Annotated in this window: 52 protein-coding genes (1 of these 52 cut by a window edge); 24 read left to right on the forward strand and 28 right to left on the reverse strand. The window is 64.7% G+C overall.

Translation table 11 applies throughout. The features are described from left to right. Positions 1–31: 31 nt before the first annotated feature. From ACODSN_RS12000 to ACODSN_RS12050, 11 genes are all read right to left on the reverse strand, one after another. Entirely contained in the window at positions 32–469 is a 438-nt protein-coding gene (locus tag ACODSN_RS12000) for a hypothetical protein (RefSeq protein ID WP_489055706.1), read from the reverse strand. Between the two features lie 532 nt (positions 470–1,001). After that, positions 1,002–1,646: a TetR/AcrR family transcriptional regulator gene (locus ACODSN_RS12005; RefSeq protein ID WP_489055707.1), complete on the reverse strand. Its 645-nt coding sequence runs from the start codon at positions 1,644–1,646 to the stop codon at positions 1,002–1,004. A 304-nt stretch (positions 1,647–1,950) separates the two neighbouring features. Then, positions 1,951–3,564: a TadG family pilus assembly protein gene (locus ACODSN_RS12010; RefSeq protein ID WP_489055709.1), complete on the reverse strand. Its 1,614-nt coding sequence runs from the start codon at positions 3,562–3,564 to the stop codon at positions 1,951–1,953. Next, positions 3,561–3,998, reverse strand: a complete 438-nt coding sequence (locus ACODSN_RS12015) for a TadE/TadG family type IV pilus assembly protein (protein ID WP_489055711.1) — start codon at positions 3,996–3,998, stop codon at positions 3,561–3,563. Before ACODSN_RS12015 ends, ACODSN_RS12010 begins: the two co-directional genes overlap by 4 nt. A 161-nt stretch (positions 3,999–4,159) precedes the next feature. Further along, positions 4,160–5,092 carry a PAS domain-containing protein gene (locus ACODSN_RS12020; RefSeq protein ID WP_489055713.1) on the reverse strand — a complete coding sequence of 311 codons (933 nt, stop codon included), beginning with the start codon at positions 5,090–5,092 and terminating at the stop codon, positions 4,160–4,162. 100 nt (positions 5,093–5,192) lie between these two features. Beyond that, positions 5,193–5,417: a hypothetical protein gene (locus ACODSN_RS12025; protein WP_489055715.1), complete on the reverse strand. Its 225-nt coding sequence runs from the start codon at positions 5,415–5,417 to the stop codon at positions 5,193–5,195. A gap of 28 nt (positions 5,418–5,445) precedes the next feature. Next, positions 5,446–6,705 (reverse strand): N-succinylarginine dihydrolase, encoded by a 1,260-nt coding sequence (locus tag ACODSN_RS12030; RefSeq protein WP_489055716.1) that lies wholly within the window; start codon positions 6,703–6,705, stop codon positions 5,446–5,448. Continuing rightward, complete coding sequence (locus ACODSN_RS12035) at positions 6,702–7,721, reverse strand: arginine N-succinyltransferase (protein WP_489055718.1); 1,020 nt, start codon at positions 7,719–7,721, stop codon at positions 6,702–6,704. The genes ACODSN_RS12030 and ACODSN_RS12035 overlap by 4 nt, the downstream gene beginning before the upstream one ends. Further along, a complete protein-coding gene (locus tag ACODSN_RS12040) occupies positions 7,718–8,941 on the reverse strand; it encodes a hydrolase (RefSeq protein WP_489055719.1) in 1,224 nt (407 codons plus the stop codon). Before ACODSN_RS12040 ends, ACODSN_RS12035 begins: the two co-directional genes overlap by 4 nt. A 48-nt stretch (positions 8,942–8,989) precedes the next feature. Next, positions 8,990–9,889: a DUF481 domain-containing protein gene (locus ACODSN_RS12045; protein ID WP_489055721.1), complete on the reverse strand. Its 900-nt coding sequence runs from the start codon at positions 9,887–9,889 to the stop codon at positions 8,990–8,992. 53 nt (positions 9,890–9,942) lie between these two features. Further along, the gene (locus ACODSN_RS12050) at positions 9,943–10,428 is read right to left on the reverse strand and encodes an RNA pyrophosphohydrolase (protein WP_489055723.1); all 486 of its coding nucleotides are present in this window, start codon (positions 10,426–10,428) and stop codon (positions 9,943–9,945) included. A gap of 166 nt (positions 10,429–10,594) precedes the next feature. Here ACODSN_RS12050 and ACODSN_RS12055 point away from each other — a divergent pair, with 166 nt between their 5' ends. After that, positions 10,595–11,971 (forward strand): cryptochrome/photolyase family protein, encoded by a 1,377-nt coding sequence (locus tag ACODSN_RS12055; protein WP_489055725.1) that lies wholly within the window; start codon positions 10,595–10,597, stop codon positions 11,969–11,971. 35 nt (positions 11,972–12,006) lie between these two features. Next, positions 12,007–13,275, forward strand: coding sequence for a class I SAM-dependent methyltransferase (locus ACODSN_RS12060; protein ID WP_489055727.1), 1,269 nt, complete (start codon positions 12,007–12,009; stop codon positions 13,273–13,275). Positions 13,276–13,279: 4 nt separating this feature from the next. Here ACODSN_RS12060 and ACODSN_RS12065 read toward each other — a convergent pair whose 3' ends face one another. Next, positions 13,280–13,996 carry an SDR family NAD(P)-dependent oxidoreductase gene (locus ACODSN_RS12065; protein ID WP_489055729.1) on the reverse strand — a complete coding sequence of 239 codons (717 nt, stop codon included), beginning with the start codon at positions 13,994–13,996 and terminating at the stop codon, positions 13,280–13,282. A gap of 85 nt (positions 13,997–14,081) precedes the next feature. Further along, positions 14,082–15,542, reverse strand: a complete 1,461-nt coding sequence (purF, locus tag ACODSN_RS12070; RefSeq protein WP_489055731.1) for an amidophosphoribosyltransferase — start codon at positions 15,540–15,542, stop codon at positions 14,082–14,084. Positions 15,543–15,743: 201 nt separating this feature from the next. On the opposite strand from purF, the gene ccmC reads away from it, so the two are divergent. The 8 genes from ccmC (at position 15,744) to ACODSN_RS12110 (ending at position 22,597) form a co-directional block, all read left to right on the forward strand. After that, positions 15,744–16,466, forward strand: a complete 723-nt coding sequence (gene ccmC, locus ACODSN_RS12075) for a heme ABC transporter permease CcmC (protein WP_489055733.1) — start codon at positions 15,744–15,746, stop codon at positions 16,464–16,466. Further along, positions 16,463–16,603, forward strand: a complete 141-nt coding sequence (locus ACODSN_RS12080; RefSeq protein ID WP_489055837.1) for a hypothetical protein — start codon at positions 16,463–16,465, stop codon at positions 16,601–16,603. The genes ccmC and ACODSN_RS12080 overlap by 4 nt, the downstream gene beginning before the upstream one ends. After that, positions 16,600–17,046, forward strand: coding sequence for a cytochrome c maturation protein CcmE (ccmE, locus tag ACODSN_RS12085; protein WP_489055735.1), 447 nt, complete (start codon positions 16,600–16,602; stop codon positions 17,044–17,046). Before ACODSN_RS12080 ends, ccmE begins: the two co-directional genes overlap by 4 nt. Then, entirely contained in the window at positions 17,043–18,971 is a 1,929-nt protein-coding gene (locus ACODSN_RS12090; protein ID WP_489055736.1) for a heme lyase CcmF/NrfE family subunit, read from the forward strand. The genes ccmE and ACODSN_RS12090 overlap by 4 nt, the downstream gene beginning before the upstream one ends. Beyond that, a complete protein-coding gene (locus ACODSN_RS12095) occupies positions 18,947–19,495 on the forward strand; it encodes a redoxin family protein (RefSeq protein ID WP_489055738.1) in 549 nt (182 codons plus the stop codon). Before ACODSN_RS12090 ends, ACODSN_RS12095 begins: the two co-directional genes overlap by 25 nt. Next, complete coding sequence (locus tag ACODSN_RS12100; protein ID WP_489055740.1) at positions 19,492–19,902, forward strand: cytochrome c-type biogenesis protein; 411 nt, start codon at positions 19,492–19,494, stop codon at positions 19,900–19,902. Before ACODSN_RS12095 ends, ACODSN_RS12100 begins: the two co-directional genes overlap by 4 nt. After that, positions 19,899–20,543, forward strand: coding sequence for a tetratricopeptide repeat protein (locus tag ACODSN_RS12105; protein ID WP_489055742.1), 645 nt, complete (start codon positions 19,899–19,901; stop codon positions 20,541–20,543). Before ACODSN_RS12100 ends, ACODSN_RS12105 begins: the two co-directional genes overlap by 4 nt. Before the next feature lie 134 nt (positions 20,544–20,677). Further along, complete coding sequence (locus ACODSN_RS12110; RefSeq protein WP_489055744.1) at positions 20,678–22,597, forward strand: potassium transporter Kup; 1,920 nt, start codon at positions 20,678–20,680, stop codon at positions 22,595–22,597. Between the two features lie 38 nt (positions 22,598–22,635). Here the strand turns inward: ACODSN_RS12110 and ACODSN_RS12115 are convergent, their stop codons facing one another. Continuing rightward, positions 22,636–23,109 carry an Hsp20 family protein gene (locus tag ACODSN_RS12115; protein ID WP_489055746.1) on the reverse strand — a complete coding sequence of 158 codons (474 nt, stop codon included), beginning with the start codon at positions 23,107–23,109 and terminating at the stop codon, positions 22,636–22,638. 501 nt (positions 23,110–23,610) lie between these two features. Between ACODSN_RS12115 and ACODSN_RS12120 the strand changes: the two genes are divergently transcribed. Both ACODSN_RS12120 and ACODSN_RS12125 read left to right on the forward strand, forming a co-directional pair. Next, complete coding sequence (locus ACODSN_RS12120) at positions 23,611–24,861, forward strand: lipoprotein-releasing ABC transporter permease subunit (protein ID WP_489055748.1); 1,251 nt, start codon at positions 23,611–23,613, stop codon at positions 24,859–24,861. Next, positions 24,854–25,543, forward strand: a complete 690-nt coding sequence (locus ACODSN_RS12125) for an ABC transporter ATP-binding protein (RefSeq protein WP_489055750.1) — start codon at positions 24,854–24,856, stop codon at positions 25,541–25,543. Before ACODSN_RS12120 ends, ACODSN_RS12125 begins: the two co-directional genes overlap by 8 nt. On the opposite strand, the gene ACODSN_RS12130 is transcribed toward ACODSN_RS12125, so the two are convergent. Beyond that, positions 25,529–27,337: a diguanylate cyclase gene (locus ACODSN_RS12130; RefSeq protein WP_489055752.1), complete on the reverse strand. Its 1,809-nt coding sequence runs from the start codon at positions 27,335–27,337 to the stop codon at positions 25,529–25,531. The two genes, ACODSN_RS12125 and ACODSN_RS12130, sit on opposite strands and share 15 nt — an antisense overlap. Before the next feature lie 138 nt (positions 27,338–27,475). On the opposite strand from ACODSN_RS12130, the gene dnaE reads away from it, so the two are divergent. Further along, a complete protein-coding gene (dnaE, locus tag ACODSN_RS12135) occupies positions 27,476–31,024 on the forward strand; it encodes a DNA polymerase III subunit alpha (RefSeq protein WP_489055754.1) in 3,549 nt (1,182 codons plus the stop codon). A gap of 7 nt (positions 31,025–31,031) precedes the next feature. Here dnaE and ACODSN_RS12140 read toward each other — a convergent pair whose 3' ends face one another. From ACODSN_RS12140 to ACODSN_RS12155, 4 genes are read right to left on the reverse strand one after another with little or no spacing between them, the layout of a single operon-like run. Then, entirely contained in the window at positions 31,032–32,099 is a 1,068-nt protein-coding gene (locus ACODSN_RS12140; protein ID WP_489055756.1) for a PA0069 family radical SAM protein, read from the reverse strand. Positions 32,100–32,142: 43 nt separating this feature from the next. After that, positions 32,143–32,670, reverse strand: a complete 528-nt coding sequence (gene moaB / locus ACODSN_RS12145; RefSeq protein ID WP_489055758.1) for a molybdenum cofactor biosynthesis protein B — start codon at positions 32,668–32,670, stop codon at positions 32,143–32,145. Then, the gene (locus ACODSN_RS12150) at positions 32,670–34,457 is read right to left on the reverse strand and encodes a lytic transglycosylase domain-containing protein (protein ID WP_489055760.1); all 1,788 of its coding nucleotides are present in this window, start codon (positions 34,455–34,457) and stop codon (positions 32,670–32,672) included. The genes moaB and ACODSN_RS12150 overlap by 1 nt, the downstream gene beginning before the upstream one ends. Then, entirely contained in the window at positions 34,454–35,170 is a 717-nt protein-coding gene (locus ACODSN_RS12155) for a uracil-DNA glycosylase family protein (RefSeq protein ID WP_489055761.1), read from the reverse strand. Before ACODSN_RS12155 ends, ACODSN_RS12150 begins: the two co-directional genes overlap by 4 nt. Before the next feature lie 153 nt (positions 35,171–35,323). On the opposite strand from ACODSN_RS12155, the gene ACODSN_RS12160 reads away from it, so the two are divergent. The 7 genes from ACODSN_RS12160 to ACODSN_RS12190 all read left to right on the forward strand — a co-directional run bounded on the left by ACODSN_RS12160 (position 35,324) and on the right by ACODSN_RS12190 (position 43,275). Further along, positions 35,324–36,976 (forward strand): electron transfer flavoprotein-ubiquinone oxidoreductase, encoded by a 1,653-nt coding sequence (locus tag ACODSN_RS12160; RefSeq protein ID WP_489055763.1) that lies wholly within the window; start codon positions 35,324–35,326, stop codon positions 36,974–36,976. Between the two features lie 25 nt (positions 36,977–37,001). Further along, on the forward strand, positions 37,002–38,621 hold the full coding sequence (locus ACODSN_RS12165; protein ID WP_489055829.1) for a tetratricopeptide repeat protein: 1,620 nt from the start codon (positions 37,002–37,004) through the stop codon (positions 38,619–38,621). Continuing rightward, positions 38,608–39,498, forward strand: a complete 891-nt coding sequence (locus tag ACODSN_RS12170) for a 4-(cytidine 5'-diphospho)-2-C-methyl-D-erythritol kinase (protein ID WP_489055765.1) — start codon at positions 38,608–38,610, stop codon at positions 39,496–39,498. The genes ACODSN_RS12165 and ACODSN_RS12170 overlap by 14 nt, the downstream gene beginning before the upstream one ends. Continuing rightward, a complete protein-coding gene (locus ACODSN_RS12175; RefSeq protein WP_489055766.1) occupies positions 39,495–40,211 on the forward strand; it encodes an N-formylglutamate amidohydrolase in 717 nt (238 codons plus the stop codon). The genes ACODSN_RS12170 and ACODSN_RS12175 overlap by 4 nt, the downstream gene beginning before the upstream one ends. A 105-nt stretch (positions 40,212–40,316) precedes the next feature. Then, entirely contained in the window at positions 40,317–40,700 is a 384-nt protein-coding gene (locus ACODSN_RS12180) for a hypothetical protein (protein ID WP_489055830.1), read from the forward strand. Continuing rightward, positions 40,697–42,079, forward strand: coding sequence for an NAD(P)H-hydrate dehydratase (locus ACODSN_RS12185; RefSeq protein WP_489055768.1), 1,383 nt, complete (start codon positions 40,697–40,699; stop codon positions 42,077–42,079). The genes ACODSN_RS12180 and ACODSN_RS12185 overlap by 4 nt, the downstream gene beginning before the upstream one ends. Then, positions 42,076–43,275, forward strand: a complete 1,200-nt coding sequence (locus ACODSN_RS12190; RefSeq protein WP_489055770.1) for a class I SAM-dependent RNA methyltransferase — start codon at positions 42,076–42,078, stop codon at positions 43,273–43,275. Before ACODSN_RS12185 ends, ACODSN_RS12190 begins: the two co-directional genes overlap by 4 nt. Positions 43,276–43,330: 55 nt before the next feature. Here ACODSN_RS12190 and ACODSN_RS12195 read toward each other — a convergent pair whose 3' ends face one another. From ACODSN_RS12195 to ACODSN_RS12220, 6 genes are all read right to left on the reverse strand, one after another. After that, on the reverse strand, positions 43,331–44,521 hold the full coding sequence (locus ACODSN_RS12195) for a type III PLP-dependent enzyme domain-containing protein (protein WP_489055771.1): 1,191 nt from the start codon (positions 44,519–44,521) through the stop codon (positions 43,331–43,333). Between the two features lie 147 nt (positions 44,522–44,668). After that, complete coding sequence (locus ACODSN_RS12200) at positions 44,669–45,841, reverse strand: carboxynorspermidine decarboxylase (RefSeq protein WP_489055773.1); 1,173 nt, start codon at positions 45,839–45,841, stop codon at positions 44,669–44,671. Between the two features lie 3 nt (positions 45,842–45,844). Next, complete coding sequence (locus ACODSN_RS12205; protein ID WP_489055775.1) at positions 45,845–47,050, reverse strand: saccharopine dehydrogenase family protein; 1,206 nt, start codon at positions 47,048–47,050, stop codon at positions 45,845–45,847. 85 nt (positions 47,051–47,135) lie between these two features. Continuing rightward, the gene (locus ACODSN_RS12210) at positions 47,136–47,339 is read right to left on the reverse strand and encodes a hypothetical protein (protein ID WP_489055777.1); all 204 of its coding nucleotides are present in this window, start codon (positions 47,337–47,339) and stop codon (positions 47,136–47,138) included. 37 nt (positions 47,340–47,376) lie between these two features. After that, the gene (locus ACODSN_RS12215; protein WP_489055779.1) at positions 47,377–48,960 is read right to left on the reverse strand and encodes a cisplatin damage response ATP-dependent DNA ligase; all 1,584 of its coding nucleotides are present in this window, start codon (positions 48,958–48,960) and stop codon (positions 47,377–47,379) included. Beyond that, positions 48,957–49,967 carry a ligase-associated DNA damage response exonuclease gene (locus ACODSN_RS12220; protein ID WP_489055831.1) on the reverse strand — a complete coding sequence of 337 codons (1,011 nt, stop codon included), beginning with the start codon at positions 49,965–49,967 and terminating at the stop codon, positions 48,957–48,959. Before ACODSN_RS12220 ends, ACODSN_RS12215 begins: the two co-directional genes overlap by 4 nt. 132 nt (positions 49,968–50,099) lie before the next feature. On the opposite strand from ACODSN_RS12220, the gene ACODSN_RS12225 reads away from it, so the two are divergent. Continuing rightward, complete coding sequence (locus ACODSN_RS12225; RefSeq protein WP_489055781.1) at positions 50,100–51,323, forward strand: BtaA family protein; 1,224 nt, start codon at positions 50,100–50,102, stop codon at positions 51,321–51,323. A 28-nt stretch (positions 51,324–51,351) separates the two neighbouring features. Beyond that, a complete protein-coding gene (locus tag ACODSN_RS12230) occupies positions 51,352–51,975 on the forward strand; it encodes a class I SAM-dependent methyltransferase (protein WP_489055832.1) in 624 nt (207 codons plus the stop codon). A 4-nt stretch (positions 51,976–51,979) separates the two neighbouring features. Here ACODSN_RS12230 and hemA read toward each other — a convergent pair whose 3' ends face one another. The 3 genes from hemA to ACODSN_RS12245 form a co-directional block, all read right to left on the reverse strand. Then, entirely contained in the window at positions 51,980–53,206 is a 1,227-nt protein-coding gene (gene hemA, locus ACODSN_RS12235) for a 5-aminolevulinate synthase (protein WP_489055783.1), read from the reverse strand. Positions 53,207–53,357: 151 nt separating this feature from the next. Next, on the reverse strand, positions 53,358–54,161 hold the full coding sequence (gene murI, locus ACODSN_RS12240) for a glutamate racemase (RefSeq protein ID WP_489055785.1): 804 nt from the start codon (positions 54,159–54,161) through the stop codon (positions 53,358–53,360). Positions 54,162–54,277: 116 nt separating this feature from the next. Continuing rightward, entirely contained in the window at positions 54,278–54,655 is a 378-nt protein-coding gene (locus ACODSN_RS12245; protein WP_489055787.1) for a VOC family protein, read from the reverse strand. Positions 54,656–54,867: 212 nt separating this feature from the next. On the opposite strand from ACODSN_RS12245, the gene plsY reads away from it, so the two are divergent. Continuing rightward, positions 54,868–55,497, forward strand: a complete 630-nt coding sequence (gene plsY / locus ACODSN_RS12250) for a glycerol-3-phosphate 1-O-acyltransferase PlsY (protein ID WP_489055789.1) — start codon at positions 54,868–54,870, stop codon at positions 55,495–55,497. Beyond that, positions 55,494–56,089: the 5' portion of a DNA-processing protein DprA gene (dprA, locus tag ACODSN_RS12255; protein WP_489055790.1), read on the forward strand. The gene runs 487 nt beyond the window's last position; the window shows 596 of its 1,083 coding nt (coding positions 1–596); it begins with the start codon at positions 55,494–55,496; its stop codon lies beyond the right edge, outside the window. The genes plsY and dprA overlap by 4 nt, the downstream gene beginning before the upstream one ends.

The following is a 56,089-nucleotide window of genomic DNA, read 5'->3' on the forward strand; positions in this document are numbered from 1 at the left end:
CTTCTCAGTGGAAATTACTGGCCTCCCCGGGTCACTTCTCAACGGCAATCAACAGGTTCACGTTACCCTGCGTGACGCCGAAACTTTTCAACGTCGATTTCTTGCGCTTCAGCCACTCAGCGGCATGACTGGCGAAAGTGGGCACCTCATCGGCTTCCAGTGGCTTTCCGTGGTCAGCCAGCTTCTGGAGCCTGTCCCGTTCCTCAATCAGTTCCTGCCACGTCCAAGACGCGCGCTTACCCTTCTTGATCTCTACAGAGCCGCCAATGGGCACAGTGCGGCCATTGTGAACGCCACCAAGGGGCAATCTGATCTTGAGCCATACCGTGCAGCCCGTGGCACCTTTGAACAGGCCGATACCGTCGTTGTAGGCGGGGCGCTTTGTCATCACTTCCGGCAGGTCGGCCTCGAAGCGATCAAATTCAGCATGGCGCTTGGGGCGTCCTACGGGCCGTTTGGGTTGAGCCATAATGGGGGTTCCTTTCCTCTTGCTTTTGGCATCCCCACGGTCTCAATAATTAGTGGGGAATGCAGTGGGGTATAGGAGTATTATACCCTAAAAAGGCCAAAAAGTCCACCCCACTAAATCCCCACTGGCAACCGATTTAAACCCCTAAATTCGACAATAACCGCAGAAACACGTATGTTTGAGGAATGACGGTTTTCCGGGAACGGCAGTAACGACAAAGGCCCTTGGGAACCGCTGCTGCCACCCTTCACACGGGTGGGGTCACAGGTTCAATCCCTGTCGCGCCCACCATGTTTTTCAAGGACTTACGGGTCTACGAGAGCATGGCTCCCACGTTCACCCCATGACAGGCAATGAGACTGGGGTCAGAATTCGTAATCTGGGGGCTAGCATTATCCCCCGCCCCGTTAATCCTGCGCGACAGGGCGCCTCACAGTCTCAATGTCCAGCAGCGCAACCGCATTGAAATAGTCAAGAAATACCACCGAAAAGTCACTTTGACGCCAGCCCATTTTCTCGCTGGGCTTTGCCCTTATGCTGCCTTAACTTTGCTGGGGATAACAGTTTTCAAGGACGTCGACAGTACGGTCTTGAAAACGAACTCCGTTGCAGTTGCAAGGGCGCGGACTCCCTCGCCCGAATAGGTGCTTGCCTGTACGCCAAGGCCGTGCATGCATATCAGCAGCATTTCAACACGAGTGTCGATTTCTTCCTCGGTATTCTCTTCAAACACAGGCTCTATGACCTTACGAATTGTCTCTCGAAACCGATCCGCTGCCCGCTGAGCCATTTCTTTGACCTTCGGATTGCGGGCAGCTTCGGCCTGAATTTCCAGCCAGAGTGCCGTTCGGTCGCTCTCAAGAATTGAAGGAATCTTGGTTACGAACGAATCCATAAGGGATTTGAGGCTTCTATTCGCTGACTGGTCCACCTGGCTTATGAGTAGCATGAACTCATCCATGTCATGCTCGATAAGCGCTGTCATGATCGCTTCTTTATTCTCAAAATACTTATAGATGTGACCCGCACTCATTCCCGCCGTATCAGCGATGCGACTGATACTTGCTGCGTGAAAGCCGTCATCGCGAACGCATGCTCGCGCCGCGTCGATGATCTGGGTTCGCCGACGTTCAATGCGTTCTTCTTGTCGCGATATCGCTATGGCCGTCTTGGTCATCTAACTCCTTCATATCTCGCTCGGCGACAACACCTGCCGAATTCCATGCTTACACCCTTTAGTCCAGAGAAAAGCGAACGTACTTTCTCCTATCCGGGCAAGCTACGGGCAACGGTTTTCCGGTCCAGCTACGTCGCTTCCTCTGCCCGAAGGGCGGCGGCGATAAGGCAAGGGCGATAAGGCAAGCAAATGATACAGTGCCGATTTCCAAACTAAAGCGACATAAGAGCCCCCTGCGCCGAGGTGAGCTGCGCCATTTTCTTCCTCAACCGCACACCCTTATCAGCGGCGGCTCTGGAAGCGGTCATTCGACCAAGGTGGGGATACCGCATCGTATTGCGTGGACGCGCACCTGGGCCGTTCCGAGCTTGACGCCCAGGACTGACGTCACTCCGTTCAACAGGCCGTCGATCAGGGGTGCCGTCGTGCCCAAAAGCGCGCCGATTGCCGGTACGAGCGGACTGGTGTTGATCGGGATGCCGAGCAGCGACACCTGAATTTGCGCCTTGCTGGCGACGCTGGCCGCCAGTCCCTGAACGAGATCCTGCGTGCTGACGGTCTTGGCTTGCTGTGCAGCGATGTCGGCGGCGGAAAAATAGACGGATTGCGCCTGTGTCCCGCCCAAGGCGATATTGGCGTAGCCGGTCACTTTGGTCCCCAGCACCTGGGCGAGCAGGGCTGGGCGGGGCGTCGCGGCGGTGGAGAAGTTGGTCAGCGCGGCCGTGTCGATATCCGCCAGAGCCGCCGAGCCGATCGAAGGCGTGACGGCCAGCGTAACGCTTTGATTTTGCGCGCCGTCGCCGCAACGAATGTCCGACAGGCGGGCTTCGGCCGCCGCCAGTTCCGCATAGAGGGGAATGCGCACCGAAGCGAGGCCGCCCAGCGCCGTGGCGACGTTCGTTTCAACATAGACCCGCGTCACGCCGGTCCGCAGCACGACATCATGGTCGCTGGTAATGCTGAGCATCGGGGATTGCGCCTGACCGGGGCCGGTGATGAGCATGACCCGCGTACTCGTCAGGCCCGGAACCGCGAGGCGCAGATCCAGAGGCACCGATGTCCCTGATGGCGGACTGAGCACCAGACGCAGCATGGTGAAGGCGTCCAGCACGATGTTGGGCTGGCCGCTGCTGTTGCTCGCCCGCGCCATGGGGCCCAGGTCCACCAGATCGCTCAGCCGCACATCGCGCCCCGCTACGCGCCCGGCAATGGTGCGGAGCGGCACCGCGCCCGGCCCGCCGGAGCTGTCGGCCATCGCCGCGAGAATATCGGCAAGGGGAATGTTGCGATCGAACAGTGTGCCATAGGCTTCCCCATCGCGGCCCAGACGCAGACGAAGGGCATCGGCGAAATGCAGCAGATCGACATTGAGGTTGGTAAGGCCCTGATAGTCCATCACCGACAGGTTGAGTTCCGTCCCGGCAAGCGCGGAAAGCAATTGATTGGGCAGGCCGTCGCTGACGGCGGCCAGTCCGGTGCCGATCGAAAAGGCGGCGGCATCGGCGCGGGCGGCGGTTGCGCGCGCGCGGATGTCGAGCGAGTCGCGCCCTACCAGCAAGCGGCCGAAGAACAGCGGCGTGCGGCGAGTGAGTTCCAGCCGCGTGGCGGTCGACCGCGCATCCCCCGTCATAAAGCGACCGGCGACCGGCGTTGCGGGATCGGCGCTGTAATAGCCATTTTCCAACGATTTCAGTTGGACATCAGCCACGCCGCTGCGCGCCACGAGCGCTTCGGCCGCCGTCCGGCCGCCGGTGCTGGCGGCCATGGCGGCGGAGTCGGCGACGCCCTGAAGCTGGCGCTTGGCGAGATAGATCGAACCCAGATCGACAGCGACCGTCGCCGCCCCCGCAAGCATGAACAGCGAGCCTGCCAGCAGGACAGTGATGCCGCCCCGTCGATCCGCCGCCAGCCGCGTCATCGCGCGTCGATCCGAACGACCGCGCTGCGCTGGAGCGTGGAGGCGGGGGTGAGAAAGGCGGAGGCGGCAAGGAAGGGAGCGTTGGACAGGGCGTAGCTCAACGTGACGGTGTAGTAGCCCGCGCTCTCCCCCGCGCTGACCCCGATCGTCTGGCCGCCGGGGGCGGGAAATGACGCCCGGCTGGCAGCGACGCTCTGGTCCACCAGCGTCCGCCTTTCGGTGGAGGTGAGGCCCGCAACGGCCGCGCGCGCGGCGTCGTTGGCGGCCTGTTGAAGGCTATGGGCGGTCATGAACCAGCTGCCGTAGATCAATATGCCAAACAGCAGCGCGATCAGGAGCGGCAGGGCGAAGGCGGCCTCCACCAGAGTGCTGCCCCGCCTGTCATGCAACAGGCGGGCGAGGGGCCGAGGGCGGATGGGTGCGGTGGTCTCCATATCGCCAGAGTAGGAAAGGCGTGCGAAAAAGCGGTTTGCGTGCGCGCCGGTGGCTTTTGCGGGTTTTGCGAAAACTCGCTTCGGCATGTGGCGCGGTAAACGCTCAGTTCGGGTCAGGACTTGCATAGGTGCTGCGTGACATGTCCGATATGGACATGATTTTACGCAATTTCCGCGTGCCCGCGCCTGTCGCCGGCCAGCTCCGCGCCATCGCGCGCGACCATCACCATGATGGCTCCCTCCGTGCCATAGGCGCCGCGCAACTGGGCCAAGCCCGCTTCCACCTCGATCATCACGCCGGAATTGGTCAGGAAGCGCGTGGCGACCAAACAATCCCCCTCGCCGCGTAACACCCGCTCCAGCGCTTCGCGTAATGCCGGGCGCGCGGGGAGGTCGATCAGATCGGGCAGGCAGGCGCTGGCGAGCTTTTGTTCGGACAGGCCGATCATGGCGCAGAAGGTCGCGTCGGCGGTTTCGATAAATCCTCGGGCGGAAAGGCGAACATAGCCGACCTTGCCAAGAATGCTCATGGCCTTGAGGATTCCCGATTTGGCATCGGCGAGCCGGTGGCTGTGCATGTCCGCCGTGATGTCGCGCAGCAGGAGCGCAACGCCGTCGCCAAAGGGGAAGGTCTCAAAATGCAGCCAGGAATCGCTGCGGAAGGGCGACGGTGTGTCCGCCGCGCTTGCTTCGCCCGAAGCCAGGCTGTGGCGGAGATGGGCCTCGGTCAGTGTCCCCGCAAATTCGGGCAGCGCGTCCCACAACAGCCGGCCCTCGATCTGCCGGTCCCACCGTTTCGTCATGGCGAGCGCGACGGGATTGATGAAGGCGATCCGCAGGTCCGGGCCGCACAGGATCAGCCCCTGATGAATGCGGCTGGCCAGTTCCCTCGTCCGGTCCTGGGTCGGCGGAAGCGCGTTTTCGCCCGCCAATGTCTCGAAGCGGTCGATTGCCATGAAAACATGCGTCTGGCGACCATGATGGGTGACAAGCACGGGCTGGCGAGCGCCTATTTCACGCCAATGCGCGAAGTTGCGGACGAGTTCTGCCGCCGCGACACTGGGTGCAACGCCCATTTCCTGCATATCCGTCATGATATCGTTTCCTCCTGTGGAGGATCAGAATAGAGCGGACGTCTCGCGTTGAAATTCGGGTTTGATCCGCTTTGGCGTCAACTCCTGATGCGGAAACGGCTTAATAGTCCCAGGCGGTGCGCCTCATTTCCAAGGCGTCGATGATCATCCCGCCAGCCATGAATACCGCGCCGGTGCAGGCGAGCGCGAGCAAATGCCCCCCGGTGCCGGGATATTGATGCATATAGACGACGCCGCGCTCGGTCGCGCCCAGGGCCAGGGCGTAGATCACCAGAAACGCCTCGAACTTCGTCTTGATGGTGAAAAGGCGCTTGATTCGACTCATTGCGATTCCATCGGCAACCGTCTTGCCGTCAGGGCATAAGGTCGCCCGAAAGCTGCAAATGGTCAACAAGCGTTAACCATGATTGTTCGATCCGCGCGATCAGCCGGGTGTCGTCCAGTTCGTCCGGCGCGATCCGTTCGGGCCAATAATGCGCGACCACTGCCGCGATGCGATCCAGCCGCGCCTCATCGACGAGAAAGCGGGGGTCGATATCGTCGGGATCGGCGACGACGCGCAGGCGCAGGCAGGCGGGACCGCCGCCATTGGCCATCGACTGGCGCACATCGACGGGGATGAGCTGCCGGATCGGGCCATTGCTCGCGATCAGCTCTTCCAGCCATGCCCAGACGGACGATATCGCCCGCGCTTCGGTGGGCAGCACCAGCGCCATGCCGCCTTCGGGCAGGGTCACGAGCTGCGCGTTGAAGAGATAGCTGCGGATCGCGTCGGCAAGGCTGATGGCGGCGGCGGGCACTTCGACGATCTCCACCGATGGCATCGCGTCGCGCAAGGCTTCATAGAAGCGGGCGCTGTCGGCGAAGGCCTGTTCATGGGCGAAGAGCACGCCTTCATTGGCGACGGCGACGACATCATTGTGGAACGCGCCTGCCGCGATCGCCGCTTCCGACTGCTGGACGAACAGGGTGCGCTTCGGGTCCAGGCCGTGGCGGCGGGCGACCGCCTTGCTCGCCTCGATATGCTGGCGGGCGGGGAAGGGGCCGCCCGACTGGCCATAGACGAAGATTTCCACCCCCGGCGCGTCATGGCGCGCGCACAGCCGCATATGGTTGGCCGCGCCTTCATCGCCGAAGGGGGCGGGGACGGGGGGATGGATCACGAAGGCGTCTCGCGCGGAAAAGGCGATCTGCAACTGTGCCAGCGTTTGCGGCCATTCATGGCTGCGGTGGGGCATGGTGAGGAGGTTGGCGACGGTCAGGTGGGCGCGGCCATCCGCCGTGTCGCTGGCCGGCGATATCGTCGCCGCATTGGCCGCCCACATGGCCGATGCGGACAGGGCGGCGGCGCGGATATGGGGTTCCGCCTGGCCGATATCGGTGCCCAGTTGTGCGAGCCAGGCGCCATCGGGTCGCCAATGCGGCAGGAAAATGCCCTGCTTCAGACCAAGACGCAGGTTGCCGCGCATCTTTTCGATGCCTTGCAGCGCGGCGGCGCGGGGGTGGGCAACCGCACCGGCATTGCGCGCAGACGCCAGATTGCCGGGGCTGAGACCCGCATAATTATGGCTCGGCCCGATGATGCCGTCGAAATTAATCTCCCTGACGGTCATGCGCGCAGGACCATGGTGAAATCCTGCCCTGGTTCCAGTTTCAGAAGGCGGGCGCTGGCGGCATCGAGCGACGCCGATCCGTCGTCATGATCCCGCGCAAAGCCATAGGCGCAGCGATAGTCGCCCAGCCGCCCGGTCGCCGCCAATATCTTGGTTCCGCCGCTCTCGTGCGTCGCCGCAAGCGTGACGTCGCGCGCCTGCGCGATGGTCCTGATCGCATCGATCTCGCCCGCCAGCGTCGGTCCTCCGTCGAAAATGTCGATATAGCCGGGATTGGCGAAGCCTTCGGTTTCCAGCATCCGCATCGCCGCGCGGCCATTGGGATGGGGCAGGCCGATGACGGCGCGCGCGCTGTCGGTCAGCATCGCGGTGTAGATCGGCGTCTTGGGCATCAGGTCGGCGATGAACTGGTTGCCGTTGACCGCATTGAACTCGTCCGCTTCCTGAAAGCTCATGCCGAAAAAGCGCCCGGCGAGGCCATCCCAGAAGGGCGATCCGCCAGCCTCATCGATGACGCCGCGCAGTTCGGCGATGATCCGGTCGCCAAATCGCGCCCGGTGGTTGCGGATATAGAGATAGCGGCTGCGCGCAAGCAGCAGTCCCAATCCTTCCGCTCGCTCGCGGGGATGCAGGAACAGGCCCCCCACCTCCGTCGCGCCTTCCAGATCCGTGGTGAGCGAGAGCATCTGCGCGCGGAAAGTGCGTCCCAGTTCCCGGCTATGCTGGGTAAGCGTGCCGAGGCGATAGGAATAGAAGGGCCAGCTTTGCCCGACCTGCGCGAATATCTGGCAGGTTCCGCGCACCTGCCCGGTCTCGCCATTTTCCAGCACGAAGAGGATGAGTTCATCCTCAATGCCATCCCCGGCACGCTCCAGCGCGTGCGCCGTGCGCTCCAGCTTGGCGGCGAGGGCGGTACGGTCGGGCGGCAGGTTGGTGAAGCCGCCTCCGGTCAGCTTGGCCATTTCATACAGGGTTTGCAGATCGTCCGGGCGGGCCGCGCGCATGAAAAAGGTCAAGCTGTGCCTCCCCCGTGTAAGTGGCCGGTAGCGATGCGGAACAGGGCCAGCGCCGACAGGCGCGCGCGTTCCGCCAGACTGTCGACGATCAGATATTCCGCGTCGCTGTGGATATCGCCGCCGCGCGCGCCCATCGTGTCCACGACGGGCACGCCGCAGGCCGCGATATTATTGCCGTCGCACACGCCGCCCGTGTCGCGCCAGCCGATGGGCAGATCGAGGTCCGCACCGCATTGCCGGACGAAGGCGAACAGCCGTTCCGCACCCGCATCCATGGGTTTTGGCGGACGGCCAAAGCCGCCATGAAGCTGGATGGTGACGTCATGTTCGCGCGAAATTGCTGCGATCGCCTGTTCGATCAGGAGGCGCGCCGCCTGTTCATCGGCGGGGGTTTTCGGGCGGAAATTGACGCGCAATATCGCGTGAGCGGGCACGACATTGTTGGGGCCACCGCCATCGATCCGCGCGGGATTGCACGACAGGCCCTCGCCGCTGCCCGCCTTCAACCGCAGCGCGAGGTCGGCGGCGGCCAGCAGGGCGTTGCGCCCGTCCTGCGGATTGCGGCCGGCATGGGCGCTGCGGCCAGTGACGGTGATCGAAAAATTGCCGCTGCCCGCGCGCGCGCCGGCCAGCGTGCCGTCGGGCAGGGCGGGTTCATAGGTGAAGGCGGCGATCTTCCCGGCTGCCGCCTGCCGCAACAGCGCGGCGGAGGAGGGGCTTCCCACCTCTTCGTCACTGTTGATGACGACCTCATACCCCAAGCGATCGGCCGTGCCGCTCTGTTCGAGTGCGGACAATGCCGACAGCATCAGCGCGAGGCCGCCTTTCATGTCGGCCACGCCCGGCCCGTTCAACCGGCCGGGTTCGACCCATCGGGCGCTTTGAAAGGGATGATCGGCAGGGAATACCGTATCCATATGGCCGGTCAAAAGGATCTGGACCGGGGCGTCGGGCCGCACGCGCAGATGCAAATGCCGCCCATGTTCGGTGGTTGCGATCCGGCCATCGGGCCGCACCGATTCGACAGGAGGTCCCGCGACCAGGGCGACAGATCCGGGCAGAACGGCAAATGCGTCCGCCAGTAGCCCCGCCATTTTGGTCAGGCCTTCCAGATGATGGGAGCCGCTGTTGACGGCCGACCAGGCTTCCACCTGACCCAGCATGGGGGCGTTCGAAGCGGCTTCCAGCAGGGCAAGCTCGGTCGATGACAGGACGTCCATCGGGTGAAGCTATCAGAGGCGGGGCTGTACCTCTAGCCCCGCGGCATCCTAGAAATCATGGGTGAGGGTCAGACGGCTCAGCGTGTTGAAATTCTTGTCGGTCAGCAGCGTCTCGGACTCATACTGGACATTGTAGGACAGCGCCGCCGACCAGCGCCGCCCGACCTTCGTTTCCAGGCTGGTCAGGGAATTGAGCGTGAAAACGTCGCTTTCGGCATAGGTGGACGCGGTCTGCTTGAAGGTCAGCGTGGGCGACATGCGCCACGCGAAATCCAGCGACCCGCGCGCGCCCAGCTTGGTTTCGGTCACGCCCAGCGTGTAATGGGCGTGCCGGATGGAGGGGCCGACATCCATCATAAGGTCGATTGGCTTGCTGACGATCAGTTTGTAGCCGATGCCCGCCGAAGCGGTGTAGCGCTGATCATAGCCGATCGTCGTATCCCGCTCGAACTGCGCCAGCCCATAGGCGAAGCCGCGCGAATCGAACTCATATCGGGGTTCGTAGCTCGCAAAATAGCGTTCGCGCGACGTGATGCCGTTGGCGCGGCGATAATCGACCGCCGCCGTCAGCTTGTGCGACCACTGGATGCCCGCGCGCTTGATATTGGCACTGGCGCTGATGCCGATTTCGCTGGTCGATCCGGTCGACCGGAACCCGCCCGCCTCGATCCGCCCGGTCCACAGGTCGGCGAAGCTGGCTTCGCGGATGACCGCTTCCTTCGTTTCCTTGGTGCGGTTCTTCCAGCTATTGACCATGCGCTGGATTTCGTCGGCCGATCCGGGGTTGGTTTGCCTCGCGATCTTCGCCACCGTCGCGATCTCAACCTCGTTGCCGTTGGCGATCGCGGCTTCCATCATTTCCCGGACGGATGGCGGCAGCAGGGCCGGGTCGGCCGCTCTTGCCTGAGGGGCGAACGGCAGGGCGATCAAAGCAAGGGCATAGCGCATGCCCGCCGTCATAGCGGCGCGACCGGGGATTTTAACCTCCGCTCGTCCCATTTTCAGATCAGGGCGTGGAATTCCTGCAAAATATCCCGGTAAAGCTTGCGTTTGAATGGCACGATCAGATCGGGCAGCGTCTCTGGCGCGGCCCATTTCCATGCGCGAAATTCCGGGTGCTTCGTCTGGATGTCGATATCGGCGTCGCTGCCGAGAAAGCGCGCCAGATACCAATATTGCCGCTGGCCGCGATATTTCCCGCCCCATAATTTCCCGACCAGTTCGGGCGGCAGATCGTAGAAATGCTCGTCACGCGCCTTGGCGATGATTTCGACATGCTCCGGAGTGATCCCCGTTTCCTCGCCCAGTTCGCGCAGGGCGGCGGCTTTCGCCTCCTCGCCTTCATCGATGCCGCCCTGGGGCATTTGCCACGCCTCGACGACATTATCGAGCCGCTGGCCCACGAACACCTGGCCATCCATGTTGACGAGCATGATCCCGACACAGGGCCGATAGGGCAGTTCATCGATTTGGGGGTTGGAAGCCATGTGAGTCCCTGATTTTTAGCATGCGCGAGCGTCGCGGATATGCGTTCCGGAATAATCGGCCCGGTCGGCTTCGTCCATGCGCTGAATGAGCTTTTAAGGTGTTAGCCATAAGTTTCCGCGCGATTGCCGGATTGGAAGGGCCGCCAAAAGGAGGCATGGAACGCATATGCCAGCACCCGTACTTCTGTGGTTCCGTCAGGACCTGCGCCTTTCGGATCAGGCGGCGCTTGAGGCCGCCATGGCCGATGGCCCGGTCGTGCCGGTCTATGTGCTGGACGATTCGACGCCGCGACAATGGGCGATGGGCGCGGCGTCGCGCTGGTGGTTGCATCACAGCCTGCAAAGCCTTGAAGAAAGTCTGCGCGCCAAGGGGTCCCGCCTGATCCTGCGGCGCGGCGTCAGTGCCGATATATTGGCCGAACTCGCGGCGCAGGTCGGCGCGAGCCGGGTGCACGCGCTGCATCATTATGAGCCATGGTGGCGCAATGCCGAAAAGGCGGTCGCCCGCCGGATCGAGCTTTGCTTGCATGACGGCGCGCTGCTGCTGCCTCCGGGCGCGGTGCGGACGGGAGGTGGGGGGCTTTATCGCATCTATACGCCGTTCTGGCGGGCGCTGAACGAGCTGATGCCGCCGCCGCCGCCCCGGCGCGCGCCGCACGAGATTCCTGCGCCGGAGCAGTGGCCGGACAGTGATTCGCTGGATGAGTGGAATTTGCGCCCCGATGCGCCGAACTGGGCCAAAGGGTTCGAGGACGACTGGACTCCGGGGGAGGCGCATGCCCGCGTCCGGGTCGCCGATTTCATCGAGGAGGCGGGTGCGTATCCCGATGCGCGCAACCTGCCTTCGATCGAGGGCACGTCCCGCCTCTCGCCCCATCTCCATTTCGGCGAGGTTTCGCCCGCCTATGTCTGGCGTCGCATCGCGGAGGCGGCGGGTGACGTCAGCATTTTCCATAAGGAACTGGCGTGGCGCGATTATGCGCATACGCAAATCTTTTCCCTGCCGGCCTATGGATCGGAAAATGCGCGGGACGCCTTCGACGCGATGCCGTGGCGCGACTTGCGGGAGGCGCGCGAGGATTTCGCCGCCTGGAAACGGGGCCGCACCGGCTATCCCGTTGTCGATGCGGGGATGCGGCAATTATGGGCGACCGGCTGGATGCATAACCGTGTGCGCATGATTGCCGCGAGCTTCCTCATCAAGCATCTGCTGATCGACTGGCGGCATGGCGCGCGCTGGTTGTGGGACACGCTGGTCGATGCCGACTATGCCAATAACAGCGTCAATTGGCAGTGGGTCGCGGGGAGCGGCGTCGACGCCAACCTGTTCACGCGCATCATGGCGCCGCTGGTCCAGTCGGAAAAATTCGACGCCGCCGCCTATATCCGGCGCTGGGTGCCTGAACTGGCGGAATTGGGCGATGCGCATATTCATGACCCGGATGCTTTTGGCATGCGTCCGCGAGATTATCCGGCAAAAATCATCGGTCATCGCGAAGGCCGCGAGCGCGCTCTGGCGGCGTATCGCGGCATGAAGGCGTGATTGATGAATCATGCGGCTTGAGGCAGGGAGGCGACATGAATGCAATCGACCCGAAGCGCCGCAACAAGCGAGGATTGTCCGTCCGCCATCCGCCCGTGAACGCGACTCCGGGCGCGATGGCGCGCCTTGTCGGCCCTGTTTTTCACCGCCTGCTCGACCGGATCGACGCGGGACTGGAGCGCGGCAGTCTCGATGCGATCCTGCCGGACGGCACGCGGCGGCTGCTTGGCGGTCGCGCGGCGGGGCCGGATTGCGAAGTGCATCTTGTCCATTGGCGCGCCTTGTTGCGCCTTGCCATGAGCGGATCGGCGGGATGGTATCGCGCCTGGGCGGCGGGCGAATGGACCAGTCCCGATCCGGTGCCGTTGTTCGCGCTGTTCATGACCAATGCGACGGCGCTGGGCGATGCTGCCCGGCCGCGTGGCCCGGCGCGGTGGATCGGTCGCCTCATCCACGCGCTGCGCCGTAACGATCGACGCGGGTCGCGGCGCAACATCGCCTATCATTATGATCTGGGCAATGATTTCTATACGCTCTGGCTCGATAAGAACATGCATTATTCCAGTGCCTTGTTCCGCGATCCTGAGGACCGGATCGAGAATCTGGAACAGGCGCAAAGGCGTAAGGTGGACGCCATTCTCGACCAGCTTGATCTGGCCAAGGGCGCGCGGTTTCTGGAGATCGGTTGCGGCTGGGGCGGGCTGGCCGAACAGGCGATGGAACGCTGCGCCCTGGACTATACCGGCCTGACTTTATCGACCGAGCAGGCGGAGTATGCGGCGGATCGGCTGGGGTCGGGCGCAGAGATTTTACTCACCGACTATCGCGATGCCATTGGCCAATATGACGCCATTGCGAGCGTGGAGATGGTCGAGGCGGTCGGCCAGCGCTACTGGCCCGATTATCTTGCCGCGATCCATCGCCTGTTGAAGCCCGGCGGGCGCGCCGCGATCCAGTATATCCTCATCGATGACGCGATTTTCGAAGGTTATGCGCGGGGGGCGGATTTCATCCAGACCTATATCTTCCCCGGCGGCATGCTGATTTCCGAAAGCCGTTTCCGGGCGCTGGCGGAACAACAGGGACTGGAGTGGCGCGATGTCCGGCGCTTTGGCCCGCACTATGCCGAAACGCTGCGGCGCTGGCGCGACAGGTTCGACCAGGCGATTGAAGCAGGCGCACTGCCGGCCAGTTTCGACCAGCATTTCGTGGACTTGTGGCGCTATTATCTGATGTATTGCGAAGGCGGATTTCGTGGGCGCACGATCGATGTGGCGCAGGTGACGCTGGTCAAGCCCGCCTGAGCTTTCAGGCGTTCACGCGGATGCGCTGACCTGAAGGGGCGTCGGCGAGGATCAGGTCGAGAAGGGCGCTCGCGACGGTTTCGGGCGTTTTTACCGAGGCCGGATCTTCCCCCGGATAAGCGCGGGCGCGCATCGCCGTGCGGGTCGCACCCGGATCGACAATATGGGTGCGGATGGCGGAGATATTCTTCATCTCCTCGCCATAGGCGTTCACCAGCACCTCCAGAGCAGCCTTCGACGCGCCATAAGCGCCCCAATAGGCGCGCGGGGCTGCCCCGACCGATGAGGTGATACCGATCACCCGCGCGTCGCCGCTCGCGCGGAGCATGGCGTCGAACGCGGCGATCATCGCTTGCGGAGCGGCGACATTGAGCGTCAGCAAGCGGGCAAATTCCTTTGCATCGATCGCCGGCACGGACGCCAGGCTACCGAGAGTCGCGGCGTTCAGCACCAATATGTCGAGCGCTTCCCAGCGTCCGCCGATCGCCTGCGCCAGCCGCCCGATGCTTTCGCCGTCGATTAGGTCGAGTGGAGCGATTGTCGCGCTCCCGCCCGCTTCGTGAATGCGCTGCTCCACTTCCTCCAGCGCCGCGCCGGTGCGCGCCGTCAGGATGACATGCGCGCCGGCAGCCGCCAGCGCGACCGCCGTCGCCGCGCCGATGCCACGGCTGGCGCCCGTCACAAGGGCGAGCTTGCCCGAAAGGGGAAGAGTGTCGGTCATGAAATATTCCGTTCGTCCAGAATGGGACTGCGCCTGCCCGACGGCATTTTCGGCCGTCGGGATCAAAGGTCGGGGCGGGTGACGATCAGACGACCCGTTCGGCGAGCAACTCGAACTGGTTCTGCACCACGGCTTCATCCTGATCGGTGAGGCTGGTGGGATAGTCGCCGGTGAAGCAGGCGTCGCAATATTGCGGACGGATGTCGGCCCGCTTCGCTTCGCCCAGCGCCTTGTAGAGACCGTCGATCGAAATGAAGGACAGGCTGTCGGCGTGGATGAAATCCTGCATGCCACCGACATCGAGACGGTGGGCCAGCAGCTTGGCGCGCTCGGGCGTATCGACGCCGTAGAAGCAGCTATGCCGGGTCGGCGGGCTGGCGATCCGCATATGGACTTCCGCCGCGCCCGCCTCACGCATCATCTGCACGATCTTCAGGGATGTGGTGCCCCGGACGATCGAATCATCGACCAGAACGATCCGCTTGCCTTCGATCAGCGCGCGATTGGCATTATGTTTGAGCTTCACACCCAGATGGCGGACCTTGTCGCCCGGCTGGATGAAAGTGCGGCCGATATAGTGCGAGCGGATGATGCCCAGCTCGAACGGAATGCCCGATTGCTGTGCATAGCCGATGGCGGCGGGCACGCCACTGTCGGGCACCGGGATGACATAATCGGCCTCGACCGGATTTTCGATCGCGAGCTGCGCGCCGATCGCCTTGCGGACCGAATAGACGCTGGAACCATCGACGATCGAATCGGGGCGGCTGAAATAAACATGCTCGAAAATGCAGGGACGCGGATGAACTTCGCCGAACGGCCGATGGCTGCGGACCTGGCCATCATGCGTGACGATCACCAGCTCGCCCGGATCGATCGACCGGACATAATCGGCCCCGACGACATCGAGCGCCACGGTTTCGGATGCGAAGATGGTCGCATCGCCCAGCTTGCCCATCACCAGCGGACGGATGCCCAGCGGATCGCGGCAGGCGATCATGCCTTCCGGCGTCATCACGATCAGCGAATAGGCGCCCTCGACCTGCTTGAGCGCGTCGATGAACTTGTCGAGCAGGGTGCGATAGGTCGATGTCGCCACCAGATGGATGATGACTTCGGTGTCGGAGGTCGACTGGAAGATCGAGCCGCGCCGGATGAGTTCGCGCCGCACCTTCATGGCGTTGGAGATATTGCCGTTATGCGCGATCGCGAACCCGCCCGAGTTCAGCTCGGCATAGAGCGGCTGCACGTTGCGCAGCGACGTTTCGCCGGTGGTGGAATAGCGGACATGGCCGCATGCGGTGCCGCCAGGCAGGCCGCGAATCACTTCGTCCCGGTCGAAATTGCCGGCAACATGGCCCATCGCCCGATGTGTGTGGAAATCATGGCCATCCCAGCTGGTGATGCCGGCCGCCTCCTGGCCCCGGTGCTGGAGCGCGTGCAGGCCGAGCGCCACGATGGCCGAAGCCGTGTCGGCACCGGAAATACCAAACACGCCGCATTCCTCACGCAGCTTGTCATCGTCGAACGGGTGTGTTGTTATCATGGGTGTGAACGGGTCCATTGCCGATCCTGCCTGCTCTCGCAGTGCGTGCCTGGCGCGCATATAGTGACTTCCTGTCCATTTGTCGCCTGCCTGAAACAAAAAAGCGCGGCATTTCGTTCGGATATGTGACTCGGCGGTGCAGGGCTTTGACAAAAAGGGCCACTGGCGCTCCGCCCCCGGCGCGGTTAAAGACCCAGCCCGATGCATCGCTTTGCCAATCCTGCGCGGTTTTTGAAGATCGCCCGGCCGCTGACCGGCTGGCTTTTCTGGCCGGGGCTGCTGCTGCTGCTGGCAGGCGCCCTATGTGGCCTGTTCGTCACACCCGCCGATTATCTTCAGGGGCAGACGGTGCGAATCCTCTACATTCATGTGCCCGCCGCCTGGCTGGGAATGGCGGGATGGACCGGGATCGCGATCGCGGCAGTGATGCAACTGGTCTGGCGGCATCCGCTGGCGGCGATCGCGGGGCGGGCAATCGCCGTGCCGGGCGCGCTGTTTACCGCGCTTTGCCTGCTGACCGGATCGATATGGGGCCGCCCGACCTGGGGGACCTGGTGGGAATGGGACGGGCGGATGACCTCGATGCTCGTCCTGCTCTTTCTCTATCTCGGCTATATCGCCCTGTCCGGCGCGAGCCGCCGCGAAGGGCGGGGCGGGGTCAGCCCGGTGACGGCGATCTTCGGGCTGGTGGGGGCCGTGAACCTGCCGATCATCAATCGTTCGGTAGTCTGGTGGAACAGCCTGCATCAGGGGCCGAGCATCACGCTGCGCGGGTCGAGCATAGCGGGTTCGCTGCTGTGGCCGCTTGGTTTGACGCTGCTCGGTTTTACTCTGTTGTTCGCGGCGCTGGTGCTCATGCGGATGCGGGCGATATTGGCGCGTAACAAGGTGGAGGCGCGGATGCAGCGTCTGGCGCGGGGTTGATCGGCATGGACCAGTGGAGCTTCGTGATCGCGGCCTATGCGCTGACCACTTTGGGGGTGGCCGGGATTACGCTCGCCAGTTGGCGGGCCATGCGGCTGGCCGAGACCGAGGCCGAAAGCCTGTCGGGACGGTCATGAAAGCCAAGCATCAACGGTTGATTCTGGCGCTGGCCGCGCTGGCGGCGCTGATCGGGGCGGGGCTGCTCGCCGCGTCCGCGCTCAAGGATGAGGCGGCCTATTTCTATGCGCCCGCCGATGTGCGGGCTAAAGGCGTCGAACCGGGCAAGGCGATCCGGCTGGGCGGCATGGTGGTGAAGCATAGCATCAGGCGCGCGGCGGACGGCATCACGATCCGATTCGATGTAACGGACGGAAAGGCGACTGTCCCGGCGACTTTCAGCGGCATTACCCCCGATCTGTTCCGCGAAGGATCGGGCGTCGTGGCCGAAGGGGCGTTCGACCGGAACGGCACCTTCGTCGCCACCAATCTGCTCGCCAAGCATGATGAACGCTACATGCCGCGCGAGTTGGAAGGCATGCAATATGATGAGAAAACGCATCAGATGAAGGCGGCGCGGTGATTGCCGAAGCTGGCCTTGCCGCGCTCTGGCTCGCCGCGGCGCTGGCGCTGTTGCAACTGGCGCTGGCGGCGATCGGGCTGGCTGGCGGCAAGGCGGAACTGCTGGGCGGCGTGCGCCCGGTGGCGGTGGCGCAGGGCGCGCTGACGGCGCTGGCGTTCGGCCTGCTCATCGCGCTGTTCCTGCGGTCCGACATGTCGGTGCTGCTGGTCGCCAGCAACAGCCATTCGGCCAAGCCGTGGCTGTATAAATTTGCCGGGACCTGGGGCAATCACGAAGGATCGATGCTGCTGTGGGTGACGGTGATGGGCGTCGCCGGCGCGGCGGTGGCGCTGTTCGAGCGGGCGTTGCGGCGCGATACGCATATGGCGACGCTGGGCGGGCAGGCGGCGATCAGCCTGGGCTTTTACGCCTTTCTACTGTTCGCTTCCAACCCCTTCGCCCGAATCAATCCGCCCCCGGCCGATGGGCAGGGGCTGAACCCGCTGCTCCAGGACCCCGGCCTCGCTTTCCATCCGCCGACGCTTTATCTGGGCTATGTCGGCCTGTCGGTCGCCTTTTCCTTCGCGATCGGCGCGCTGCTCACACGGCAGGTCGATGCTGCCTTTGCCCGTGCGATGCGGCCATGGGTGCTCGGCGCGTGGATCTTGCTGACGCTCGGCATCACGGCGGGCAGCTATTGGGCCTATTATGAGCTGGGCTGGGGCGGCTGGTGGTTCTGGGACCCGGTGGAGAACGCCTCGCTGATGCCGTGGCTGGCAGCGACGGCGCTGCTGCACAGCGTCACCGTGCTGGCGACCCGCGACGGGCTGCGCGCCTGGACGGTGATGCTGGCGGTGGTGGCGTTCTCGATGTCGATGGTCGGCACGTTCCTCGTGCGATCGGGCATTTTGACCAGCGTTCATGCCTTTGCCGTCGATCCTTCGCGGGGGACTTTCATATTAGGGCTGCTCGCGCTCTATATCGGTGGGGCGCTTGCGCTGTTCGGCTGGCGCGTGGGCGCGGTGCGGGAGGGCGCGCCGTTCGATCTGGTGAGCCGCGAGACGATGCTGGTCGTCAATAATCTGCTGCTGTCGGTCATCCTCGGGCTGGTGCTAGTTGGCACGCTCTATCCGCTGATGACAGAGGCGTTCGGGCATAAGGTGTCGGTGGGCCCGCCCTATTTCAACCGGATCGCCGGGCCGATCGCGCTGGCGCTGATGCTCGCTATGGCGGTGGGACCGATGGTCCGCTGGCGTCGGGACGAAGTGCGCGCGGTCGCAAAACGCGTCGCCGTGCCCGCCGTGCTGGGCCTGATCGCGCTGACCGGCCTTGGGATGACCGCGTGGGGCCGGATGGGGATATTGCCTTTTCTCGGTCTCGTCGTGGCGTTGGCGGTCGGGGCCGCAAGCATCGCTCCGCTGTGGCGGCGTAACCTGCGTCGCACGCCGCTGTTCACCTACGGCATGGTGATCGCGCATCTGGGTTGTGCCGTCAGCCTCGCGGGCATGGCCTGCGATGCGGCCTTCACCACCGAAAAGCTGGTCGCGGCGCGCCCCGGTGATGTGATCGAGACCGCCGGGTGGCGGCTGCGCTTCGAGCAGATCATGCCGCTGGCCGGTGACAACTGGACCGCGCTCCAGGCGGATATGGAAGCCAGCCGGGGCGGCGGCGATCCCGTGGCTTTGCACCCCCAGTCGCGCTTCTTCGCCTCGGCCGCCACTACGACTAGTGAGGCGGCCTTGCTCACCCGCTGGGACGGGCAGCTTTATGTCGTGCTGGGGCAGGAGGCCGATCAGGGCCGGTGGCAGTTGCGCATCTGGTGGAAGCCGTTCGTCACACTGATCTGGCTGGGTGGCATCATGGTCGCGCTGGGGGGCGCATTGGCGCTGGTCGGGCGGGAGCGGCGCGGCTGGCTGCTCAAATGGCGCGCGAGGATGGCGGCATGAGGGCGTGGCGCATCTGGCTGCCGCTGGCGTTGTTCCTGGGGTTCTTCGCCTTGTTCGCGGGCGGTTTGTTCAAGCCGGACGATCATGTCATCACGTCGAAGATGATCGGCCAGCCGCTGCCCGCCTTTGTCCTTCCCGCCGCCGCCAGCGACCGGCCGGCGCTCGCCAGCGCCGATTTCGCGAGCGGCCGCCCGCGCCTCCTCAACATCTTCGCCAGCTGGTGCGTGCCCTGTGCCGCCGAAGCGCCCCAGCTCATGGCGCTGCGGCAGGCGGGGGTCGAGATTGACGGCATCGCTATCCGCGATGCGCGGGCCGATGTGGACGGCTTTCTCAGACGCAACGGCAACCCCTATACCCGCATCGGGCTGGACGCGCGCAGCGGGGTACAGATCGCGATGGGGTCCTCCGGCGTGCCCGAAACCTTCGTGATCGATGGCCGGGGCCGCATCGCCTACCAGCATATCGGCGACATTCGCGCCGACGATGTGCCGATGATTCTCGAACGGCTGGCGGCGGCGCGATGACGCGGTTGATCCTGTCGCTCCTGCTGATGCTGGCCGCAAGCCCCGCCTTGTCGCAATCGGCGTTGCCTCCCGCGCCCTATGCCGACCGCCAGATCGAGAACCCCGCGCTGGAGCGCAAGGCGCGCGCGCTGATGGAGACGATCCGCTGCCTGACCTGCCAGAGCCAGTCGATCGCCGATAGCGGCGCGAGCCTGGCAGGCGACATGCGGTCGGAAATCCGCGAGCGCATCATGAAAGGCGAGCAACCCGAACATATCCGCCAATGGCTGATCGCCCGCTATGGCGACTGGGTCAGCTACGAGCCGACCGCCGCGCCGATTTTGTGGCCGCTCTGGGCCGCGCCCGTGTTGCTGCTCGGTCTTGGCCTGCTGCTGCTGCGCGGGCGGATAAGGCGCAGGCGCGCATGACCGGCTGGCTGATCGCAATCGGTATCGCCGTGACGGTGCTGGGCGTCATGATGGCGATCGGCCGGTTGCCCCGCGCGGCATGGGAAATCACCGCCGCAGCGCTGTTGCTGGGTCTTGCCGGCTATGCCTGGCAGGGGCATCCGGGGCTGCGCGGCGCGCCCCGTCAGTCTGCTGATCGGGGGACATCCTCCTTTGATGAGGCGCTGGCGGAAAAGCGGCGCGGGCTGGGTGAACGCTATGGTCCTGCCGGGCCATGGCTGCTGATGTCCGATGGCATGGCGCGACAGGGCAACCGGATGGATGCGGCCAATGTGCTGCTATCGGGGCTGCGGCAGTTGCCCGATGATCCGAATTTATGGCTGGGCATGGGCAATGCGCTGGTGGCGCATGCCGACGGAGCGCTCTCGCCCGCGGCTGATTTCGCCTATCGCCGCGCGATGGCGATCGATCCCGAAGCGCCGGCCCCGCCCTTTTTCTACGGCATCGCGCTCGTCCGGGCGGGGCAATTGGCGCAGGCCCGCTCGATATGGACGGGTCTGGCGGCGCGCCTGCCCAAAAACAGCCCGTTCCGCGCGGAACTGGAGCGCGATATCGGGCGTATCGATGTGATGCTGGCTGCCACCCCCGGTCCGGCGCGATGATGCGGCGCAGCGCCATCGTTGCACGGCTGCAAACGCCATGTTAGGGCGCGGCGTTTTGCGCGGGACCGCTGAAAAAGCCGGGCCATCGCCTTCGCAGGGGTGCCGAAAAATCATGACGATGTGGCGTGGCTTTCATGGCTGAACAAATTGCCGACGCCACTCCTCCGGCTGACGAGCATGGCCATGGTCATGCGACGCAGAAAGCCACCGCCAAACTGGTGGTGGGCGCGATCGGCATCGTGTTCGGCGACATCGGCACCAGCCCGCTCTACGCCTTTCGCGAAACCTTTGCCGGGCACCATCATCTCGATCTCGATCCCGATCATATCTTGGGCGTCATCAGCCTGATGTTCTGGTCGATGATGCTGGTGGTGACGCTCAAATATGTGACCATCATCATGCGCGCCGACAATAAGGGCGAGGGCGGAAGCCTGGCGCTGCTGGCGCTGATCAACGGCCAGACCAAGACGCAGCGCTGGTCGCGCGGGATCATCCTGCTGGGGGTGTTCGCGACATCGCTTTTCTACGGCGATTCGATGATTACCCCGGCGGTGTCGGTGCTGTCGGCGGTGGAAGGTCTGGCGGTCTATAATAGTGCGCTGGCCCCGATCATCCTGCCGGCGGCGGTCATCATTCTCATCGGCCTGTTCTGGATTCAGGGGCTGGGCACGAACCGGGTCGCGACATTGTTCGGTCCGATCATGCTGGTCTACTTCGTCACGATCGCGACGCTGGGTGTCATCAGTATCGTGCAGACGCCGGGCATCCTCTTTGCGCTCAATCCCTATTGGGCCGCGATGTTCTTCCTGACCGATCCGTTGCCCGCCTTTCTGGCGCTCGGGTCGGTCGTCCTCGCGGTGACGGGGGCGGAGGCGCTCTATGCCGATATGGGCCATTTCGGGCGCAACCCGATCCGCGTTTCCTGGCTCGCCTTCGTGTTGCCCGCCTTGATGATGAACTATATGGGGCAGGGCGCGCTGCTGTTTCGGGAGGGCGCGAGCGCGCTGCACAGCCCCTTCTACCATCTCGCGCCGCAATGGGCGCAACTGCCGCTGATCGCGCTGGCCACGCTGGCGGCGATAATCGCATCGCAGGCGGTCATTTCCGGCGCGTTTTCGGTGACGCAGCAGGCGATCCAGCTTGGCTTCATGCCGCGCCTGCGGATCGAGCATACCAGTGCGTCGACGGCGGGACAGATTTACATCCCGCTCATCAACTGGGGCCTGATGGTGATGGTCATCCTGCTCGTCATGGTGTTCCGCACCTCGTCGAACCTGACCGCCGCCTATGGCATCGCCGTCACCGGCGCGATGTTCATCGACAATGTGCTGCTGACCGTCGTGCTCTATCGCTTGTGGAAATGGCGCTGGTATTATGCGGCGCCGTTGCTGGCCGTGCTGTTCCTGGTGGACGGCGCATATCTGGCGGCCAATCTGACCAAGGTGCCGGCAGGGGGCTGGTTCCCGCTGCTGATCGGCTTCCTGATATTTACGCTGCTGACGACCTGGTCGCGCGGGCGCATTCTGATGCAGGACCGGCTGCGCGAGGCGGCGATGCCGATCCCGGTGTTCGTGGCTTCCGCCGCCAACAGCGCGGTGCGCGTGCCGGGGACCGCGGTGTTCATGACCTCAACCCCGGACGGCGTGCCCCATGCGTTGCTTCACAACCTCAAGCATAACAAGGTGCTGCACGAGCGCGTCATCCTGTTGACGGTGAAGATCAGGGATGTGCCGGTGGTGGAGGATGACGGCCGCTGCAAGCTGGAGGATCTGGGGCGCGGCTTTTTCCGCCTGGTGCTGCAATATGGCTTCATGCAGGAGCCGGATGTCCCGGCGGCGCTCAAAAATGTCACCGGCTGCGGTCAGGCGTTCAAGATGATGGATACGAGCTTCTTCCTCGCTCGCCAGACCCTGCTGCCATCGGCCAAGCCGGGTATGCCGTTGTGGCGCGAGAAGATTTTCGCCTGGATGCTGCGCAACGCGGAAAGCGCGATGGAATTTTTCCGCCTGCCGACCAACCGCGTGGTCGAACTGGGCAGTCAGGTCGAGATATAGGAAAGGGCGCGGCACCCACGGCCGCGCCCTCTCTGACTTTACGCGGCGTCACGGCTCTGGGCGCTGATGTCCACAAGCTGGCCGCCGTTGATCGAGATTTTCTTCGGCTTCATCGCCTCGGGAATCTCGCGCACCAGTTCGATCACCAGCAGTCCGTCGGCGAGATCGGCTTTTTCGACGCGCACGAAGTCCGCCAGTTCGAAACGGCGCTCGAAGCTGCGATTCGCGATTCCCACATGCAGGAATTTGGCGCGATCGCCCGGCTGTCCTTCATCCTTGCGCCCGGTCACCTGAAGCAGGTTCTGCTGCGCGGTGATATCTATCTCGTCCGTGCGGAAGCCCGCGACGGCGAGCGTCACGCGGTAGCGATCCTCGGACAGGCGCTCGATATTGAAGGGGGGATAATTGTCCGCCTGCGCGAGTCGGGCGTTGTTTTCGATCAGGTCGAACAGACGATCGAAGCCGACGGTCGAGCGGCGATAGGGGGTAAGGTCGAAACCACGCATTGTCATAATCTCCCAAAGAGCAAAATGAACATGCCGGACCCAAAATGGCGCCCGGCCTTACATATGTCCGACCCCGTATGGCGGCCGAACGGCATCGATATGGTTCGAAGAAAAGGGGTTTCAAGGGGGAATCAGGCCGGAAAATGAAGCGTTTGAACCGCGCGGAGGGCGTTCATGACAAGGGCCAATAAAAAGTGCCCGGACCGCTTGCACGATCCGGGCACTTCATGGACGATTGCTCGTCTCCCCCTTCGGTACTGCCTCGACCGTTTCTTAGCCCCCTAAGCTCGAAACGGGATGCAGTGTCCCTGAACCACGGCCATTTACCTGTGTTTCAAGTGTCTTGCTATGACTGCCGGGCCGCGCTGTCACGGGCAAAGTCGGGCCGCTGTGATTTTCGCCCGACCCCTGTGTCCCAAGAGCAACATCGCGCCGATGCTTGCCCGGCAACCAGACCCTGCTAGACGGTCAGGCGAAACCGACACGGAAGAGGCCGTCCGCCCGCCCATGATTCTTTCCCGTTACGAACGCATGATCGCCAAGCGCTATCTGCTGCCCGGCAAGGGCGAGGGCTTTATCTTCCTGGTGGCGGGCATCAGCCTTGCCGCCGTCATGCTGGGCGTCGCCGCGCTCATCATCGTGATGAGCGTCATGAACGGATTTCGCGCCGAGCTGTTCGACAAGATTGTCGGTCTGAACGGTCATGCGGTGGTGCAGGGCTATGGCGGCCGCCTGCCCGAATGGAAATCGGTGCTGCGCGAGGCGAAGGCGACGCCCGGCGTCATCAGCGCGACGCCGATGATCGAGCAGCCGCTGCTGGCAACCTTTCAGGGCCGGGTGGAGGCAATCCTCGTTCGCGGGATGACGGTCGGCGATATCCGCACGAACAGCACGCTCAAGGCCAAGGTGATCGCGGGCAGTCTCAATTCGCTGACCCCCAATGGCGGCAAGGTGGGGATCGGCGCGAGACTGGCGGAAAATCTTGGGATTCAACTCGGCGACAGCATCACCATCATCAATCCTGCGGGCCGCTCCACCCCGTTCGGTACGGTGCCAAGGCAGGTCGCCTATCAGGTCGGCGCGATCTTCGAGGTCGGCATCTATGATTATGACAAGGCCTTCGTCGTCATGCCGATGGAGGATGCGCAGACGCTGCTGCTGCTGGGCGATGTCGTGGGGATGATCGAGGTGCAGACAGTCGATGCCGATCGGGTCGGTTCGATTCTGGAGCCACTGGCGGCCAAGGTCGCGGGCCGGGCGGCGGTGACGGACTGGCGGCAGATGAACGCCAGCCTGTTCGAAGCGCTCGCCGTTGAGCGGGTGGCGATGTTCGTGGTGCTGTCGATCATCGTGCTGGTGGCGGTGTTCAACATTCTGTCGTCACTCATCATGCTGGTGCGCGCCAAGACGCGCGATATCGCCATATTGCGGACGATGGGGGCGAGCCGGGGTGGGCTGGTCAAGATTTTCATGACCGTCGGCGTGACGATCGGCGCGCTTGGCATGGCGGCGGGAATGGTGCTCGGCTTCACGTTCCTGTATTTTCGGCAGGGCATCGTCAATGCGATCCAGTTCGTGACCGGGCAGAATCTCTGGGACCCCTCGATCCGCTTCCTGACCGAACTGCCGGCCCAACCCGACCCGGTGGAGATCGCCACCATCTGTATCATGGCGCTGCTGTTCAGCTTCCTGGCGACGCTCTACCCGGCCTTCAAGGCGGCCAACACCGATCCCGTTCAGGTGCTGCGTTATGAATGACATTCTCAAGGTCGCCGGACTGGCGCGCAGCTTCACCCAGGGCGGCGTCACCATCGATGTGTTGCGCGGCATCGACCTGACGGTGGGACCGGGCGAGATCGTCGCGCTGCTCGGGCCGTCCGGATCGGGCAAATCTACGCTGTTGCAGGCGGTCGGACTGCTGGAGGGCGGGTTCGACGGATCGATCCGCATCGCCGGCGAGGAAGCGGCCCGGCTCGACAATGACGGGCGCACGCGGCTGCGTCGCGACGCATTGGGGTTCGTTTATCAGTTCCACCATCTGCTGCCCGATTTCAGCGCGACCGAGAATGTCATCCTGCCACAGGTGATCCGCGACGTGGAAATGGGAACGGCGCGCGAACGGGCGCGGTCACTGCTTTCCTCGCTCGGCCTGGGCCATCGGCTGGATCATCGGCCCAGCCAGTTGTCCGGCGGGGAGCAGCAGCGCGTGGCGGTGGCGCGGGCGCTGGCCAATCGGCCGGCGCTGGTATTGGCGGACGAACCGACCGGCAATCTGGACGAGCGCACGGCGGATGTGGTGCTGGCGGAGTTTCTGCGGCTGGTGCGGGAGGAAGGCTCCGCCGCTCTGGTCGCGACGCATAATGAGCGGCTCGCTGCGAAAATGGACCGGGTGGTCCGGCTGCATGAAGGCGTGCTGGAAGAAGCGTCAGGCGACCGCTGAGTCGTTTGCGCGGGTCGCCGCAATGGCGATCTGGTCGCGGCCCTGCGCCTTGGCGCGCAGCAATGCCGCGTCGGCGGTCTGCACCAGCGATTCGGCACGGCCATGTTCGGGGAAGGTGGCAAGGCCGAAGGACGCCGTGACCTGTCCCAGTTCCTTGCCCTGATGTTCGACCTGTAGTTGCTGGATCTGCTGTTGCACCTGTCGCGCCCGCGTCAGCGCCTGGCCTAGATCGAAGCCGGGCATCAGCAGGACGAACTCCTCGCCGCCCAATCGAAACGCATGGTCATGCTCGCGCAGGGATTCGCGCAACACTTCGCCGACCGCCCGCAACACGGCGTCGCCGGCATCATGGCCATAGCTGTCGTTGAACCGCTTGAAATGGTCGATGTCGATCATCAGGCAGCTAAAGGGGGTCCGGTTGCGTTCGGCCTCCGTCGCCTGCGCCGTCATCACCGCGTCGAACTGCCGCCGGTTGGCGAGGCCGGTCAGCGCGTCGGCCATCGCCATTTCGCGCAGCACATCACGCAGGCGCAGATTGGCGAGCGCAAGGCCGATATTTTCCGCCAGCATTTCGAGATATTTTTCGGTGCGGCTCAATTGCTCGGCGCTGAAATCACCCGGCAGCTCGAAATAAAGCAGGCCAATGCTTTCTCCCTGCGCGGCGAGCGGAATGCAGATGGTGGAAATGGCGGCGTGGCCATCGAGATGATCGCACGGGATGTCGATCATCTCGCCAGCCGGCTTGTGGGTCTGGCCCCGGCGCAGGCCCCAGCAGGCCGATGGCGGAAACACCTCGCGCGACTGTACGGGGTTTAGCCAGTCGCAGGCCTGATGCATCGCATTGCGCCGCGCGTCGTAAATGTAGAGGCGTCCGGGGAAAGCCGGCGCGATTTCGGGCGCGAAGCGACGGACGATATCGACCAGATCCGCTGTGCTGTCACACCCCTGCAACCGCTGCGTCAGGCGCGAGAGGAGATCGCGCATCTTGTGATCGGCGTCGCGTTCCTGCTCCAGCCGCTGCCGTTCGAGGCCATTTTCGCGGAAGATGCGGATCGCCTGCGCCATGTCGCCGATTTCGTCCACCTGCGCGAATTCTGGCGGGATGGCGGCGAAATCCTGGGCGGCGAGGCGCGTCACCACGTCGCTCAGGCGAACGACTGGCCGCAGGATACGCTGTTTCAGGATGAAATAGAGGACGCACAGGAACAGCAGTGCGGTCGCCCCGAGCATGAATTCCGACACCCGCCGCCATTGCCGCGCCGATTCCGTGGCGCGCTTGACGGCCGTTTCGGTGCGCTGGTCCAGCATATATTGGAACTTGCCGATCTGGGAGACGATGCGGTCGAGTTCGCGGCCATATTCGTCGCCGAACAGGATGGTTCGCGCGGTCTGGTCGTCGCCGCCCTGTGCGGCCTTGATGGCTGCGTCCTGTTCATCATTGAGTGCATCCGCCCAGTGCAGCGCCTGATGGATTGCGCCCAGTTCGCTTTGATTGGCGCCTGCATCCTTCAGATGGGCCAGGCGGGATTCGACAGACCGGAATTCCGCCTTTTCGCGGCGATAGGCGATAACATGACTGGGGTCGTGGGTGATGATGAAGCCGCGCGCCTGCTCGGTCTCGCGCAGGACATCTTCCTCCAGTGTCGAAGTCAATTGATCGAATGTCGCGCGCTGCTCCACGGCGGCGCGCTCGCGTTCCTCCGCGCCCGACGCCAGCAACATGGTGGCGCCAGAGGCCAGGGTCAGCACGACGGTCGCGCCATAGGCCCAGTTGGTGATCGTGGACAAACGCATAACGACGGAAAATTAGGGTCAATAGATTGGGAATTGTTTAAGATCGGGAGCGGACCCCCGCAGCCCGTCCGTCGCTCTATCCACAGCTTTTCGCGGCAAGGGGCTAGGCGGGACGCGGCCTGCCGGATAAGCTGCCGCATGTCCCACGCTTCCTTCGTCCCGCTGCGCGTTTTTTCCTGTTATACGATGCTGGACGGGGCGATCGAGCCGAAGGCGATCGCCAAGCAGGCGAAGGCGCTGGGCTTTCCCGCCGCGGCGCTGACCGACCGTAACGGCCTTTATGCCGCGATGGCTTTTTCCGACGGCTGCAAGGGCGAAGGGGTGCAGCCGATCGTCGGCGCCATGCTGGGCATCGCGCGGCCCGATCGTCCGGCCAATGCGCCCGCCGTCCATGACTGGCTGGCGCTCTATGCGCAGGACAAGGCCGGATACGATAATCTGTGCCAGTTGGTGTCGATGGCGCATCTCGACCGACCGATCGAAGAACCGCCGCATGTCGACATGGCGATGCTGGCTGGGCGCACGGACGGGCTGATCGCGCTGACCGCCGGTGGGGAAGGCGCACTGGCGCGACTGTTCGCGGAGGATCAGCCCGATGCGGCGTTCGCTTATGCCGCGCGGCTGGAGGCGCTGTTTCCCGACCGTCTCTTCATCGAGATTTGCCGTCGGCTCGATCCGGTCGAAGGCAAGGCGGAACCGCATCTGCTCGACCTCGCCTATGCCCGCGATCTGCCGCTGGTCGCGACCAACCCCACCTGCTTCACCGAGCCGCATTTCCACGAGGCGCATGATGTCATGCTGTGCATCGCCGAAAGCGCCTATGTGGAGACGGCGGATCGCAAGACCAGTTCGCCCGACGCCTGGATGAAGCCGGCGGCCGAAATGCGGCGGCTGTTCGAGGATTTGCCCGAAGCGATCGCCAACACGATGGTCGTGGCGCAGCGTTGCGCCGTGGCGGCGCCCAAGCGCAAGCCGATCCTGCCGAGCCTGGCCGGCGATATCGAGGGCGAGGCGCGGATGCTGCGCGAGCAGGCCAGTGCGGGCCTGGAGGCGCGGCTGGACAAGCTCGGCATCACTGACGACGCGGAGCGCCAGCCCTATCTCGAGCGGCTGACCTTCGAAACCGACATCATCATCCAAATGGGCTTTCCGGGTTATTTCCTGATCGTCGCGGACTTCATCCGATGGGCAAAGGAGCATGATATTCCGGTGGGGCCTGGCCGTGGTTCGGGCGCGGGATCGGTCGTCGCCTGGGCGCTGACCATCACCGATCTCGATCCGCTGCAACTGGGTCTGCTGTTCGAACGCTTCCTCAATCCCGAGCGCGTGTCGATGCCTGACTTCGACATCGATTTCTGTGAAACCCGACGCGGCGAAGTGATCCGCTACGTCCAGCAGAAATATGGGTCCGATCATGTCGCGCAGATCATCACCTTTGGAAAGTTGAAGGCGCGCGCGGTGTTGAAGGATACCGGCCGCGTGCTCCAGATGAGCTATGGCCAGGTCGATCGTCTCGCCAAGCTGGTGCCCAATCATCCGACCGATCCGTGGACGCTCGAACGCTCGCTGAACGGCGTCGCGGAGTTCCGGGCGGAATATGACAATGACGCGCAGGTCAAACGCCTGATCGACTATGCGATGAAGCTGGAAGGTTTTCCGCGCCACAGTTCCACCCATGCGGCGGGCGTGGTCATCGGCGACCGGCCGTTGCAGCAACTGGTGCCGCTCTACCGCGATCCCCGGTCGGACATGCCTGTCACGCAGTTCGACATGAAATATGTCGAGGGCGCGGGGCTGGTGAAATTCGACTTTCTCGGCCTCAAGACGCTGTCGGTGCTGCAAAAAGCGGTGCAATTGCTGGCGCGGCGCGGCGTCACGGTCGATCTCGACAGTCTGAGCTGGGACGATCAGGCGGTTTATGATCTGCTACAGCGTGGCGATACCGTAGGCGTGTTCCAGCTGGAATCGGAAGGGATGCGCAAGACGCTTGCCGCCGTACGCCCGACCAATTTCGGCGACATCATCGCGCTCGTTTCGCTTTACCGGCCGGGACCGATGGATAATATTCCGATGTTCGGCCGTCGTAAGAATGGCACGGAAGATATTGAATATCCGCACATATTGTTGAAGCCGATCCTCGAAGAAACCTATGGCATCTTCGTCTATCAGGAACAGGTGATGCAGGCGGCGCAGATCCTGGCGGGCTATTCGCTCGGCGACGCGGACCTGTTGCGCCGTGCCATGGGGAAGAAGATCAAGGCGGAAATGGATGCCCAGCGCGCCCGCTTCGTCGAAGGCTGCGCGGCGAGCGACATCAAGCCGGCCAAGGCGAACGAACTGTTCGATTTGATCGACAAATTCGCTGGCTATGGCTTCAACAAGAGTCATGCTGCGGCCTATGCGCTGCTCGCCTATCAGACCGCTTGGCTCAAGGCGCATTATCCGGCGGAATTCTACGCCGCGTCGATGGCGTTCGACATCCATCTGACCGACAAGCTGACCATCTTTGTGGATGACATGCGGCGCATGGGGCTGACCTGTCTGGCGCCCGACATCAACCGAAGTGAAGCGGATTTCACGGTCGAACCTGTGCCGCACGAGGGCGACGATGCGCGGCTCGGTTTTGCCGTCCGCTATGCGCTGGGCGGGCTGAAAGGGGTCGGCGAAAAGGCGATGGAGCAACTTGTCGCCGAGCGCGCGACTGGTGGCCCTTTCAGGACGCTGGACGATTTCGCCGACCGCATCGAACCGCGCCTGCTCAACCGGCGTCAGCTTGAAAGCCTGGCGGCGGCGGGTGCTTTTGACGAGGTGCATGAGGATCGGGCCGGGGTCCATGCTGCGGCTGAAACGATCCTGTCGGTCGCTTCAAGCAATGCGGCGGCGCGCGAGAGCGGGCAAGGCGGCCTGTTCGGCGACGCAGAAACGCCGCATGCCGATGTGCGCATCCCTCCGCATCAGGCATGGTCGGTGGCCGATCGTATGGCGCAGGAAAAGGAGGCTTTCGGCTTTTATTTCTCCGCCCACCCCGTCGATCGCTACCGCCATCTGGCCGACGCGCGGGGCGCGAAAAGCTATGGCACGATCTGCGCGCAGCCGATGGGCATGCCCAATGCGGAAGGGCGCGTGAACGCGATCATGGCCGCCATGGTGGAAGATGTGCGCTGGCGCGAGACCAAGCGCGGCGCGCGCTATGCCAACGCCACATTTTCCGACCAGAGCGGGCAGTTTCAGGCGAGCTGTTTCGAGGAGGATGCCTGCAAGGCGATCGAGGAAATGGCGCGCGAGGGCGAATGTGCGCTGTTGCTGGTCGAACTGGACCGCCTGCCCGGCGAGGAAACGCCGCGCGTCACCGTGCGCGGGGTGGAACCGTTCAAGGCGATCGCGAGCGTATCCCGTCTGGAACTGCAGATCGCGGCGGAGCATCCCGCCGCCGTTGCCGCGCTGGCCGCTTTGCTGGCACCATGCCGCGCGGGGCGGAGCGAGATTTTCCTGCTGGTGCCGGTGGGCGACGGGCAGGCGGCACGCATCTTCCTAGGCGATGATTTCAGCGTCGACGCGGACCAGTTGGAAGCCATTCAGGTCATTCCCGGCCTCGCCATCCAGAGCCGACGATCGATGGAGGTCCGCGAGGAAGGCTATCGCGCCAGGAACCGCCAACCGGCGTGGAAGCCACGGCTGGTCGGCTGACGGAGGGTTAGAATAACCGCATCTGCGCGCCTTCCGGGGGACGGAACAGATCGGTGCGCAGGGTCAGTTTTTCGCCCGTGAACCCGGCCTTCTTGCGCGCCTTGACGAAACGGGTGCGGATCAGGTCCGCCCATACGCCCTGTCCGCGCATGCGGGTGCCGAAATTGGGATCATTGTCGCGTCCGCCGCGCATGTCGCGGATGATGGCCATCACCTTGGCGGCGCGATCGGGATAATGTTCGTCGAGCCAGGCGCGGAACAGCGGCGCGACCTCATGCGGCAGGCGGACGGGGATATAGGTGACTTCGCGCGCGCCTGCCTGCGCGGCGCGCGCGACCAGCGCCTCGATCTCATGATCGGTGATCGCCGGGACCACGGGGGAGATGCTGACGGCGACAGGGACGCCCACCGCCGCCAGCCGCTCGACCGCCGCGATCCGTCGCAACGGATGCGGCGCGCGCGGCTCCATCGTGCGCGCGACCTTCGGGTCGAGCGAGGTCAGCGACAGCATGACCGAAACAAGCTGGTGTTTGGCGAGGCTGGCGAGCAGATCGATATCCCGCAGGATGCGATCCGATTTGGTGGTGATGAAGGTCGGATGGCGGCATTCGAGCAGCAATTCCAATATCTGCCGGGTGATGCGCCAGTCCTTCTCGATCGGCTGATAGGGATCGGTATTGGTGCCCATGGCGATCGGGGAAGGCAGATAATTTTTCTTCGCCAATTCGGTGCGAAGCAGCGTTGCCGCGTCTGGTTTGGCAAACAGCTTCGTTTCGAAATCGAGACCGGGCGACAGGTCATGATAGGCGTGGGTTGGCCGGGCGAAACAGTAGATGCAGCCATGTTCGCAACCGCGATAGGCGTTGATCGACTGGCTGAACCCTATGTCCGGCGAGGTGTTGCGCGTGAGGATCTTGCGCGGGCGTTCGACGGTGACTTCGGTGCGGCGGCGGGGAGTTGGGTCTTCGCCCTCTGCCAGCGCGTCCAGCCAGTCGCCGTCAGCAAGCCGTTCCGGCAGGTTGAAGCGACGACTTTCGCCGTTCAATGTCGCGCCTCTGCCTTTCTCGATCGCCATATGTAATTAGAACATATGAAGAACAATTGGGCAAGGGGTGTAATTAGCGCTCGTTGAGGCGCGGCATCAGTTCGACGAAATTGCAGGGGCGGAAACGGCTGTCGAGCTGGCTTGCCAATATGCCGTCCCATGCGTCCTTCACCGCGCCGGTCGAACCGGGCAGGGCGAAAATATAGGTGCCGCGCGCGACGCAGGCGGTGGCGCGCGACTGAATGGTCGAGGTGCCGATGTTTTGATAGCTGAGCCAGCGGAATAGTTCGCCGAAGCCCGGAATTTCCTTGTCCTGCACCTGCGCCAGCGCTTCGGGCGTGATGTCGCGGCCGGTGACGCCAGTGCCGCCCGTGGTGATGATGACGTCCACCTGCGGATCGTCGATCCATGCGTGGAGCCGCGCGACGATGGCGGCGCGCTCGTCGCGTTCGATATAGCGGTCGGCGAGGATATGGCCAGCCGCCTCGATCCGTTCGACCAGCGTGTCGCCCGACCGATCGTCAGCGGCGGTGCGGCTGTCCGAAACCGTGAGAACGGCGATCCGAACCGGCAGGAACTCGCGCGTCTCGTCGATCGGCATCAGTCCGAACCGCCCGTGCCGCCGCCGAGGCCGCTCGCGCGGCTCAAGCGGACGAGCTTGATCCCTTTAGCGCCGGGGAAGGTCGGCCACATGCCCTGCGCCATGCCGGTGAGGCAATCGGCGCTGCCCTTCGCCTGGATCTGGTACATCCAGTAATTGCGCATCACGATGTTCACATAGGCGCGGGTTTCATAATAGGGCAGCGATTCGATGAACAGCAGCGGGTCGCCATTGTCATGGACTTCGGTGGCCCAGCGCTGCACCGGCAGCGGTCCGGCATTATAGGCGGCCATCACCTTGGGCAGCAGGCCGCCGGTCGCGCCCATGTCGCGCAGGCTTTCGAGATAGCGCTGGCCATACTCCATGTTGGTGGATGGCACGAATAATTGAGCGGCGGACGACAATCCCATATCCCCGCCGGTGCGCGGCATCACCTGCATCAGCCCGCGCGCGCCAGCGCTGCTGACGGCATTGGTGCGGAAGCCCGATTCCTGAAGCGTATGGGCAAAGACCAGCGCCGGATCGACCCGCCAGCCGCCATCGGGCCGCCAGTCTGGTGCGGGAAAGCGGGCGAAGCTTTCCGGCTGCTTGCCCGCCGGGCCGTTATGCGCGAGCCAAAGTTGGGTTTCGGCGAGGCTGAGCGCGGACGCGAGCCGCAGCAACGCATCATATTGGCCGGAGCCACCGATTTTCGCCTGATAACGCAGCGCTTCATCCGCCCGCCCGGTCTCGCCGATAGCGGACAGGACGATGGCGGCGCGGACATTGGGGCTTTCTTTCAGCGTCTGCCACTGGGCTTCGCCAAAGCGCGAAGTGCCGGGTGCGCCGCCGAGTGGCATGCCCAATGTTTCGCGGGCGAGCAGGCCGTAGAAGGTTTCGTCCGACCGGGCGGCCACGCGCAGCAGGCTTTCGACCTTTTCGGGCTGTCCGCACGCCATATAGGCGCGAGACGCCCAATAGGCACCCGCCGCGCGCATATCGGCGTCTCCCGCCAGCGTCGCGACGCTGGCGAAGGCTGGAGCGGCGGCGCGACAGTCATTCTGACGCCATGACGCAAGGCCGGTGGTCCAGTGCGCCTGCACCGCCCAGTCGCCGCCCGCCTGCGTTTCCAGCGCGCGCGCGGACAGGCGGCGCGCGTTGGTATCGTCATTTTCGATATAATAGGCCCATGCGACCCGCTGGCGCACTTCGGTCAGACCGGCGGGGGTCAGGCCCGCCTCGCCGCTGGTCAACAGGGCTTCCGCGCCGGCGGGATTGTCCGCCTTGATGAACGGCTGCATCTGGCCGACGATCATTTGGGCCAGCGCGTCCGCCTTGGTGGCCTGGACATATTGGCGACGTGGCGCGGCGCCGAGCCACACCATTTTCTGTACTTGCGGCAGGGTAGGCAACATCGTCGCGCCACGCTTTTCCGCGAGGCGGGACAATTGATCCGCCTTGGGCAGCCACGCCGCCTTGTTGATGAGTTCGAGCAGCTCGAACAGTTCGGCCCGTGGCGACCCCTTGGCGAGAAGCAGTTCCGAGAGAGCAAGCGGCCGGACCGGGTCCTTTTCGTCCAGCGTGGCGATCATCGCGCGCGCATCGACCCATTTCTGGTCGCGCAGCGCCGCGAAGATGGCGCCATAGCGCGCCTTGTCGCCGTCTCCGAGCTGGAGCGGGGACGAACTGTTGGTGAGCATCGAGGCCGGGAGCGAGGATTCCGTGCTCATCGCCCTGACGGGCAGCGTGGTCGCGGCCCCGATGCCCAGCAGGGTCAGGCAAGTCATGCGGGCTGCGGCGCGAATCACAGGGGCTTTTCCTCGACCAGACATTGCAGGGTTCGCCAGCATTCCGCCTTCGCGGCCGGCTGGGTCAGCAGCAGGCGAGGGTGAAATGAGGCGACGGCGGACACAGTGCCGCCTTGATGGTTAAAGACGCGTAAATCATCGGAACCCTCAGGGCGGGTCGCATCCCCGTTCACCGGCATCAGGGCACGGACGGTCCGATCGCCCAGAATCAACAAGCGGCGGGGCGCGGCAAGCGCGACATGGATGCGCATGCGTTCCGCCGCGCGTTCGAGATCGGCGGCTTCGACCATGCCGCCCGGCGGACGGGACAGAAACAGCGATGCGAGATGGATATTCGCCCGCTCCAGACCGATCGAGCGCAACATCGCGTCGAACAGCGCGCCCGCGCGTTCAGCCAGCAATGTGCCCGCCGCCATGTCGGCCGGATCGGGCATGTCGGTCACGACCATGAGGGCGGCATCGGCCGGACCCGTTGGCAGGATCGCTTCGCCGGGCCAGCGCCGTTCGGGCTGCTCTGGGTCCGACGCAAGCCAGTTGCGAAACTCTTCGAGCGTCGCCGGTGGTTGCTGAACGGGCGCGGCGGGCGAGGGCGTCACCGCCGACCCGCTTTTGACCGGCGAGGGGCGCAACCAGTTCACCGCCGGTTCGCCGGTGGCGCAATCCACGCCGGCGAGCGTCCACCACGCCATATAGGCGTCGGCGACGGCCGCCATGTCATTTTGCCCTAATCCCCGCATCGCTTTCCCTAGGGCCAGAGGTTGACGCCGTGGTCAAGAATCTTCATCGCGTTGAATGGTAAAGCGTTTACGTGGTGCGGCGACCGGATGGGCTGAGGGACAGTCCTTTTATCGCCCCGAGGAGGAAATATGAGCGAACGGGATTCGATGCCCTATGACATCGTCATCGTGGGTGGAGGGCCTGCGGGACTGTCGGCGGCGATAAGGTTGAAACAGCTTGCCAACGATGCCGGACAGGAACTGGCGGTTTGCGTGCTGGAAAAAGGGTCCGAAATCGGCGCTCATATCCTGTCGGGCGCGGTCATCGATCCCAAGGCGCTGGATGAGCTGATCCCGCAGTGGAAGGAAATGGGCTGTTCGCTGGCGGACGTGCCGGTGACGGATAACCAGCACTGGTTCCTCAGCAAGACCGGCAAGATGGCGATGCCGCATATCGCGACGCCCGGCTGGATGCACAATGAGGGCACCTATACCGGATCGCTCGGCAATCTGTGCCGCTGGCTGGGCGAGCAGGCCGAAGGACTGGGCGTCGAAATCTTCCCCGGCTTCGCCGCCGCCGAAATCCTCTATAATGAGGATGGATCGGTGAAGGGCGTCGCCACCGGCGACATGGGCGTCGCGCGCGATGGCGAGCATAAGGGCGATTATCAGCCCGGCCTCGAACTCCACGCCAAATATACCTTCTTCGCCGAGGGTGCGCGCGGCCACCTGACCAAGATCATCAAGCGCCAGTTCGCGCTGGACGCCGACAGCGAGCCGCAGGTCTACGGTCTTGGCATGAAGGAATTGTGGGACATCGATCCCGAATTGCATCAGCCGGGTCTCGTCATCCATACGCAGGGCTGGCCGCTGACCGACGCTTATGGCGGCGGCTTCCTTTATCATCAGGCCAACGGACAGGTCGCGCTCGGCTTCGTCGTCGGGCTGGGCTATCGCAACCCGCATCTCTATCCGTTCGAGGAGTTCCAGCGCTGGAAGCAGCACCCCTCGATCCGCAAATATCTGGAGGGCGGCCGCCGCGTCTCCTATGGCGCGCGCGTCATCAACGAGGGCGGCTGGCAGTCTATCCCGAAGCTGGTGTTCCCCGGCGGCGCGCTGATCGGCTGTTCGGCGGGCTTCGTCAACGTGCCCCGGATCAAGGGCACGCATACCGCGATGAAATCTGGCATGCTGGCGGCCGAAGCGGCGTTCGAGGCGATACAGAATGAGCGCGCGCGGGACGTGCTCACCGATTATGAGGATCGCCTGCGGACGAGCTGGATCGCCAAGGAATTGCAGCTTGTCAAAAATGCCGAGCCGCTGCTGAGCAAGTTTGGCGGGACGATCGGCACGCTGCTTGCGGGTGTCGATATGTGGATGCGCACGCTCAAGATCGGCCTGCCGTTCACGATGAAGCACAAGCCGGACAATGAGAAGATCTGGCCCAAGGATTCCTGCGCGAAGATCGATTATCCCAAGCCGGACGGCAAGATCAGCTTCGATCGCCTGTCGTCGGTGTTCCTGAGCAATACCAACCATGAGGAGGACCAGCCGGTCCATCTCCAGCTCAAGGATCCGGCGGTTCCGATCAGCTATAATCTGCCGCTCTATGACGAACCGGCGCAACGTTATTGCCCGGCGGGCGTCTATGAAGTGGTCGGGCTGGAAGAAGGCGATCCCCGCTTCCAGATCAACGCGCAAAATTGCGTCCACTGCAAGACGTGCGACATCAAGGACCCTACGCAGAATATCAACTGGGTGGTGCCGGAAGGCGGCGGAGGGCCGAATTATCCCAATATGTAAGCGTCTGTTGCCCGCGATACTGCTGATGCTGCCGGTTCCTGCCGGTGCATCGGTGGACGCGGGCGGCGCGCTCGATGCCTATGTCAAAGCGCGCCTTGCCGACGGGGATGGCGCGCTTGGCCTTGCGGTTGCGAATTATCGGGACGCGCTCGGCCGCGATCCGGCCAGCCTTGCCATCGCCCGCCGCGCCTATTCCCAGGCGGTGTCGCGAGGCGATATGGCGCTGGCGCTGCAATCCGCTACAGTCCTTGGCGCTAACGGAATGTCGCCACGGGACGCGAGCCTGCTCCGCCTGATCGACGCGATGGGCGCGAAGGACTGGGCCGGGGCGAGCCGACTGGCCGACCGGATTCAGGCCGAACAGAATTTCGCTTTTCTCGTCCCTATCCTGCGCGGCTGGATCGCGGTGGGGCAGGACCAGCCGGCCGCTGCGCCCGTTGCGAGCGGGAGCGATCGCTTCGGCACGCTGACCGAGCGCTACGCCGACGAGCATGTGGCGCTGCATGCGCTGGCGGACGGGGATGTGCTGGCCGCCGTTGCGGCGATCGGCCGAGCGCTCCCCCTGATGGGCGCAAATAGCGCCGGAGCGCGGATCGCATTTGCTGGCCAGCTTGCGGCGCGAGGAAAAAAAACCGAGGCGCTGGCATTGCTGCCGGTCGATCAGGCAAGTTTCGCCAGGGCGCGGAGCGATATCGAGCGTGGCAAGGGCCTGAACCACCTAAAAGCCCTATTGACGCCGCGTCAGGGAATCGCCCGCCTGCTGAGCCGGCTGGCGATGGATGTTGCATCGGAAAATGGCGGCGGGCGGCTCGGCATCCGGCTCGCCCGGCTGGCGCTGTTCGCCGATCCGGCGAGCGCGGAGGCGCATATCGTTGCGGCTGATCTGCTCACGAGCGGCGGCTATCCCCAGGAGGGCGCGGTCGAAGCGCGCAAGGTGGCGGCGACCGGCTGGTATGGCGCGCTGGCGCAGGCGGAACTGGTCGAGGCGCTCGCGGCGTCCGACGATGAAGAGGGTGCGATCCGGCTTGCCCGGTCGCTGGCCGACGCGCCGGGGGCCGAGGCCGACCGGCTGGTGCAGCTCGGACGGCTGCTGAGTGGCGCGCGCGACTATGCCGGTGCGGCGGCGGTGTTTCGCCGGGCGCAGGGGCGCTTTACGCCGGATGCGATGCCATGGACGCTGCTCCTGTTCGAAGGCGCCGCGCTGGAACAGGGCGGACGCTGGGACGAAGCGCGCGCGGTGCTGGAGCGGGCGGCGACCCTCGCCCCCAACGAAGCGCTCGTTCTCAATTATCTGGGCTATGCGCAGATCGAACGGCGCGAGAATGTGTCTGCTGCGCTCGCCCTGCTGAGAAAGGCGAGCGCGCTCAAGCCGCAGGACCCGTCGATCAGCGATTCTCTCGGCTGGGCGCACTATATCGCAGGCGATATCGATGAGGCGGTGCCGGTGCTGGAGCGCGCCGCCGCCGGGGCGCCCGCCGATGCGACGATCAACGAACATTTGGGCGATGCGCTGTGGGCGACGGGGCGGCGCTTCGAGGCCCGCTACGCCTGGAGAGCGGCGTTTGCGGTCGCAGAGGGCGATGTCGCCAGACGGCTGGAAGCAAAGGCGCGTGAAGGCATGAAGCCCGAATATGCGGCACGCTGACATGGAGCACAGGGACAAGGGGGCGTGGGAGGCGGTCGAAACCGCCTATGCCAAGGTCAATCTGGCCCTGCACGTCCGGGCGCGGCGACCCGATGGCTATCATGCGATCGAAAGCCTGTTCGTCTTTGCGCAGGATGGCGACCGGCTGGCGGGCAAGGCGACCGACGATGGCGCGATCGAGTTGACGATTAACGGGCCGTTCGGCGGTGGCCTGGACGCGGGGTCGGGCAATCTGGTGATGCGGGCGGCGCGCGCGCTGCAATCCTTTCTGGGCGAACATCGGGGCGCTCGCCTGCACCTGACGAAAAACCTGCCGATCGCGTCCGGCATCGGCGGTGGATCGGCCGATGCGGCGGCGGCATTGCGCCTGCTCGCCCGATTGTGGGATGTGCGGATCGGGTCCGATGAACTGGCGGGACTGGCGCTCGATCTGGGTTCCGATGTGCCCGCCTGTGTGACGAGCGTGACGCAATGGGTGCGCGGGCGCGGCGAGCGGCTCGACGTTCAGGAGGTTGCGGGATTGGCGAACCGGCCCATGCTGCTGGTCAATCCGGGCGTTCCGGTGTCGACCGCGCGGGTGTTCGGCGGATGGGACGGGCATGATCGTGGGGCCTTGCACGCGGAGAGCCTGGACGCCCTGATCGCGGAAGGCCGCAACGATCTGGAGGCACCGGCCATGGCACTCGCGCCCGAAATCGGCGCGGCGCTGGCGGCGCTGCGGGCGCTGCCGGCGGTGCGGGTGGCGCGCATGTCGGGTTCGGGCGCGACCTGTTTCGCGCTGTTCGACAGGCGCGAGGACGTTGCGCGCGCCGGGGCGGCATTACGTCGCGCGCATCCGCAATGGTGGGTCATGGCGACGGAGATCAGGACGGCATGAGCGAGGCTTTTACCCAGATTGATGGCGGTGACCTGAACATACTCATCATCGCCGATCATGCGTCCGCCCATGTGCCCGACGATATCGAACTCGGCATCGACGGAGCGCTGCTGCACGAGCATATCGCGATCGACATCGGCGTCGCGCAGGTGAGCGAATGGCTCGCGATCCAGCTGGGCTGCACCGCGATCCTGGGCGGCGTGTCGCGGCTCGTCATCGATCTCAATCGCGAGGAGGGCGCGCCCGGCCTGCTGCCGGTGATGAGCGACGGCCACGCGATTCCGGGCAACCGTCAGGCCAATCTCGCCGACCGGATGACCCGTTTCTATCATCCCTATCACCACCGCGTCGCCGATTTGCTGGAGGCCATGGTTTCGCCGCTGATCGTGTCGGTCCACAGTTTCACGCCGCGCCTCGCGAGTGACCCCGAGCAGGCCCGGCCATGGGATATCGGCATTCTCTATAATAAGGATGACCGGGCGGCGAGGATCGCCATTCCGTTGCTGGAAGCGGCGGGCCTCAAGGTTGGCGACCAGCAGCCCTATTCGGGCAAGCTGCTCAACGCGAGCATGAACCGGCATGCCGAAACGGGCGGCATTCCCTATCTGGGCATCGAGATGCGACAGGATCGGGTGGGGGATGCGATGGGACAGCGCCGTTTCGCCGATCTGTTGGGACCGATCATCCTGGAATGCCGCAGCCGCCTTGCCTGACCCCAGTCGCGCGTTTGCGAATAATCGCGCACCGGCCTTCACGGCTCGGGCGTTCGCGCTATAGGGTGAGGCCTTGTCATTCCGGCAAGAGGGCAAGGTGTGGCAATGCGGATGTTCGAACGACTGGTTGCGACGGGCCTGCTTTCCATGGCCCTCGTCGGTTGCGACCGGGTGATCCCGGACAGGAGCCAGTCGCCCCAAAACCAGATGGCACAGGCCGATGACGGCAAGGTGGAATGCGCGATCGGTCAGGGGGCGGCCTGGGCGCGCGACTGTCGTGTCGAGAGCGCCGACAAGAGCATGTTGGTGCTGCGTCACCCCGATGGGGGCTTTCGCCGCCTTCGTATCGTGGCGGATGGCCGGGGCGTGGTTTCCGCCGACGGGGCGGAGCAGGTCATGCTATCGATCATAGGGGATCGCCGGGTCGAACTGGCGGTCGGCGCGGACCGCTATCGCCTGCCCGCCACCATCGCCACGCCGCGCCGATGAGCGTCGATCCCCTCCTCACTGCGGCGCAAATGCGGGCGGCGGAACAGGCGGCATTTGCCAACGGCCTGTCCGAATATGACCTTATGGAGCGGGCAGGTGCGGCGGCGGCGGAGATCATCTGGCGCGCGGGCGGCATGCGCGATGCGCTGATATTGTGCGGGCCGGGCAATAATGGCGGGGACGGCTTCGTCATCGCCCGGCTGTTGCGGGCGCGCGGCGTGCCCGTCAGGGTGGCGGTGACGGGCGAGAGCCGGACCTCGTCCGGTCAGCGCGCCCGCGACCTGTGGAACGATCCGGTCGAGCCGCTGGCGCAGGCCGCGCCCGCCAGCCAGATCGTCGATGCGCTGTTCGGGACGGGGCTTTCGCGGGGTCTGGAACAAGTAGTGGCCGACCGGCTGGGCGCGCTCGTGGAACAGGCGGCGATCAGCTACGCCATAGACCTGCCGAGTGGCGTCGATAGCGACAGCGGTGCGCTGCTGTCGGCGGTGCCGCGTTTCGGGGTCTGCATCGCCCTCGGCGCGTTCAAACCGGCGCATCTTCTCTATCCGGCGGCGGATCGGGCCGCTCGCCTTGTCCGCGCCGATATCGGCATCGACGTCAGCAGCGATTGTCATCGCCTGTCCGCGCCGACGATCGCGGCACCGGGTGCGGGCGCGCATAAATATAATCGCGGGCTGGTCGCGGTGATCGGTGGCTCAATGGCGGGGGCCAGCCTTCTCGCCGCTCGCGCGGCGGCGCATGGGGGGTGTGGCATGGTGCGACTGATCGCGTCCACCACGCCCTCCTGCGCGCCTGATGCGATCGTCACCATCGCAGCGACCGGCGCGGCGGAGATCGGGACGGCTTTGGCCGATCGGCGCGTGTCGGTCGTTCTGGTCGGACCGGGCCTCGGGCGGGATGCGCATGCGCGGTCGCGTCTGGAAGCAGCGATCGAGGGACGATCCGGGCTGGTGATTGACGCCGACGCCCTCGGCCTGATCGCGCCGGAGGAGATACCGGCCAACGCCATTCTGACGCCGCATGAGGGCGAATTTGTGCGTCTGTTCGGCGATCTTTCCGGCAACAAGATCGACCGCGCGCGAGCGGCGGCGAAGCGGTCGCGCGGCGTCATCATCTACAAGGGGGCGGACAGCGTGATCGCAGCGCCCGATGGACGCGTCGCGGTGGCGAGCGGGGCATCGCCCTGGCTTTCGACCGCCGGGACGGGCGACGTGCTGGCGGGCATCGCCGCCGCACGACTGGCGGTGACGGGCGATCCGTTCCGCGCCGCATGCGAGGCGGTATGGCTGCATGGCGAAGCGGCGCGCAGGGCAGGGCCAGCCTTCATCGCCGACGACCTGATCCGCCATGTGCCCGCAGCGATTGCGAGCCGGCTGTGACGGACGGCCTCATCCTGCGCGTCGCGGCCAAGGGCGACGGCGTGACCGCCGATGGCCGGCATGTGCCGCTCGCCGCGCCGGGCGATCGGATCACGGCGGACGGCGGGGTCGAGCGCGGGCCGCATCATGCCGATCCGCCCTGCCTCCATTTTCCCGCCTGTGGCGGGTGCCAGCTCCAGCATCTGGACGAGGAAAGTTACGCCGCCTTCGTCACGGCGCGGGTGACGGGCGCGCTGGCCGGGCAGGGGGTTAAGCCGGGGGCGGTAATGCCGCCGCATATCTCTCCGCCGCGCACTCGTCGCCGGGCGGCGCTGCGCGCCGTGCGGCAGGGCGGAAAGGTCGTTATCGGTTTCGCCGAGCAGGGCAGTCACAGCCTGATCGATCTGGCGATGTGCGATGTGCTCGATCCGCGCCTTTTTGCCCTGCTCGCGCCGCTGCGAGAGCTGCTCAAAGCGATATTGCCGGACAAACGGGCTGCGCACATCAAAATGTCGCTGCTCGATCAGGGTGTCGACCTGCTGCTGGAAGGCGTGCGCGTCGAGGGGCTGGCGGCTGACGAGGCGCTGGGCGATTTCGCGCGCGGGCATGGCCTTGCACGCCTGACTATCGACGAAGGCGACGGCCCGCAGGCGCGGTGGGAGCCGGAGGCCGCGACGATGCGCTTCGGTGGCGTCGCGGTCGCATTCCCGCCCTATGCCTTCCTTCAGGCGACGCCCGATGGGGAGGCGGCGCTGGCGGAGGCGGTCCGCGCCGCCCTGCCGGAACGAGGGGCCATCGCCGATTTGTTCTGCGGCCTCGGGACTTTCGCGCTCGCACTCGGGGAGGGGCGGCCGGTCTATGCGGCGGAGGGCGCGCGCGACCTGGTGCTCGCGCTCAAGCTCGGCGCGAACCGGGCGGAGCGGCGGCTCGTCGCCGATCATCGCGACCTGTTCCGGCGACCGCTGACGCCGGAGGAACTGAACCGATTCGCTGCGGTGGTGATTGACCCGCCGCGCGCGGGTGCGCGGGAACAGGCGGTGCAGATCGCGCAGTCGCAGGTGCCGCTGATCGCTTATATATCCTGCAATCCGGGGAGTTTTGCGCGTGATGCCGCGCATCTGGTCGCGGGCGGCTATGTGCTGGAGAGCGTGACGCCGGTCGGCCAGTTCCGCTGGTCGACCCATGTCGAACTGGTCGGTATTTTCCGCCGGACATAAAAGTCCCCGGCGTTTGACGGCCGGGGACAGGCACCCTCTCCAAGGGACGTTTCGTCTAGCCCAACTTGATGACAGTCGCGAGACGGCGCGTGGGCGCTGGCTCGGCGTAGAGGCTCGCCATCGGCTCGTCCTCGACCTCGATCACCGCTTCAGACGTGAAGCCGTTGAAGCCGGTGCGCATCGCCGCGCCATAAGCGCCCAGCATCCCGATCTCGATATAGTCACCGACCTTCACATCGTCGGGCAGCATGAACGGGCCGACCATATGGTCCATATCGTCGCAGGTCGGGCCGTAGAAGGAAAAGCCCTCCAGATCGGCGTCGCTCTCCTCCGCGCGCAGCAGCGCGACCGGGAACCGCCAGCCCAGATGCGCCGCGTCGAACAGCGCGCCATAGGCGCCATCGGTGATATAGAGTTCCTTGCCGCGACGGCGCTCTACCCGCACCACGACCGAGCTATATTCGGCCGAAAGCGCACGGCCCGGCTCGCACCAGAGTTCCGACGAATAGCTGACCGGCAGGCTTTCGAAGCCGCGATGGATGGCGTCGAAATAGAGTTCGAGCGCGGGCGGCTCCATGCCCGGATAGACGGAAGGAAAGCCGCCGCCGACATCGATGATATCGACCGTCACCGCCGCATCGACGATCGCCGCGCGCACGCGCTCGATCGCGGCGGTGTAGGCGATCGGGCTCATCGCCTGGCTGCCGACGTGGAAGCAGATGCCGAGTGCATCGGCGGCCTGCCGGGTCGCCATCAGCAGTTCGCGCGTCTCGCCCAGTTCCGCGCCGAATTTCGACGCGAGGCTCAATTCCGAATGGTCAGACGACACGCGCAGCCGCACGCACAGTTCAAGATCGGTGGCGTCATTCGTGGCGCGCATGATCTTTTCCAGCTCGTCGATCGTATCGAGCGAGAAGGTGCGCACGCCATGGCTATGATAAGCCTCCGCGATCGCTTCTTCGGCTTTCACCGGATGCATGAAGCACAGTTTGGCGTCCGGCAGCGTCGCCGCGACGAGGCGAACCTCGGCGATCGATGCGACGTCGTAATGCGTGATCCCGCTGTCCCACAACGTCACGAGGAGGTCGGGCGAAGGGTTCGCCTTGACCGCATAGAGCGAGCGGCCCGGAAACTTCTCAGAGAAGAATCGGGCGGCCCGAGCCGCGGCCTGGGGTCGAATCAGCGTTACCGGAGCTGCCGGTTTGAGGGCGGTTGCTACCCCCAGCGCGCTAGGATGCTTGTGCAATTCAAGGGACCTCCAGTGTCGTTCAGGCGAATAAGCTGCCTTGCGGTGGAAGTCCCATGGGGCAGCGGAAGGGCGCTATATGATGAGGGGGTCCCCCTGTAAAGCGCTGCTGCGAATTTTCTTGCGCGGCAGGCTTTGAAAACACTGTCAGGACAGGCGGTTTTTGAAATCCTCATAGGAAAAGCTTCGGATTTCCGTCAGTTGATCGGTCTGCGAGTTCCACAGCCAGATCGCTGGCAGGGGCACGCCATTGAATGTGTTGGTCTTGACCATCGAATAATGCGCCTGGTCGAGAAAGGCGATGCGCGCGCCCGGTTCCGCGCCGCCGGGGATTCGATAATCGCCGATGATGTCGCCCGCGAGGCAGGATGGCCCGCCCAGCCGCGTCAACGGGCCTTCAGCCGGTTCGTGCAGCATCGCGGGGCGATAGGGCGCCTCGATCACGTCGGGCATGTGGCAGGTCGCGGAGATGTCGGTAATCGCGACCGGCATGCCATTGTCGATGACATCGAGTATTTCGCCGATCAGGATGCCCGCGTCGAGCGCCATCGCCTCGCCCGGTTCGATATAGAGTTCAAGGCCGGTCTGCGCCTTGCGCGCGCGCAGGAAGTCGATCAGCGCGTCGCGCTGATAATCGGCGCGGGTGATGTGATGGCCGCCGCCGAAGTTGAGCCATTTGAGTCGGCCGACATGCGGCATCACCCGCGCTTCGATCGCGGCCCAGGTGCGCTCGAGGGGCAGGAAATCCTGTTCGCACAAATTGTGGAAGTGGAGGCCGTCCACCCCTTCCAGATGCTCCGCACGCAACTGATCGACCGGAAAGCCCAACCGGCTGTGCGGTTGCGACGGGTCATATTTGGGTACGTCGCCCTCGGCATGGAGGGGATTGATGCGCAGGCCGAGGTCGAAGTTCACACCGTTGCTGCGTGCTTCCTCGATCACCGGGCGCAGGCGCGCGATCTGGCCGGGGCTGTTGAAGATGACATGGTCGGAAATCTTGAGGATTTCGGCCAGATCGGCGGGCTTGTACGCGGCGCAATAGGTCGCGACCTCGCCCCTATATTCCTCGCGCGCGAGCCTGGCTTCGTAGAGGCCGGAGGCGCACACACCGTCGAGATATTCACCGATCACGGGTCCCAGCGACCACATGGAAAAGGCCTTGAGCGCGCCCAGCACCCTGATCCCCGCGCGCTCGCCCACATCCTTCAATATGGCGAGGTTGCGGCGGATTGCGGCCTCGTCCACCACGAAGGCGGGCGAGGGGACGCGGTAGAGGTCGAAGCGGGCGAAGGCGGCAGGGTCGCCGGCTCTGGTTTCCATCGGTTAAAAATCAAGCGGTTGTTCGAGTTCCTTCACCTGCCATGGCAGGCCATGCCTGTTCAGCATGTCCATGAACGGATCGGGATCGAGCTGTTCGATGTTGAACACACCTTCCCCCCGCCACGCACCCGTCAGCATCAGCGCCGCGCCGATCATCGCGGGGACGCCGGTGGTGTAGCTGACCGCCTGGTTGCCCGTTTCGGCATAGGCGTCCTCATGGTCGCAGATATTATAGACATAGACGGTCTTTTTCTGGCCGTCCTTCTCGCCGGTGGCGATGTCGCCGATATTGGTCTTGCCCCTGGTGGTGGACCCGAGGCTCGACGGTTCGGGCAGCACGGCTTTCAGAAACTGGAGCGGGATGATCTCCTTGCCTTCATAGATCACCGGGTCGATCCGGGTCATGCCGACATTCTGAAGCACTTCGAGATGCTTGAGATAGGCGTCGCCGAATGTCATCCAGAAGCGGATGCGCTTGATTTCAGGGTAGAATTTGGCGAGGCTTTCGAGTTCCTCATGATACATGAGGTACATGTTCTTTGTCCCCACGCCCTCGAAATCGAACGCCTGTTTATGCTTGAGCGCCGGGCCTTCGACCCATTTGCCGCCCTCCCAGTGGCGCGAGGGCGCGGTGACTTCGCGGATGTTGATTTCCGGGTTGAAGTTGGTCGCGAAATGCTGGCCATGGTCGCCGCCATTGCAATCGAGAATGTCGAGCGTATCGATCCGGTCGAGCAGATGTTTCTTGATGTAGGAGGCGAAAACGCTGGTGACGCCGGGGTCGAATCCCGATCCCAGCAGCGCCATGATGCCCGCGTCCTTGAAGCGCTCCTGATAGGCCCATTGCCAGCCATATTCGAATTTGGGCGTGTCGCGCGGTTCGTAATTGGCGGTGTCGAGATAGTCGGTTTTGGTCGCGAGGCACGCGTCCATGATGTTGAGGTCCTGATAGGGCAGGGCCAGATTGACGACGAGTTTGGGCTGCACTCGCTCAATGAGGGCAATCGTGGCGGCGACGTCATCGGCATCGACCTGCGCCACGTCGATGGTGACGCCGGTGCGCGCCTTCACCGATTCGGCGACCTTCTCACACGACACGATGCGGCGGCTGGCGAGCGTGATATGGCTGAAAATATCGGTGTTCATCGCCATCTTGTGAACCGCGACGGACCCGACGCCGCCCGCGCCAATCACCAGAATCTTGCTCAATTCGACTGCTCCATCCGTAACCCGCGCCGTGCGCGAAAGCGCTCCTATAAGCGCTCGACGTTACAGCGCAAAGTCGGTCCTTGCCCTATCCGCCGCCGCACCCGCATCCGCGCCATTCGGTGAGCGGCTCGATGTCGGCGAGATAGTCGTCGGGCGCGATGCCGCTGGCGAAGGCGTCGCGATAGTCGGCCGCTGTGCTGGAAATCGCCCAGCCGATGCCGTGCTCGTCGGCGTGACGCTGCAATGCCGCGTGCCAGTCGGTCAGGGCGAGGGGCGCAGGCGCGGTCATCGGCAACGGACTCCATCGATTTCGTTCATGGCTTGCATCAACTGACCAGCTTCTTCAACCCGGCCACCGTATCCGCCTCGTCCGCCGGTTTGTCGCGGCGGATGCGGGCGATGCGGGGGAAGCGCATCGCCAGCCCGGATTTGTGCCGCTTGCTGTCGTGGATGCTGTCGAACGCGACTTCCAGCACCAGCGTCTTTTCGACCTCCCGCACCGGGCCAAAGCGGGCGACCGTGTTGCTCCGCACGAAGCGGTCGAGCCATTTCAGTTCCTCGTCGGTGAAGCCCGAATAGGCCTTGCCCACGGGCAGCAATTCGCCATCCGCCGTCCAGCAGCCGAAGGTGTAATCCGAATAGAAGGACGAGCGTTTGCCGTGGCCGCGCTGGGCGTACATCATCACGCAGTCGGCGGTCAGCGGATCGCGTTTCCATTTATACCAGAGCGCGGCCTTGCGTCCGGCGACATAGGGGCTGTCGCGACGCTTGAGCATGACCCCCTCGATCGCTGCGTCGCGTGCCCCGGCGCGAATGTCGGCAAGGGCGTCGAAATCGGCCGCCTCGATCACGGCGGATATATCGAACCGCTCCGGGTCGAGACCCGCCATATGCGCTTCGAGCCGGGCGCGGCGTTCCGTCCAGGGCAGGGTGCGCAAATCCTCGTCACCCTCCAGCAACAGGTCGTAGAGGCGGACGAAGGCGGGAAACTCATCCATCATTTTCGCGCTGACCGCCTTGCGCCCGAGGCGTTGTTGCAGCGCGTTGAAACTGGCGGCTTCCCCTCCCTGAAATTCGCCGCGCACCAGCAGTTCGCCGTCGAGCACGGCATGGCCGGTGAAGGCGCGGGCGATATCGGGGAAGCTGCCGGTGATATCGTCGCCGCCCCGGCTGTAAAGGCGGGTCTCGCTGCCGGTGCCGACGATCTGGATGCGGATGCCGTCCCATTTCCATTCGGCGGCGTAATCGGCAAGGTCCACGCTGTCGGCTTCAAGCGGATGGGCCAGCATGAAGGGACGGAAGAAGGGCGTGCCGGCGGGATCGGGTCGTCCGGCGCGGCCTTCCGCCCAGTCGAACAGGGTGGCGTAGGGCGGTGTCAGGGCGTGCCAGACCTGTTCCACGTCATCGACGTCGAGGCCGAAGCCCTGCGCGAAGCCGGTCTTGGCGAGGCGGGCGGAGATGCCCACCCGCAGACCCCCGGTGGCGAGCTTGAGCAGGGCGAAGCGCCCCGATGCGTCGAGATGATCCATCATTTGCGCAAGCGCGGCGGGGGCGGCGGCGCGGCTGACGGTGGACAGGGTTTCAACCACGGCGGCAATGCCCAGCGAGCCGTCGTCTATCTCGGGCGGCTGATCCTCGCGCTTGGGCCATAATAGAGCGACTGTTTCGGCGAGGTCGCCGACATAGTCGCGGCTCATTTCGAACAGGACGGGATCGGTTCGGTCACGGATCATCTGGCCGATGGCGGCGGACTTGACGGCCTTGAGATCGAGATTGCCGGTCAGCGCCGCGAGCGCCCAGCCGCGATCGGGGTCGGGCGCGGTGCGCATATAATCGGCGATAAGGTCGAGCTTGCCGTTGCGCGAGCGGGTGTAGACGAGGCCGTCGAGCAGTTGGGAGAATGGCCTCATCCCTCGTCCTCCTCCTCGTCATCCTCGCGACCGACCAGGGCCAGCGCGCGGGCGCGCATCTGATGGGTCATGCACCAGTGGAGCAACGCTTCCTCGCGGCCGTGGGTGATCCAGGTTTCGCCCGGGGCGACCTCGCGCAGCGTGTCGGTCAGTTCGTCCCAGTCGGCATGATCGGAAATGACCAGCGGCAGCTCGACATTCTTCTGCCGCGCGCGCTGACGCACCCGCATCCAGCCCGACGCCATGGCGGTGATCGGATCGGGCAAACGGCGGCTCCAGCGGTCGTTGAGCGCAGACGGCGGCGAGACGATGATGTGGCCGCGCATATCCTTGGCAGCGACGCCGGTCGCTGAGCGCAATTCGCCGAGGTTCACGCCGAAATCGGCATAGAGCGCGCACATCCGCTCCATCGCGCCGTGGATGTAGATCGGGTCATGATGGCCGCGCGCGCGCAGCTCGCAGATGACCCGCTGTGCCTTGCCCAGCGCATAGGCGCCCACGAGAACGCAGCGGTCGGGATTGGCGTGCAGCGCGGCGAGCAGCCGGTCGATCTCGCTGCCGGTATCGGGATGGCGGAACACGGGCAGGCCGAAGGTCGCTTCCGTCACGAAAATATCGCAGGGCACCGGCTCGAACGGTTTGCAGGTGGGGTCGGGGCGGCGTTTGTAATCGCCGGTCACAACGACGCGCTCGCCCGCATGGTCGAGCACGATCTGCGCCGAGCCTAGCACATGGCCCGCCGGCACGTAGCGGATCGCGACCTCTCCCAGCCTGATATCTTCGCCATAGTCGACCGCCGTGCCCGACGCCGTGCCATAACGCAGCGCCATGATCGCCAGCGTTTCGCGGGTCGCCCAGACATGGCCGTGGCCGCCGCGGGCATGATCGGCATGGCCATGGGTGACGAGCGCGCGCTCGCGCGGGGTCGACGGATCGATCCACGCGTCGGCGGGCCGCACATAGATGCCGGTGGGATGGGGTTCGATCCAGTGAGACGCAGGCGGCATGATGGACAGAAGATGGGAGCGGCGCGGGTGGTTCCGCAAGGGCATCGCGCAATCGTAACATATTCGTCACGCCATCGACATGCGCCGGGTCTAGGCGCGCCGGATCGACCCGGCATCGTGGAGATCCCTGACATGGCAAGCATCGCGCATCAGAATGTCGAGCGCGCCGTTCACCGGCACCCGCGTCTGTCGAAAGAGGGATTGCTGGAGCGGGCCTTTACCTTCGCTTTTCGCGGCCTCGTCTACGCCCAGATATGGGAGGACCCGCAGGTCGATATGGAGGCGCTGGCGATCACGCCCGATTGCCATATCGTCACGATCGCGTCGGGCGGCTGCAACGTGCTGAGCTACCTCACCGCCGATCCCGCGCGGATCACGGCGGTCGATCTGAACACGGCGCATATCGCGCTCAACCGCTTGAAACTGGCGGCGGCGCGCGCCTTGCCCGATCATGCCGCCTTTCATCGCTTCTTCGCGCAGGCCGACAGCAAGGACAATGTCGCGGCCTATCACAGCCATGTCGCGCCGCATCTGGATGATGTGACGCGGCGGTATTGGGAAGGCCGGGACCTGATCGGCCGCAAGCGGATCGGCGGCTTTGCGCGCGGTATCTACAAGCAGGGGCTGCTTGGGCACTTCATCGGCGCGGCGCATCTGCTGGCGCGGCTGCACGGGGTCGATCCCCGGCGGATGCTGGACGCGACGTCGCCAGAGCAGCAGCGGGACATATTCGAGCGCGAACTGGCGCCGATCTTCGACAAGGGCTTTATACGCTGGCTGACGAACCAGCCCGCCGCGCTGTTTGGCCTCGGCATTCCGCCCGCGCAGTTCGGCGCGCTGGCGGGGGACGCGCGGATGGGCGCGGTGCTCAGGGCGCGGCTGGAGAAGCTCGCCTGCGATTTCGATATCCGCGACAATTATTTCGCGGTGCAGGCGTTCGGGCGTGGCTATGGCGCTTCGCAGCGCGCGGACGGACCCTTGCCGCCCTATCTTCAGGCCGCCAGTCATGCGGCGGTGGTGGAGCGCGCCGATCGGGTCGATGTCCGCCATGTCAATTTCACCGATTTCCTGGCCGGCCAGCCGGAGGGGTCGTCGGATCGCTATGTGCTGCTCGACGCGCAGGACTGGATGACCGACGCGCAACTGAATGCGCTGTGGAGCCAGATTACGCGGACCGCGCGGCCCGGCGCGCGCGTGCTGTTCCGTACGGCGGGGGAGCCGAGCATATTGCCGGGTCGGGTCGATGCCGGGACGCTCGACCGCTGGGCCTATCGCGCGGAAGCGTCGCGCGATTACACCGCGCGGGACAGGTCCGCGATCTACGGCGGGGTCCATCTGTACGTCCTGAAAGATTGAGCCGGTGGCGCAGGCGCATGGCGGGCTGATGGACCGGGTCTATCGCTATCAGCGGCATATTTATGATGCCTCCCGCAAATATTATCTGCTGGGCCGCGATGGCCTGATCGCCGATCTTGCGCCGCCGCCCGGTGGAAGCGTGCTGGAGATCGGGTGCGGCACCGGGCGCAACCTGATCGCGGTGGGCCGGGCATGGTCCGATGCTCGCCTCTATGGTGTGGATATCTCGACGGCAATGCTGGAGACGGCGGCGGCTTCGGTCGTAAAAGCGGGGATCGCGGATCGCGTGGTAATGTGCCAGGGCGACGCGCGCGCTTTCGATGCGGTGGCGCTGTTCGGGCGCGCGACGTTCGACCGGGTGTTCATCAGCTACGCGTTGTCGATGATACCGGACTGGGAGGCCGCGCTGGCGCAGGCGGCGGTCTGCGTCGCGCCGGGCGGCAGGCTGGAGATCGTGGATTTCGGCCAGCAGGATGGGATGCCGATGCTTTGGAAAGCTGCCCTGTTCACATGGCTCGACGCCTTCCACGTTTCGCCACGGGAAGGTCTGGCGGCGTCGCTCGACCGGGTGGCTGCGGACACCGGGGGACGGGCCGCGACATGCTCGCTCTATCGCGGCTATGCGATCAGGGCTGGCCTCGCCATGCCATGATCCTTCAGGCCGCCTGTCGCGCGGCCTTTTCCAGTTCCAGCCGGTCCCAGATTTCCGCGAGCGCCTCAACCAGTTCGCGCATCATCGCTTCGCTGTGCGCGGGGCCGGGGGTGAAGCGCAGCCGTTCGGTGCCGCGCGGCACGGTGGGATAGTTGATCGGCTGGACGTAGGCGCCATATTCGGCAAGCAAGATATCGCTGATCCGCTTGGCCTTCACCGGATCGCCGACCATCAGCGGCACGATGTGGGTGGACGACAGCATGACCGGCAGGCCCGCTTCGTGCATCAGGCGCTTGAGCGTCGCGGCGGCAGCCTGCTGGCCCTCGCGTTCTTCGCTCGATCCTTTCAGATGGCGCACGCTTGCCAGCACGCCCGCGACCAGCACGGGCGAAAGCGACGTCGTGAAGATGAAGCCGGGGGCGTAGCTGCGGATGACGTCGACGATCATCTGGTCCGCCGCGATATAGCCGCCCATGACGCCGAACGCCTTGCCCAGCGTGCCTTCGATGATGGTCAGGCGATGGGCGACCTCGTCCCGTTCGGAAATGCCGCCGCCGCGCGGGCCGTACATACCGACGGCATGGACTTCGTCCAGATAGGTCAGCGCATTATATTCGTCGGCCAGGTCGCAGATGGCGGCGATGGGGGCGACGTCGCCATCCATCGAATAGACGCTTTCGAACGCGATCAGCTTGGGCGCATCGGGATCGGCCGCTTCCAGCAGCGCGCGCAGATGATCGACGTCATTGTGGCGGAACACCTGCTTTTCACAGCCGGAATTGCGGATGCCCGCAATCATGCTGGCATGGTTCAGCTCGTCCGAAAAGACGATGCAGCCCGGCAGGATCTTGGCGAGGGTCGAGAGCGTCGCGTCGTTCGACACATAGCCCGATGTGAAGAGCAGCGCGGCTTCCTTGCCGTGCAGGTCGGCAAGCTCGCCCTCCAGATCGACATGATAATGGGTATTGCCGCCGATGTTGCGGGTGCCGCCGGAACCCGCGCCGACATCGTGCAGCGCCTCTTCCATCGCGGTGACGACCTTGGGATGCTGGCCCATGGCGAGATAGTCGTTGGAACACCAGACCGTGATCGGCTTGGGACCGTTATGACCGTGAAAACAACGGGCATTGGGGAATGCGCCCTTGTTGCGCAGGATATCGATGAACACGCGATAACGACCTTCGCTGTGCAGCCGGTCGATCGCTTGGGAAAAGATATGTTTGTAGTTCACGAAAACGCCCTGTCCCTAAGTCCCGCATCCTCTTGGCGGGCCATTTACCGCCAGATGGCCGCGATTACCAGCGATAACGGTTCGCAGATATAGCCGGAAATTGCGATCACGGATATCGGACCTTTTGTCCCAGCCCCTATGCGAGCCTGGCCTACAGCGCCTCGATCCGGTCCAGCCCGTAACCGGCGAGCGCCGCCGCCAGCCGATCGACCCCGGCATCCTTGCGGGTGAACACCGCCGTTCCGGGGGCGAAGGTCGCGGGCCAGGGCTGGCCCTGCGTCAGATGCACGATCCTGCGGGCGATGCCGTCGCCGCCATGGACGAAGGTCAGCGGCCGGGGCGCGGCGGCCGCCAGTTCGGCCTCCACCAGCGGAAAATGGGTGCAGGCGAGGACGACGACATCCATGCGGTCGCCCCCCGGCTGGTCGAGCAATCCCGCCAGCGCATCGCGCGCGATCGCGGGGTCGAGCGTCTCGCCACGCAGCTTCGCCTCCGCCAGTTCGACCAGCGCCGCCGATCCGTGGCGCAGCACGGTGCAGTCCGCGCCATATTCCGCCGCGAGACGGTCGACATAGGGCTGGCGCACGGTCGCATCGGTGCCGAGCACGCCGAACACGCGGCTTTTCGAGAGCAGCGCGGCCGGCCTGATCGCGGGCACAGTGCCCACGACCGGGATGTCGAGCGCCGCGCGCACCGCCGACAGGGCGATGGTGGATGCTGTGTTGCAGGCGATCACCGCGAGCCGGGGGCGATAGCGTTCCACCAGCCGCCCCAGCAGGGCGGGCACCCGCGCGGAAATTTCCGCCTCGCTTTTGGTGCCATAGGGAAATCCAGCGCTGTCGGCGGCATAGACGACCGGCGCGGTCGGCAGCGCCGCGCGTGCTGGTCCCATGATCGACAAGCCGCCGACGCCGGAATCGAAAAAGAGGAGGGGGGCATCAGCGGCGACCGTCATGGCCCCGTGTCGCGACCTGTGCCGTGACTGTCAACGACTGTGGGCCATTGGCTAGGCAAAGCGCGCGGCGTAATCATACATATACCTCCCGCCGCCCGCCATTCCCTTGCAGGGGATCAAACTTCAATCGGGCACGATATGCACAGTTTGTTGCCCGCGGGATCGCGGAGATAGGCCGCGTAGGAGGCAAAGGGCGCGCGGACACCCGGCGGATTTTCGCAAGAGACGCCACCGGCCTTCAACCCCGCTTCGTGCCAGGCGTCGATTTGCTCGGGCGACTCTGCCGCAAAGCCGATCGTGCCGCCATTCGCCGGCGACGCCTGTTCCCCGTCGATCGGCAACGTCACGCCAAAAGCGATGCCGGCGACATGATAGAATACACGGCCAAACCGGTCGATCACGCCCGGTTCGACGCCGATCACTCCCAAGATGGCATCGTAGAATTTTTTCGACGCATCGATGTCATCGGCGCCGACCATGAAATGCGTGAACATATTTTTCCTCTCCTCCGTCTGGTTCCGCAGATGACCCAACCCTGCCGTCGATCCCGTCCAGCCCCGTATATGTTTGCGGGCATGGTATAAATCAGGCGGTCGCCCGGCAATAGCCCGATGGCCGGCGAGCATGGCGCATGGGACCCGGCATCAACCCATTGCCCCGCCTGCCGACGCCGCTATGGTCGCGCCGACACCATTTGGCGAGACATATGACCCCGGCCTGGCTTCTTCCCGCGTTCATCCTTGTTTTCGGCTATCTGCTCGGGTCGGTGCCGTTCGGCCTGCTGCTCACGCGATTTAGCGGCGCGGGTGATCTGCGCCAGATCGGATCGGGCAATATCGGCGCGACCAATGTGCTGCGCACCGGGCGCAAGGGGCTGGCGGCGGCGACGTTGCTGCTGGACATGCTCAAGGGCGCGGCGGCGGTGCTGATCGGCGCGATGCTGGTCGATGGCGGCGGACCGATGGCGGGTGCCGCGGCCTTTATCGGCCATTGCTACCCGGTCTGGTTGCGGTTTGCAGGCGGCAAGGGCGTGGCGACGATGATGGGGGTCGTGACCGCGCTCTACTGGCCGGCGGGGATCGTTTTCGCGGTTTTTTGGCTTGGCTCGCTCGCGCTGACGCGGTGGTCGTCGGTCGGGGGCATGTCGGCGGCGGTAAGCGCGCCCGTTGCCATGGCCCTGTTCGGCAGGCTTGATCTGCTGCCGGTGACGCTGGCGCTGGCGCTGATCCTGCTGTGGCGGCATCGCGCCAATATCGCGCGGCTTGCCAAGGGTGAAGAGCCAAAGGTCGGAGCGGGCAAGTCCGGACCCACCGGGGCCGGACCGTCCGAAGGATGAGTGAGCAGGAACGGTTCGACCGGCTGCGCCTGATCCGGTCGCCGCGCATCGGCCCGGTCAGCTTTCGTCAGCTGATGGCGCGCTTCGGCAATGCGGGCGACGCCGTGCGCGCGGTGCCTGAACTGGCCGCGCGCGGCGGCGGCAAGGCGAGCGTGGCCGATGCGGGCGCGGTCGAGCGGGAGATCGCGCAATCGAAGGCGCTGGGCGCGCGCTACCTGTTGATGGGCGACGCCGATTACCCGTTTCTGCTCGACCAGATGGAAGGCGCCCCGCCCGCGCTGATCGTGCGCGGCGACCCGTCGCTGGCGGGGCGGCAATGCGTCGCCATGGTCGGTGCGCGCAATGCTTCGGCGGCGGCGATCCGCTTTGCCCGGCAACTGGCGCAGGATCTGGGACAGCAGGGCGCGGTGGTCGTGTCGGGCCTTGCGCGCGGTATCGACACGGCGGCGCATCAGGGATCGGTTGCCAGCGGCACGATCGGAGTGATCGCCAGCGGCATCGACATCGGCTTTCCGCCCGAAAACGCCGCCTTGCAGGAGCAGGTGGCCCATGAAGGCCTGCTGGTGACGGAGCATCCGCCCGGCGTCCAGCC

The sequence above is a fragment of the Sphingobium sp. FG11 genome, assembly GCF_057809915.1.

What these genes read in the sequence shown, in the direction of transcription:
- ACODSN_RS12000 (WP_489055706.1), bottom strand. Translation starts at nt 469, where the DNA reads ATGGCTCAACCCAAACGGCCCGTAGGACGCCCCAAGCGCCATGCTGAA.
- ACODSN_RS12005 (WP_489055707.1), bottom strand. Translation starts at nt 1,646, where the DNA reads ATGACCAAGACGGCCATAGCGATATCGCGACAAGAAGAACGCATTGAA.
- ACODSN_RS12010 (WP_489055709.1), bottom strand. Translation starts at nt 3,564, where the DNA reads ATGACGCGGCTGGCGGCGGATCGACGGGGCGGCATCACTGTCCTGCTG.
- ACODSN_RS12015 (WP_489055711.1), bottom strand. Translation starts at nt 3,998, where the DNA reads ATGGAGACCACCGCACCCATCCGCCCTCGGCCCCTCGCCCGCCTGTTG.
- ACODSN_RS12020 (WP_489055713.1), bottom strand. Translation starts at nt 5,092, where the DNA reads ATGACGGATATGCAGGAAATGGGCGTTGCACCCAGTGTCGCGGCGGCA.
- ACODSN_RS12025 (WP_489055715.1), bottom strand. Translation starts at nt 5,417, where the DNA reads ATGAGTCGAATCAAGCGCCTTTTCACCATCAAGACGAAGTTCGAGGCG.
- ACODSN_RS12030 (WP_489055716.1), bottom strand. Translation starts at nt 6,705, where the DNA reads ATGACCGTCAGGGAGATTAATTTCGACGGCATCATCGGGCCGAGCCAT.
- ACODSN_RS12040 (WP_489055719.1), bottom strand. Translation starts at nt 8,941, where the DNA reads ATGGACGTCCTGTCATCGACCGAGCTTGCCCTGCTGGAAGCCGCTTCG.
- ACODSN_RS12045 (WP_489055721.1), bottom strand. Translation starts at nt 9,889, where the DNA reads ATGCGCTATGCCCTTGCTTTGATCGCCCTGCCGTTCGCCCCTCAGGCA.
- ACODSN_RS12050 (WP_489055723.1), bottom strand. Translation starts at nt 10,428, where the DNA reads ATGGCTTCCAACCCCCAAATCGATGAACTGCCCTATCGGCCCTGTGTC.
- ACODSN_RS12055 (WP_489055725.1), top strand. Translation starts at nt 10,595, where the DNA reads ATGCCAGCACCCGTACTTCTGTGGTTCCGTCAGGACCTGCGCCTTTCG.
- ACODSN_RS12060 (WP_489055727.1), top strand. Translation starts at nt 12,007, where the DNA reads ATGAATGCAATCGACCCGAAGCGCCGCAACAAGCGAGGATTGTCCGTC.
- ACODSN_RS12065 (WP_489055729.1), bottom strand. Translation starts at nt 13,996, where the DNA reads ATGACCGACACTCTTCCCCTTTCGGGCAAGCTCGCCCTTGTGACGGGC.
- purF (WP_489055731.1), bottom strand. Translation starts at nt 15,542, where the DNA reads ATGATAACAACACACCCGTTCGACGATGACAAGCTGCGTGAGGAATGC.
- ccmC (WP_489055733.1), top strand. Translation starts at nt 15,744, where the DNA reads ATGCATCGCTTTGCCAATCCTGCGCGGTTTTTGAAGATCGCCCGGCCG.
- ccmE (WP_489055735.1), top strand. Translation starts at nt 16,600, where the DNA reads ATGAAAGCCAAGCATCAACGGTTGATTCTGGCGCTGGCCGCGCTGGCG.
- ACODSN_RS12095 (WP_489055738.1), top strand. Translation starts at nt 18,947, where the DNA reads ATGGCGCGCGAGGATGGCGGCATGAGGGCGTGGCGCATCTGGCTGCCG.
- ACODSN_RS12100 (WP_489055740.1), top strand. Translation starts at nt 19,492, where the DNA reads ATGACGCGGTTGATCCTGTCGCTCCTGCTGATGCTGGCCGCAAGCCCC.
- ACODSN_RS12105 (WP_489055742.1), top strand. Translation starts at nt 19,899, where the DNA reads ATGACCGGCTGGCTGATCGCAATCGGTATCGCCGTGACGGTGCTGGGC.
- ACODSN_RS12110 (WP_489055744.1), top strand. Translation starts at nt 20,678, where the DNA reads ATGGCTGAACAAATTGCCGACGCCACTCCTCCGGCTGACGAGCATGGC.
- ACODSN_RS12115 (WP_489055746.1), bottom strand. Translation starts at nt 23,109, where the DNA reads ATGACAATGCGTGGTTTCGACCTTACCCCCTATCGCCGCTCGACCGTC.
- ACODSN_RS12120 (WP_489055748.1), top strand. Translation starts at nt 23,611, where the DNA reads ATGATTCTTTCCCGTTACGAACGCATGATCGCCAAGCGCTATCTGCTG.
- ACODSN_RS12125 (WP_489055750.1), top strand. Translation starts at nt 24,854, where the DNA reads ATGAATGACATTCTCAAGGTCGCCGGACTGGCGCGCAGCTTCACCCAG.
- ACODSN_RS12130 (WP_489055752.1), bottom strand. Translation starts at nt 27,337, where the DNA reads ATGCGTTTGTCCACGATCACCAACTGGGCCTATGGCGCGACCGTCGTG.
- dnaE (WP_489055754.1), top strand. Translation starts at nt 27,476, where the DNA reads ATGTCCCACGCTTCCTTCGTCCCGCTGCGCGTTTTTTCCTGTTATACG.
- ACODSN_RS12140 (WP_489055756.1), bottom strand. Translation starts at nt 32,099, where the DNA reads ATGGCGATCGAGAAAGGCAGAGGCGCGACATTGAACGGCGAAAGTCGT.
- moaB (WP_489055758.1), bottom strand. Translation starts at nt 32,670, where the DNA reads ATGCCGATCGACGAGACGCGCGAGTTCCTGCCGGTTCGGATCGCCGTT.
- ACODSN_RS12155 (WP_489055761.1), bottom strand. Translation starts at nt 35,170, where the DNA reads ATGGCGGCCGTCGCCGACGCCTATATGGCGTGGTGGACGCTCGCCGGC.
- ACODSN_RS12160 (WP_489055763.1), top strand. Translation starts at nt 35,324, where the DNA reads ATGAGCGAACGGGATTCGATGCCCTATGACATCGTCATCGTGGGTGGA.
- ACODSN_RS12165 (WP_489055829.1), top strand. Translation starts at nt 37,002, where the DNA reads ATGCTGCCGGTTCCTGCCGGTGCATCGGTGGACGCGGGCGGCGCGCTC.
- ACODSN_RS12170 (WP_489055765.1), top strand. Translation starts at nt 38,608, where the DNA reads ATGCGGCACGCTGACATGGAGCACAGGGACAAGGGGGCGTGGGAGGCG.
- ACODSN_RS12175 (WP_489055766.1), top strand. Translation starts at nt 39,495, where the DNA reads ATGAGCGAGGCTTTTACCCAGATTGATGGCGGTGACCTGAACATACTC.
- ACODSN_RS12180 (WP_489055830.1), top strand. Translation starts at nt 40,317, where the DNA reads ATGCGGATGTTCGAACGACTGGTTGCGACGGGCCTGCTTTCCATGGCC.
- ACODSN_RS12185 (WP_489055768.1), top strand. Translation starts at nt 40,697, where the DNA reads ATGAGCGTCGATCCCCTCCTCACTGCGGCGCAAATGCGGGCGGCGGAA.
- ACODSN_RS12200 (WP_489055773.1), bottom strand. Translation starts at nt 45,841, where the DNA reads ATGGAAACCAGAGCCGGCGACCCTGCCGCCTTCGCCCGCTTCGACCTC.
- ACODSN_RS12210 (WP_489055777.1), bottom strand. Translation starts at nt 47,339, where the DNA reads ATGACCGCGCCTGCGCCCCTCGCCCTGACCGACTGGCACGCGGCATTG.
- ACODSN_RS12215 (WP_489055779.1), bottom strand. Translation starts at nt 48,960, where the DNA reads ATGAGGCCATTCTCCCAACTGCTCGACGGCCTCGTCTACACCCGCTCG.
- ACODSN_RS12220 (WP_489055831.1), bottom strand. Translation starts at nt 49,967, where the DNA reads ATGCCGCCTGCGTCTCACTGGATCGAACCCCATCCCACCGGCATCTAT.
- ACODSN_RS12225 (WP_489055781.1), top strand. Translation starts at nt 50,100, where the DNA reads ATGGCAAGCATCGCGCATCAGAATGTCGAGCGCGCCGTTCACCGGCAC.
- ACODSN_RS12230 (WP_489055832.1), top strand. Translation starts at nt 51,352, where the DNA reads ATGGACCGGGTCTATCGCTATCAGCGGCATATTTATGATGCCTCCCGC.
- murI (WP_489055785.1), bottom strand. Translation starts at nt 54,161, where the DNA reads ATGACGGTCGCCGCTGATGCCCCCCTCCTCTTTTTCGATTCCGGCGTC.
- ACODSN_RS12245 (WP_489055787.1), bottom strand. Translation starts at nt 54,655, where the DNA reads ATGTTCACGCATTTCATGGTCGGCGCCGATGACATCGATGCGTCGAAA.
- plsY (WP_489055789.1), top strand. Translation starts at nt 54,868, where the DNA reads ATGACCCCGGCCTGGCTTCTTCCCGCGTTCATCCTTGTTTTCGGCTAT.